Origin of the sequence: Solimonas soli DSM 21787, assembly GCF_000474945.1 — a bacterium.
Classification (GTDB): domain Bacteria; phylum Pseudomonadota; class Gammaproteobacteria; order Nevskiales; family Nevskiaceae; genus Solimonas; species Solimonas soli.
In genome coordinates, this window is record NZ_AXDW01000016.1 from 1 (window position 1) to 54519 (window position 54519).

Here is a 54519-nt window from a genome sequence, read left to right on the forward strand (position 1 = left end):
CGCCGCGTGCCGCGAGCGCGGCACGATGGCGCCGTTGAGTTCGACGGCGACGCGCCGCCCGGCCAGCTGCAGCTCGGCGAGCAGGGCTTCGATGCTGAGGGACGTGGCGAGGCGGCGGGGTTCGCCGTTGACGGTCAGCTGCATGGGACTTCGGCGGCTTTGAGGACGCGTGGACGCTTGAACTACAATGGTCGCCGCTGCGCGGGTGTAGTTCAATGGTAGAACTTCGGCTTCCCAAGCCGATAGCGTGGGTTCGATTCCCATCACCCGCTCCACCCCTTTTCCGCTGCGCCGCGCCCGATCGCGGCGGGCCGGTGCAGGACCTCGAATCAAGATGGCCGAAGACCTCCTCCAGATCGCCGGGCGCACGTATGCGTCGCGCCTGCTCGTCGGCACCGGCAAGTACAAGGACCACGACGAGACGCGCCGTGCCATCGAGGCCAGTGGCGCCGAGATCGTCACCGTCGCCGTGCGGCGCGTGAACATCGGCCAGAACGCCAATGAGCCGAACCTGCTCGACGTGCTGCCGCCCGACCGCTTCACGATCCTGCCCAACACCGCCGGCTGCTACACGGCGAAGGACGCCGTGCATACCTGCCAGCTGGCGCGCGAACTGCTCGACGGCCATCCGCTCGTCAAGCTCGAAGTGCTCGGCGACCAGAAGACGCTGTACCCGGACGTCACGGCGACGCTCGCGGCGGCGGAAACGCTCGTCAAGGACGGCTTCGAGGTGATGGTCTACACCAGCGACGACCCGATCCTCTGCAAGCGGCTGGAGGAGCTCGGCTGCGTCGCCGTGATGCCGCTGGCGGCGCCGATCGGCTCCGGCCTCGGCATCCAGAACAAGTACAACCTGCTGACCATCATCGAGAATGCCAAGGTGCCGATCATCGTCGACGCCGGCGTCGGCACGGCGAGCGACGCGGCGATCGCGATGGAGCTCGGCTGCGACGGCGTGCTAATGAACACGGCGATCGCCGAGGCGAGGAATCCGGTGCTGATGGCGAGCGCGATGAAGAAGGCGATCGAGGCCGGCCGCGAGGCGCGTCTGGCCGGCCGCATGCCGCGCCGCCGCTACGCCAGCGCCTCGTCGCCGCTCGAAGGCCTGCCGTTCTGAAACGCCGGTCCTGATGTCGCTCTACACGCCGCGGCACTTCGAGGGCGAGCGCGCCGCCGCGCTGCGGCTGATCGACGCGCATCCGTTCGCGACGCTGATCACCACGCTCGACGGCGCCGAAGCGCTCGTCTCGCATCTGCCGCTGCTGCGGCAGGGCGAGGCGCTGCATGGACACATGGCGCGCGCCAATCCGCACTGGCGGGCCTTCGCGGCGGGCCGCACGCTCGCCGTGTTCCACGGCCCGCATGCCTACGTCTCGCCGCGCTGGTACGAGGAGCCGGCGCAGCACGTGCCGACCTGGAACTACGCGAGCGTCCACGTCGCCGGCCGGCCGCAAACGCTCGATGACGCCGGGGCGCAGGCCACGCTGGCGACGCTGACCGCGCACTTCGACCCGGCGTTCCGCGCGACGGACGAGAACGTCGCGCGCCTGCTGCCGGCCATCGTCGCCTTCCGCCTGCCGATCGAACGGCTCGAAGCCAAGTTCAAGATGAGCCAGAACCGCAGTGCCGGCGATCGCGCCGGCGTGGCCGCGGCGCTCGCCGCGCAGGCGTCGGCCGACGCGCGCGCCGTCGCCGAATGGATGCGCCGCCATGGTTGAGCACGCACCGCAGGACGGCGAGGCCCTGCCGCGCCGCCGCGAGATCCGCTCCTTCGTGCGCCGCGAAGGCCGCATGACGGACGCGCAGAAGCGTGCGCTCGACGCGCTGTGGCCGGTCTACGGCGTCGAGGCGCCGGCCGCGCCGCTCGATCTGGATGCGGTGTTCGGCCGCGCGGCGCCGCGCGTGTTCGAGATCGGCTTCGGCATGGGCGATTACCTGCTGAGCCGTGTCGTCGCCGAGCCGCAGCACGATTTCTTCGGTGTCGAGGTGCATCGCCCCGGCGTCGGTCGCCTGCTGAACCGCGCCCACGCGGCCGGCGCGAACAACCTGCGCGTGGCGAGCGACGATGCGGTCGTCGTGCTGCGCGACTGGCTGCCGGAAGCGTTGCTCGACGAGATCGTCATCCAGTTTCCGGACCCCTGGCACAAGGCGCGCCACAACAAGCGCCGCCTGGTGCAGCCAGCGTTCGCGGCGCTCGCCGTCTCGCGCCTCAAGCCGGGCGGCCTGCTGTCGCTGGCCACCGACTGGCAGCCTTACGCCGAGCACATGCTCGAGGTGCTCAATGCCGAAGCGGGCCTGCGCAATCTGGCCGCCGACGGCCGCTACGTGCCGCGTCCGCCGACACGCCTGAAGACCAAGTTCGAAGCGCGCGGCGAACGGCTCGGGCACGCGGTTTTCGACCTCGCCTACCGGCGTCTCGGCTGAGCACCGCCGCGCCGGCGGCCCGGGGCGCGGGTGCCGGGCCGACGCCGGTCGCGGCCCCCGGCACGGATCGCGCGGCCCATGGCGCGCCGACATTTGCCTGTCGCACGCAAGCAGGTAATCTCGGGCATCCCATGTCGACCAAGCACCCGATCATCGGCATCACCGGCGCCAGCGGCGCGGGCACCAGCACCGCCGTGAAGGCCTTCATGCGCCTGTTCGCCGAGATGGGCGTGCGCGGCGCGCTGGTGGAGGGCGACGCCTTTCACGCCTACGACCGCGTGCAACTGCGCCGCACCCTGGAGCGCGCGCGCATCCGCGGCGAGAATTTCTCGCTGTTCTCGCCGGCCGCCAACCTGCTCGAACGGCTCGAGGGCCTGCTGCGCGAGTACGGCGAACGCGGCACCGGCATGATCCGGCATTACCTGCATCGCGACGACGAGGCCGTCGCAGCGCACCAGGCGCCGGGCACGTTCACGCCCTGGCAGCGTCTGCCGCCGGATACCGACATGCTGTTCTACGAAGGACTGCATGGCGCCTACGTCGGCGACGAGGTCAACATCGCCGCGCACATGGATCTGCTGATCGGCGTGACGCCGGTGATCAATCTGGAATGGATCCAGAAGCTCAAGCGCGATACCGACGAGCGCGGCTATCACCCCGAGGAAGTCACGCACACGATCCTGCGCCGCATGCCGGACTACGTGAACTACATCGTGCCGCAGTTCTCGCGCACCGATGTCAACTTCCAGCGCGTGCCGCTGGTCGACACCAGCAATCCCTTCGCGCTGCGCGAGATTCCGCTTGCCGAGGAGAGCCTCGTGGTCATCCATTTCAACGATTACTCGCGGCTCAACGCCGATTTCGATCTGCTGCTGCGCGAAGTGCCCGGTGCCTTCCAGTCGCACGCGCAGACGCTGGTCGTGCCGGGGCCGCAGCAGGAGCGCGCGATGGAGCTGATCTTCAAGCCGGCGGTCCAGCGCCTGCTCGAAGCGCGCGATCTGGCGCGTGCCGCCTGAGGTGGCAACCTTCATGCCGATGGAACACCGCCGTCTCGGCCGTACCGATCTGCAGGTCAGCGTCGTCTGCCTAGGCACCATGACCTGGGGCGAGCAGAACAGCGAGGCCGAAGCGCACGCGCAGATCGACACGGCGCTCGAAGCCGGCGTCAATTTCCTCGACACCGCCGAGATGTATCCGGTCGCGCCGCGCGCCGAGACCTACGGCCGCACCGAGTCGATCATCGGCAGCTGGCTGAAGAAGAACGGCCGGCGCGATCGCCTGGTGATCGCCAGCAAGGTGATCGGCCCCGGCGCCTTCCCGTACATTCGCGGCGGTCCGCGGCTGGATCGCGCCTCGGTGTTCGCCGCCTGCGAGGCCTCGCTGCGCCGCCTGCAGACGGACGTGATCGATCTCTACCAGGTGCACTGGCCGCAGCGGCCGACGAACTACTTCGGCCGTCTCGGCTACGACGGCGACGGCAGCGACGGCGGCGTGCCGCTGGCCGAGACGCTCGGCGCGCTCGCCGAGCTGCAGCGCCAGGGCAAGATCCGCCACATCGGCGTGTCGAACGAAACGCCGTGGGGTGTCGCCGAGTATCTGCGCCTGCATCGCGAAGAGGGCCTGCCGCGCATCGCCTCGATCCAGAACCCGTACAGCCTGCTCAACCGCAGCTTCGAGGTCGGCCTCGCCGAATTCGCGCAGCGCGAGGACGTCGGCCTGCTCGCGTACTCGCCGCTGGCCATGGGCGTGCTGTCCGGCAAGTATCTCGACGGCGCGCGGCCGGCCGGTTCGCGCATGGTCGTGTTCACCCGCTTCACGCGGTATGGCGGCCCCGAGGCCGAGGCGCCGACGCGCGCCTACGTCGAACTGGCGCGCGAGCATGGCCTCGACCCGGCGCAGATGGCGCTCGCCTTCGTGCACGGCCGGCCGTTCACCACCGCCACCATCATCGGCGCCACGACGGCCGCGCAGCTGCGCGGCAATCTCGACAGCGCGGCGCTCGCGCTGAGCCCGAAAGTGCTGCGCGCGATCGAGGCGCTGCATCGCCGCCACCCGATTCCCTGCCCGTAGCGCCGCGACGCCGATTCGGCCGGCTTTCAAGCGCTTGCGCGGCGCCGTTCGCGCAGCGCTTGCCGCCTCGCGGCGAGCGGCGTAGAAAGAACGGGCGCCGTCCGCGCGGCGCGGGAGGTGGATCATGGCGGAATGGTTGGGCGGACTGGCGGTCGGCCAGTGGTTCGAGACCGAGTACGGGCCTTTCGAGGTCGTCGGCGTCGACAGCGATGCGGAGATGGTGCTGGTCCAGCACTACGACGGCACGCTCGAGGACTACGACTTCGAGACGTGGATGGCGCTCGCCGCGCGACCATGTGCGCCACCCGAGGATTACTCCGGCGCGCTGGACATCGCGCGCGACGACTACGCCGAGCGCGACGATACGCCGGCGAGGCCCGGCGGTCGCTGGGACAATCCGCTGGACCTGCTCGACCTGCGCGACCGCTGAGGACCCGGCGCGCGTGCCGAGGGCAGGGCTTCGCTTTCGTGCTTTCCTGATCGCCCGCGAGGGGCAGAGGAGGTCCGGATGTTCAGTCGCTGGCGCACCCCGCAGTTGCCCGCCGCGTTCAAGTACACGCTCGACGATGGCTTGCCGATCCTCGTGCGGCCGATCCGCCCGGACGACGCGGCCCGCATCCGCGAAGGCTTCGCGCGCCTCTCCAGGCTGGCGCGCCGCCGGCGTTTTCCGAACGGCGATCCGGATCAGCTGAGCGAGGAGCAGATCGCCAAGCTTGTGCACATCGACCAGATCAATCACGCCGCCTGGGGCGCCGCCAATCTCGAGAAGCCGGACGAGCCGGGCATCGGCATCGCGCGTTATGTGCGTCTGAACGGCGAGCCGCAGGCGGCCGACGTGGCGATCACCATCGCCGACGATTACCAGGGCCGCGGCGCCGGTTTCGTGCTGCAGGCCTGCCTGCATCTGACGGCCTGGCGCAACGGCATCCGCACCTTCTACTACGACGTCGCTTCCGACAACGACCGCATCATCCGCCATCTCAAGCTGCTCGGCGCCACGCATGCCGGCCGCGCCGACAACATCGACCGTCTCGAACTGCCGGTCTACCGCCGCGCCAGGGACGTGCCGGACGGCAACGACATCGGCCGGCGCTTCGCCGAGGTGTTCGTGCGCCTGCAGCGCAGCGAGGCGCTCGCCGCCTAGGCCGCCGGCGCCTTGTCCGGCACGGCAACGATCGGCCGGCGGATGAAGTACAGCGACAGTGCGAGCGCCGGCAGGGTCAGCGACGCCGTGTAGAGGAAGAACAGCGGATAGCCGATCGCATCGACGATCCCGCCCGAGAACCCGGCGATCAGCTTGCCGAGCAGCGGGAACAGCGAGCCGAACAGCGCGTACTGCGTCGCCGTATAGGCGACGTTGGTGAGGCTGGACAGGTAGGCGACGAAGGCGGTCCCGGCGATGCCGATGCCGACGTTGTCGACGCTGATCGCGATCGCCAGCTCGTCGAGCCCCGGCGCGTGCCGGCGCGCCAGCCAGGAGAAGAACAGATTGCCGAAGGCGATCACCAGCACGCCGACGAACAGCGTGCGCGCGATGCCCAGCCAGGCGACCAGCGCGCCGGCGACGGCGACGCCGACCATGGTCATGATCACGCCGAACACCTTCGACATCGCCGCGATCTGCGCCAGCGTGTAGCCCATGTCGAGATAGAAGGGATTCGCCATCACGCCCATGGCGTACTCGTGCATGCGGTAGACGGCGATGAACAGCAGGATCAGCGCGGCGCGGCGCAGGCCGTTGCGCGCGAAGAAGTCGGCGATCGGCCCGGCGATGGCGCCGATCAGGTTGGCGGCGAAATGGCGCAGCGGTTTCGGCCAGTGCGCGTTCGCTTCGAGGAACGCCGCGACGCGCGCTTCCTGCGGCGCGGCGACGGCGATCTGCGGCCGCGGCGGTTCGGCGATCAGCAGCACGGTGGCGATGCCGACGAGGCCGAGCGCCGCCATGCACAGGTACGACAGCATCCAGCCGTGATCGGCGGCGATCAGCAGGGCGCCGGCCCCGGCGACGATCAGGGCAATGCGATAACCCATCTGGTACGCCGCCGCCAGCGCGCCCTGCTGTTCGCTCGGCGCCGCCTCGATGCGGAAGGCATCGAGCGCGATGTCCTGCGTCGCCGACGAAAAGGCGACGAGCACCGCGAGCAGCGCGGTCCGGCGCAGGTCGGCGGCCGGATCGTTGAGCGCCATCAGCGCGAGGCCGGCGGCGATGCCGCACTGCGCGAGCAGCATCCAGCTGCGGCGGCGTCCGAGCCAGCGCGTCAGCAGCGGCAGCGGCACGCGGTCGACGACCGGCGCCCAGAACAGCTTCACCGAATAGGTGATGCCGACCCAGCTGAAGTAGCCGATCATTGTGCGCGACACGCCGGCCTGCGTCAGCCACGCCGACAGCGTCGAGAACACCAGCAGGAACGGCAGGCCGGCGGAGAAGCCGAGAAACAGCAGCGCGCGCACGCGCGGATGGGCATACACGCGCAGCGCGGCGAGCAGGCGCCGCGTCACAGCGCGTAATCCATGATCAGCGGTGCATGATCGGAAAAGCGCGTCTCCTTCCACACCGACGCGGCCTTGATCTTGTCGCGCAGATTGGGGGTGACAATCTGGTAGTCGATGCGCCAGCCGACGTTCTTCGCCCAGGCCTGGCCGCGATTGCTCCACCAGGTATAGGCCTCGCCCTCGGCATCCGGATACAGCTGGCGATAGGCGTCGACCCAGCCGAGCGCCGGCTTGTCCTGGCCGAGCAGGCGGTCCAGCCAGGCGCGCTCGTGCGGCAGGAAGCCGGAGTTCTTCTGGTTGCCGCGCCAGTTCTTGAGGTCGATGTTCCTGTGCGCGATGTTCCAGTCGCCGACCACGATGTACTGGCGGCCGGAGGCGAGCCAGTCGCGCATCACCGGCAGGAAGAATTCGAGGAAGCGGTCCTTGCTCGCCTGTCGCTCGGGGCCGGCCGAGCCCGACGGCACATAGAGCGAAACGACCGAGAGCTTGCCGTAGCGCAGTTCGACGTAGCGTCCCTCGTCGTCGAACTCCGGCGCACCGAGCTTGTCGAGGATTTCATCCGGCGCGCGCTTGGCGAAGATCGCCACGCCGGCGTAACCCTTCTTCTGCGCATAGCTGAAATGCGCGTGCCAGCCCGGCGGCGAGAAGGTCAGGTCGCCTTCGAGATCGGAGAGCTGTGCCTTGATTTCCTGCAGGCAGAGGAAATCGGCGTTCTGCTGCGGCAGCCAGTCGAAGAGACCCTTGCGGGCGGCGGAGCGGATGCCATTGGCATTGAGCGAGATGACGCGCATGAAGGCGTGATTCGTGATGGATGACCCGTGATTTGTCGTAATGTACGCGAGCGCCAGTCACCAATCACCAATCGCCAATCCTCCGTCGCCAGTCACATGCTCCAGAGCTACCAAACCGAATTCCTGCGTCTCGCGCTCGAGCACGAGGTCCTGAAGTTCGGCTCGTTCACCCTGAAGTCCGGACGGCAATCGCCGTACTTCTTCAACCTCGGCAGGATTTCCTCGGGTGCGGCGATGCGCGCACTCGGCCATGCCTACGCGCAGGCGCTGACCGCTTCGGGCCTCGCCTACGACATGCTGTTCGGCCCCGCGTACAAGGGCATTCCGCTGGTCACCGCGGTGTCCTGCGCGCTCGCCGAGCAGGGCCGCGACCTGCCTTACGCCTACAACCGCAAGGAAGCCAAGGACCACGGCGAGGGCGGCACGCTGGTCGGCGCGGCGCCGAAAGGGCGCGTCGTCATCGTCGACGACGTGCTCACCGCCGGCACCGCGCTGCGCGAAGCGGTGCGCCTGCTGCAACAGGCCGGCGCGCAGCCGGTCGCCGCCGTGATCGCGCTCGATCGGCAGGAGAAAGGCCCGAGCGGTCGGTCGGCGGTGCAGGAGATGGAGCGCGACGCCGGCATTCGCGTGATCTCGCTGGTCAACGTGCAGACCATGCTGTCCTACCTGTCCGGCGGCCATGCATCCGCCGACACGCTCGCCGCGATCCGCGCCTACCAGGCGCAGTACGGCGTCGCCGCCTGAGGCCGCTCAGAATTCGTTCTTGACGAGGCCGAGGCGCGTCGCCTCGAGCGCCGCCTCGGCGCGGCTTGAGATGTTGAGCTTGCGGTAGATGGCCTTGACGAAGCCGGCGGCGGTGTTGCGCGTGACGCCGAGCTGTTCGGCGACTTCGGCGAGGCGCAGGCCCTTGGCGATCAGCACCAGCGTCTCGCGCTCGCGCGTCGTCAGCTTCTGTTCGTCCGGCGCCGGACCGGCCGGCGCGAACATGCCGAGCAGGCGCCGCGCGATGGCCGGCGACAGCGGCGGCTCGCCGCGGTCGATCGCCTGCAGCGCGGCGACCAGGCGTTCCATGGGCTGGTCCTTGAGCAGATAGCCCTGGGCGCCGGCGCGCAGCGCCGGAAACAGGTGGCGATCGTCGCCGTAGATCGTGGTGACGATGCAGTGGCAGTGCGGATGGCGCGCGTTGATCTGCGCGATGATGTCGATGCCCGAGCCGTCCGGCAGATCGAGATCGACGAGCGCGATGTCCGGCCGGCGCTGCAGCGCCGCGCGCGCGTCGGCGGCGGTCTCGGCCAGTTCGACGGCGATGCCGGGAAAGGCTTCGCGCAGCGCGCGCATCAGCCATTCCGCGGTCGGCGCCAGATCCTCGATGACCAAGCCTCGCTGTATCAAGGCGCTTCCTTGCGTTCTGGTGCCTGGGGGTTCGCGCATGAGTGTCAGCCAAGCCGGTGCGGCTTATCAGCCCTGGATGGGGGGGCACGGAGCATCGAGCGGCACGCGCAGGCGCAATACGGCGCGACCGTCAGCGGCTTCGATGTGCAATTCGCCGCCGAGCTTCTGCGTGCGGCTGCGCATGCTACGCAGGCCATTGCCGCTGCGCCACTGCGAAAGCGGCCGGCAGCTGCCGTCGTTGGCGATGCTCAGCAGCAGGGCATCGTCGGCGGCGGCGAGGCGCACCTCGATCCGCGTCGGGTGGGCGTGGCGCAGGGCATTGCTCACCGCTTCGCGCAGCACCCGTGCCAGATGCAGTTGCTGCGACGCGTCGAGCCGCCAGCACGGCAGCGGCTCGGCCTCCTCCCAGCGCACCGCCACGCGCGCCGCCTCGCAGCGATCGTGCAATTCGGCGCGCCATTCGGCGAGCGCTTCGGCGAGCGGCTGCGGTTGCGCGCCGAGGCCGTGCACGATGAGGCGCAGGCTCGCCAGCGTTTCGCGGATCGCCTGCGCCTGCTCGGGCTCGGCGCGATGCAGCAGGGTCAGCAGACGCGCGCCGACGTCGTCGTGCAGATCGGCGGCGACGCGGTCGCGCTCGTGCTCGACGCTCTGCTCGACGGCGTCCTGATAGGCGACGACGCGCTCGAGGACGGCGCGCACCGCATCGGCCAGCTTCACGTCCTGGCGGTTGAACAGGCGATTGCCGTTTTGCGCCCAGCGCGCTTCCCAGGCCGGCCAGCGGCCGATGCCCGGCACCTGCAGCGCGCTGCCGTTGCCGCTGATGCACACCGCCGCCGGCGAGGTCTCCAGGGATTTCAGCTGCAGCGGCGCGAACAGGCGGCGCAGGGATTCCGGCAGCAGGTACTCGGCGGCCAGCGGCGCGTCGGCGATGACCTCGCGCAGCAGCGCCGGGATGTTTTCCATGCGCAGTACGCCGAAGCGCTGGAAGAACTTCGAGGCGAGCCATTGCCGCAACGGGAAATAGATCCAGCCGGCGATGCCCAGCGCCAGCGCCAGCGCCGCCGGCTGACCGAGATCGAGCAGCGACACGAAGAGCAGATCGGCGCCGATCACGCTGGCGCCGCCGACGACCAGGGCGACGGCGCGGAACCACCAGGTCTCGAGATCGAAGAGGCGGTAGCGCGCGATGCCGAGCGCCAGCCCGAGCGAGATCATCAGCATCATGCCGAAGCCGTAGGCCTGCAGCTCGCCGCTGTCGATGCCGGCCAGCGCCGGAATCAGCACCACGATCATGAAGCCGAAGGCGCCGACGAACCAGGACAGCAGGAACCACTGCAGCGCGGCGCGACGCAGCGGATCGCCGCGCGTGGCGCGCCACTGCAGGGTGGCGAGGCCGCCGGCGACGATCACGCCGGTGAGGATCGAGCCCTGCACGCCGCGGTTGGCCAGCGGCAGGACCTGCAGCGCGTCGGCGAGCCAGATCAGCGCGTAGAGCGCCAGCAGCAGCCCGCCCCAGAGGTCGGAGCCGAGGCGGCGCGGGTAGTAGAACAGCACGGCGATGAAAGAGGCGGTGCAGAGCAGCGCGCCGCCGTGGTTGGCCTGCGACAGGCCACGGAACAGCGCCGCCGGCAGGGCCAGTTCGCGCGTCGTGTAGATTGCGGCGCTGCCGGCCATCACCAGCACGGCGAGGCCGGAGATCATCAGATACAGCGCCGCCGGCTGCTCGCGGCGGAAGGCCCAGATCGCCGCGCCGAGCAGCCAGCAGCCGGTCGCCGCGAACATCTGCAGCCAGAATTCGAAGGGCAGCCGCGCGACGGGCCGGTGCGCGGCCGGTGCCAGCGCCACGATCCGGCCGTCGGCCAGCAGCAATTGCAGGGAAGGCTGGGCGAGCAGCGTCGCCAGCTGCTGCTGCCGCGCCATGAACGCGTTGAAGTCCGCGTAGGCGGCGAAGCTGACGTCGGGTTCGATGGCAAGATCGTCGGCGCGCAGCGCCAGCGCCGCGTCGGCGTTGCGCAAGCCGAGCACGGCCTCGCCGACCCGCACGGCCTTCGCCGCCGGGCCATGTGCCGCATCGACGCGCGGCAGACCGTCGTCGCCCGCCTGCAGCTGCAAACCGAGATAAGGGCGTTGGTACGCCAGCACCACGCACAGGGCCACGGTCAGCGCCGCGAGCAGCAGCGCCAGCGAGAGGATCCGTGACGGAGGCAGCTGGACGCGCGGTTCGGCGGGCATGGCGACGACTTTACTGTGAACCCGTGCCGCGCGGGCAGCCCTTGCGGCCCCGCCCGACCGTCGGCGCCGCGGCCGTGCGGACGCCCCGCGCCGATGTCGCATAATGGCGGCATTGCCCTCCAGGAGTGCGGCTCGGTATGGCCAATCGGTGCGCGATCGCGACAGCGGTGTTGCTGAGCCTGGCGCTGGGCGCGGCGCAGGCACAGACGGGCAAGCGCGTGCAGTGCTGGACCGACAGCAAGGGCCAGCGCGCCTGCGGCGACGCGGTGCCGCCGCAGTACGCGCAGCAGCAGCGTGAGCTGTTCGACGAGCAGGGACGCGTGCGGCAGGTCAGGCCGCGCGAGAAGACCGCGGCGGAAGTCGCCGCCGAGGAGAAGGCCGAACGCGAGAAGGCCGAGGCGGCGCTGCAGGCGCAGAAGCAGCGCGACTACGACCGCTTCCTGCTGGAGTCGTACGGCAGCGCCCGCGACATCGAACGCGCGCGCGACGAGCGCCTCAACATGATCGACGGCCGCCGCAAGCTGATCGAGAAGCAGCTGGCCGACAACGACAAGGCCATCGCCCAGCAGCAGACGCGCATCGACAACGCCGGCAAGGATGGCAAGAAGCCGCCGGCGCCGCTGCTGCAGAAGCTCGACGAGCTGAAGCAGACGCGCGCCGCCAACGAGAAATCGCTGGCCGAAATCAGCGACGAGAAGCAGAAGACGGCCGACCGGTACGGTGCCGATCTGGCGCGCTTCCGCCAGCTGAGCGGCGAGACGGCGAAAACGCCACCGCCGGCCGGCGCGCCGCCGAAACCCTAGCCCGTCGCCGCGGCGCGGCGCGCCGCGACTTCGGCGAGCGCCGCCCAGTCGCGGTCGCCGTCGCCGTGTGCCATCGCCTCCAGCAGGTTGTCGCGCAGCAGGCTGGCGAGCGGCAGCGGCACGTTGCCGGCATCGCCCGCTGCCAGCGCGAGGCGCACGTCCTTGAGGCCGAGCCTCAGCTTGAAGCCGGCCGGCTCGTAGCGCCGCTCGGCGATCTGCGCGCCGTAGTTGCGGTAGACCGGCGCCGTGAACAGCGTGCCGGTGAGAATCTCGAGGAATTCGGTGGCGCCGACGCCGTAGGCCCGCGTCAGCGTCGTCGCCTCGGCCATGGTCTCGATCGCCGCGGCGATCATGAAATTGCCGGCGATCTTCACCGCGTTGGCGCGCACCGCGTCGTCGCCGAGCCACCAGGTCTGCTGGCCGATCGCCTCGAACAGCGGCCGCAGCGCGTCGAACGCGGCGCGCGGTCCGGCCGCGACGATGTTGAGCTGGCCGGCCGCCGCCACGTTGGGGCGGCCGAACACCGGCGCCGAGACGTAGCCGAGGCCGCGCGCCGCGTGCAGGCGCGCCAGTTCGGCGGCGAAGGCGGTGGAGATCGTCGCCAGATTGGCGTGGACCAGGCCCGGCGCCGCGGCATCGAGCGCGCCGCCGTCGAGCAGCGTCTCGCGCAGGGCGAGGTCGTCGGCCAGCATCGACAGCAGGACCTTGCCCTGCAGCGCGTCCCGCGGCGCCGCCCCGGCCCGCGCGCCGAGCGCGACCAGCGCCTGCAGCGGCGCCTGCGAGCGGTTCCACACCGTGACGCGATGGCCGGCCGCGAGCAGATTGGCGGCGATGCCGCGGCCCATGCTGCCGAGTCCGATGAAACCCACGTCCATGATCGTCTCTCCGTGGTGCGGGACGATCCGGCCGCGCGGCCGGATCAGCCCTTGATGAGTGTGCCGATGCCCTGGTCGGTGAACAGTTCGAGCAGCACCGAGTGCTCGAGCCGGCCGTCGATGATGTGCGCCGACTTCACGCCGCTGTTCACCGCATCGAGCGCGTAGCGAACCTTGGGCACCATGCCGCCGGAAATGGTTCCGTCGGCGATCAGGCCTTCGACCTGCGGCACCGTCAGGCCGGTCAGGATCTCGTTCCGCTTGCTCAGCACGCCCGGGGCGTTGGTCAGGAAGATGATCTTCTCGGCCTGCAGCACCGCCGCCAGCTTGCCGGCGGCGACGTCGGCGTTGATGTTGTAGGCCTCGCCGTGCTCGCCGACGCCGACCGGCGCGATCACCGGGATGAAGCCGCCGGCCTCCAGGTGGGTGACGACGCGCGGGTCGATGCGTTCGACCTCGCCGACCTGGCCGAGGTCATGACCGTCGAGCCGCATGCGTCGTGCGCGGATCAGGCCGCCGTCCTTGCCGGTCAGGCCGACGGCGCGGCCGCCCTGCTGGTTCAGCGCCGCGACCACGGCCTTGTTGACGAGACCGCCGAGCATCATCTCGACGACGTCCATGGTCTCCTCGTCGGTGACGCGCATACCCTGGATGAACTCGCTCTTCTTGCCGAGTTTCTCCAGGTGCGAGCCGATCTGCGGGCCGCCGCCGTGCACGACGACCGGATTCATGCCGACCAGCTTCATCAGCACGATGTCGCGCGCGAAGGACGCGATCATGGTGTCGTCCTTCATGGCGTTGCCGCCGTACTTGACGACGATGGTCTTGCCGGCGAAGCGGCGGATGTAGGGCAGCGCCTCGGTGAGGACGCGGGCGGTGTCCTGGGCGTGGGTCAGGTCGATGGTCATGGGCGAGAGGTTTCAGTGCTTGCCGGTCGAGCCGAACCCGCCGGCGCCGCGCGGGCTGGCGGCGAAATCGTCGACGATCTCGAATGCCGCCTGCACGACCGGCACGAAGACGAGCTGCGCGATGCGCTCGCCGGGATGGATCGTGAACGCGGCCTGGCCGCGGTTCCAGCACGACACCATCAGCTCGCCCTGATAGTCCGAGTCGATGAGGCCGACGAGATTGCCGAGCACGATGCCGTTCTTGTGGCCGAGCCCGGAGCGCGGCAGGATCACCGCGGCGAGATTCGCATCGCCGATGTGGATGGCGAGGCCGGTCTTGATCAGCGTCGTCGCGCCCGGTTCGAGCGTCAGCGGCGCGTCGAGCAGGGCACGCAGGTCGAGGCCCGCGGCGCCGTCGGTCGCATAGGCCGGCAGCGGCAGCTCCTTGCCGAGGCGCGCATCGAGAATCTTGAGCTGGATCTTCTGTTTCATGTCTTCACGAAGCTCCCTCTCCCCGGCCACGGGGGAGAGGGTTGGGGTGAGGGGGTGATCAGGTGACGCGCCTTGCGTAACGCTCCGCGATCAGCGCCGCGAGCTCGCGCGCGATCTCGGCCTTGTTCGCGCGCGGCAGCTCGCGGCCGCCGCCGTTCCAGTACACGGACAGCGCGTTGTCGTCGCGGTCGAAGGCGCGGCCGCGGCCGACCCAGTTGGCGGCGATCAGGTCGAGCTTCTTGCGCGCGAGCTTGCCGCGCGCGTGTTCCTCGAGCTTCTCGGTCTCGGCGGCGAAACCGACGACGAACAGCCGCGCGTCACGCTCGCGTACCGTGCTGATGACGTCCGGGTTGCGGCTCAGCGTCAGCGCCATGGTCGCGTCCTTCTTCTTGATCTTTTCGTCGGCGACCTGCTCGACGCGATAGTCGGCGACCGCGGCGGCGCCGACGAAGATCTGCGCGTCGGCGCTTTCGCGCAGCGCGGCGTCGAGCAGCTCCTGCGCGCTTTCGATATCGACGCGACGCACGCCGGACGGCGTCGACAGGCTCGTCGGCCCGCTGAGCAGGGCGACGTCGGCACCGAGCGCGCGCAGCGCGCCGGCGAGCGCATAGCCCATCTTGCCGGACGAGCGATTGCTGATGAAGCGCACCGGATCGATCGCTTCGCGCGTCGGGCCGGCGGTGACGACCGCCTTCACGCCGGCGAGCGGACCCTGGCTGAAGCGCTGCGCGATGGCCTCGCGGATCTGCAGCGGCTCGCTCATGCGGCCGTCGCCGATCTCGCCGCAGGCCTGGAAGCCGCTGCCGGGACCGATCAGCTGCACGCCGCGCGCGACCAGCGTCGCCACATTGGCCTGCGTCGCCGGATTCCCCCACATCAGGCGGTTCATCGCCGGCGCGAGCACGATCGGCTTGTCGGTGGCCAGGGCCAGCGTGCTCAGCAGGTCGTCGGCGAGGCCGAGCGCGAGCTTGGCGATGACGTCGGCGGACGCCGGCGCCACCAGGATCAGATCCGGCCAGCGCGCCAGTTCGATGTGGCCCATCGCCGCCTCGGCGGCCGGGTCGAGCAGCGAAGTCCGCACCGGCCGGCCCGACAGCGCCTGGAAGGTCAGCGGCGTGACGAACTCCTGCGCGCCGGCCGTCATCACCACCTGCACCTCGGCACCGGCTTCCATCAGGCGGCGCGTCAGATCGGCCGCCTTGTAGGCGGCGATGCCGCCGGTCACGGCCAGCAGGATGCGCCGATCTGCGAGATTCGGCACGGACGGTTGCGGTGTGCTCATTGCAGCATTCTAGCGGGCTTGCAGGGGAGCATAGGGATGGCGATCCGTGACTGGCCGGCCGAACAGAGGCCGCGCGAGAAACTGCTGGCGGGCGGCGCGGCGTCGCTGTCCGACGCCGAACTGCTGGCGATCTTCCTGCGCACCGGGGTCGCCGGCAAAAGCGCCGTCGAACTGGCGCACGAGCTGATCGCCGCTTTCGGCGGCCTGCGCGCGCTGCTGCGCGCCGATCTCGCCAGCTTTTCCGCCGGCAAGGGACTCGGCGCGGCGAAGTACGCGCAGCTGCAGGCGGTGCTCGAACTGGCGCGCCGTCATCTCGCCGAAGAACTGCAGCACGGCGAGGCGCTGACCGATCCCGCGGCCGCCGGCCGCTTCCTGCGCGCGCGCCTGTGCGATCTCGACCATGAGGTGTTCGCCGCGCTGTTCCTCGATGCCCAGCATCGCGTGCTCGCCTTCGAGGTGCTGGCGCGCGGCACGATCGACGGCGCCGCCGTCTATCCGCGCGAGGTCGTCAAGGCGGCGCTGCGGCATCGCGCCGCGGCCCTGATCTTCGCGCACAACCACCCGAGCGGCGCCGTCGAGCCGAGCGCCGCGGATCGCGCGCTGACCGAACGGCTGCGCCAGGCGCTGGCGACGGTGGACGTGCGCGTGCTCGATCACCTGGTGATCGGCGAGGGGACGCCGGCGAGCTTCGCGGCGCGCGGCTGGCTGTGAGCTTCAGGCGGCGCTGAGCGCCTGCCGCGTCGTCGCGCCGCAGGCCTGATCGAGGAAATGCCAGAGCGCGTGACGATAGACCGGCCGGCGTTCGCCGGCGCGCAGTTCGACGCCAGCCACCTCGTTGAGCATCGCCAGGTAGAGGCGGCTGAGGGCGTCGGCCTGCGCGCAGTGTGCCGCGCGCAGTTCGCCGCCCAGCAGCAGTCCGTAGTTGACGATCTGCTGGCGCGCCGGCTGGCGCACGGCGGAATGCGCGCGCGCGGCCAGCAGCCAGCGCAGCACGCCGGCGCTTTCCAGGCAATACGCCAGGTAGCTTTCGCTGGCGAGCTTGATGCGCAGCGCGCCCGGCGCGGTGCCCGCCGTCATCTTCAGCATGCGTGTGCGCAAGCCGTCGAAGAACTGCAGCTGGAGCGCCTCGAAATAGCGCGACAGTTCGCCGAACACGGCCTTGAATTCGTGGCGACCGACGCCGGCGGCGCTGCACAGGCGGGCGATCGACAGCTCGTCATGGTCGACCTGGGCGGCCAGCGCTACGGCCGCGGCGAGCAGCTTGTCGCGCGCCGGCGCGTTCATGCCATGCCCGCCGTGAAGTAGGCGATCAGCGTGTCGCGCATGGCCGGCAGCTTGCGGCCTGCCTCGCTTTCGGCCACCGCCGTTTCGATCAGCGCCGCCGTGCACAGCCGCGCCGCGACCGCGGGATCCGGCCAGTTCGCGGATTTCAATTCCAGCTGCAGCATGAGATTGAAGCCCTTGACGCGCTGGCGGATCAGCTGCGATCCCTGCGGGTGGAAGCGGAGATGCCGGGCGAGCGCACGCAGACCCGGCCGGTCGAGCAGCGCCTGCAGGTAGGTTTCGAGCGCCAGTTGCAGGCGGCCGGGACCGGAGGGCATGTTGAGCGTCAGCTTGGTGACGAGGTCGCGGACTTCGTCGTACATCTGGGCAAGCAGCTCGCAGAGCAGCAGGTTGAAGTCCGCGTAATGACGCCCGATGGCCGACGGCGGCAGCTGCGCGTCGGCCGCCACCGCGGCGGCATCGAAATCGGCGCCGCGCCGATCGGCGAGACGCCGCGCCGCGCCGAGGATTTTCTGTTTCTGGATGGCCACGTCGGACATGCCGCGCAGTATCGGAGTGCGGCCATCGTGCGTCTTTGCGCCGCGTCACGCTACGGCCCGAATCGGGCATGAGGCGGCGGTCGCGGCTTGCGGCCCGCCGGCTGGCCCGGCGGTATTTGCAGGGCGGGGCCGGCAGCCTCTTGCCCTGGCCGTGCGTCGCTGGCACAATTGCGCCCCTTTTCGTGGCCCCATTGCGTCGATGGTGGTTGCGCCGCACTTTCCCCAAGGGTTTCGTGTCATGTCGAAAGTCTGTCAGGTCACCGGCAAGCGGCCGATGGTGGGTAACACCGTCTCGCACGCCAACAACAAGCGCCGTCGCCGTTTCGAGCCGAATCTGCACACGCATCGCTTCTGGCTGGAATCGGAGAAGCGTTTCGTTTCGCTGCGCGTCTCGTCGCAGGGCATGCGCATCATCGACAAGAAGGGCGTCGACACCGTCGTCGCCGAGCTGCGTGCGCGCGGCGAAAAGGTCTGAACGGACCGGGAGCTGAGCAATGGCCAAGAAGAAGGACGTTGAGAAGATCAAGCTGGTGTCGACCGCCGACACCGGCTATTTCTATACGACGACGAAGAACCGCAAGAACACGCCGGACAAGTTCGAGTTCAAGAAGTACGATCCGGTGGCGCGCAAGCACGTCGCGTTCAAGGAAGCCAAGATCAAGTAAGCCGCGCCGGCTGCTGATCATGCAACGCCGCCTTCGGGCGGCGTTGTCGTTTGCGGCGCCCGCCTTGCGCGCAAAAAGAAAGCCGGGCGAAGCCCGGCTTTCCTGTGCGTCGCGCGACGCTCAGTGATGGTGGTGGCCGTCGTGGCGACCGTCGCGATAGCCCTCGCGGTAGGCGCGCGACGGGCCGCCGTAGTAGCGGCGACCATGGTCGACATAGACGACACGACGCTCGTAATAGGCCGGGCCGTAGCCGTAGTAGCCCGGACCATAGACGACCACCGGGCGCGGCGGCGGGGGCGGCGCATAGTAGACCGGTGCCGGCGCGACATAGACCGGCGCCGGAACGCCGAGGCCGATGCTCAGCGACACGTCGGTGTGGGCTGCGGCGGGCAGGGGCGCCAGTGCGGCCACCAGCAGGCCGGCAGCGGCGAGAGTCGTCAAGGTCTTGGTGCGGCTGTTCATGACACGGGCTCCTGAAGTCCTCCTGGGACGGCTGCCAATTTAAGCCGCGGCCCTGAACCGGTTCTGAACTGTACGAGGCGCTGCCCGGTACGCACGCCGGCCGTGTCAGGCGGGATTCAGCTTTTGCGTGTTGACTCCACTGGTCGCCGGATCGGCAGAGTTTGGCGGGGCTCGTCAATGAGGAGCCCCTTTCGCGTAGAGTTCGGCGCTCCATTCCCCCCGCCATCGCCTCGACGCGAAGGCGCGCAACCGTGGAGTTACGCCAATGAGGAGCCTGCTGCTTCCGCTCGCCCTGTGTTCGATCGCCTTGCCCGCCGCGGCACAGACGGCCGGTTCCGTCGTCCTGCAAGCCGGCTGGCTGCATGTGCAGACGCTCGACAGCAGCACGCCGCTGCATACGAACGCTTTGCTGGTCCTCGGTCGGGAGTCGAGCTTCGATTCGCCCGGCACGTCGGCGTCGATCGGCAATGCGGACACCCTGGTGCTGGCGAGTTCCTACTTCGTGACCGACCATCTGGCCATCAAGTTCGAGGGCGGCATTCCGCCGACCTTCGATCTGTACGGCAAAGGTGTGGTGCGTTCGCCGCTCCTCGGCCAGCTGATCAACGTCGATCTCGGCGCGCACAATCCGATCGCCTCGTCGCGGCAATGGAGCCCGGCGCTGCTGTTCCAGTATTACTTCCGGCATCCCGAGGCGACCTGGCGGCCGTACCTCGGTCTCGGCGTGACCTATACCTGGTTCACCAACGTCGAGCTGAGCAAGGGCTTCTATGACGATCTCAACAACGAATTCGGCAAGACGCTGGCCGTGACGAACTTGAAATCGCCGAACGGAACGCACGTGGACGCCAGGTCGTCGCCCGACTGGGCGCCGATCGTCAACGCCGGCCTGTCGTATGCCTTCAACCGGAACTGGGGGCTGTCGGCCTCGGTTTCCTACGTCGACCTGAAGACGACGTCGACGATCAACATCTTCGCCGCCGACGGCACCCGCCTGTCGCACAGCACCACGGACATCGACATCGACCCGCTGGTCACCGCCGTCGTCCTGTCGTACGTCTGGTAGGCCGGCGACAGCGAAAGGCCGGCGCGCGCGGCCGGCCTTTTCTCAGCGGCGGTGCCAGGCCACCCAGTCGCGCAGCGCGAGCAGGAACTTGCCGAGGAACTCGCGCGTCGGTTCGTGCGTGAGCCGCCCTTCCGTGTCGAAGCGCTCGTGCGCGCTGCCGATCAGCACTTCCGGCCTATTGAGGAAGCGCAGGTCGAGGTACACGCCGATCTGCCGCAGGTGATACTGCGCGCGGCCGGTGCCGACCGGGCCCATGCTCGCGCCGATGATGGCGGCCGGCTTGCCGGCGAACGGGCTCTGCGGCAGGCGCGACAGCCAGTCGATGGCGTTCTTCAGCGTGCCGGGCACCGAATAGTTGTACTCGGGCGTCGCGAACAGCAGCGCGTCGGCGGCCTGGATTCGCGCGGCGAGGCCCTGCACCACATCGGGAAAGCCTTGCGCCTGGACGTCCGCGTTGTAGAGCGGCACGTCGGCGATGCTGCCGATCTCGATCTTCATGCCGGCCGGCGCCAGCGACTGGCAGGCGCGCAGCGCGGCGCTGTTGTAGGAGCCCTGACGCAGGCTGCCCGAGAGGGCGAAGACGTTGACGGATTCCTGCATGGGCACGCTCCTGGTTCGCGAATGGTGCGGATGGGGGCCGGACCGTGGGCCGGCGTCCGTGGTGCGACAATAGCGCATCGCCCGCCGGTGCCGTGACGATGAACGCCGAGATGCTGAACGAAGACCGCCTGATCGACCTGGAAACCCGCCTCGCCTACCAGGAGGCGACGCTGCAGGATCTGAATGCCGTCGTCACCGACCAGCAGCTGCGCATCGCCGAACTGGAGACGCTGTGCCGGCAGCTGATCGACCGCGTGGCGCGACTCGGCCAGGACGTGCACAAGGGCACGGCGGCCGACGAGGTGCCACCGCACTACTGAAGCGCGCCGCGCCGCGGCCGGCTACGGCCTGCCGGCAAAGGTCTTGGCGAACCAGCGGTCGAGCATGCTTTTCTCGTAACGCAGCCAATCGTCCGAGCGCGTCAGGCCGCTGTTCATCAGGTAGCTCATGTCGCTGAGATGCGCGTCGGCATCCTGCAGCGTGCGGCCGTCCTGCTTCAGCGTGTAATGCAGGTCGATGCGCGGCCAGTCACCGTCGCGCATGATGCGCACGCGGTTGTCGCGTCCGGGGCGCGGATCGAAACGGCCGGCGAGATCGATGTCGGTGACGGTGATCTGCAGCGTCTGTCCGGCCGGCAGCCATCGGGCGCCGAGCTGCTGCAGATGCTTCTTCAGCGCGTCCAGTACCTGCGGACTGGTGCGCGAGCCGATGCCGTCGGTGCCGGCGTCGATGAACTTGTCGGGGTCCTTGAAGGTGACGAGCGTGTTCGGCGCGGCAACCGCCGGCGCGGCCTGCGCCGAGGCCGGCGGCGCCGGGGCGGCCGGTTCGGCGGCGAGCGCGCCGCCGCCGGCCAGCAGCAAGAGGAGAAGGGGAGCACCACGCATGACGGAACTCCGGCGAACGGGGGAAGCTCAGTTTGCGCGGCCGTCGCCGTCGCCGCCAGAGGGCGCGCGCAGCCCGGCAGCGAGCGCGGCGCGTTCCTCGGCGTAGGCGCGCGCGACCGCGGCGTGCAGGCCCCGATGGACGAACCAGTGCGCCGACCAGGCCAGTTCGGCGGCGAAGCCGCGCGCCAGCTTGTGCTCGCCCTGCACGCCGGCGTCGAAGCGGCGCAGGCCGCGCGCGCAGCAGCGTTCGATGCCCTGGTAGTAGCAAAGCTCGAAGTGCAGGGCGTCATAGGCGGCCTCGGCGCCCCAGTGGCGGCCGTAGAGCGTGTCGCCGTCCTCGAAGAAGAAGGCGAGCGCCGCGAGCCGCCCGTCGTGCCGCGCGAGACAGAACTGCAGGCGTTCGCCGAAGGCCCCGGCCCAGGCGCGCAGGCAGGCGAGCGTGAGATAGGGCTCCTGGCCGCGCCGCGCGTAGGTGCTCGCGTAAAGCGCGTAGACCCGCGGCCAGTCGTGCCCGGCGAGACTCGCGCCGCTGCGCCATTCGATCGTGAAGTCCGCCAGCTTGCGCCGCTCGGCGCGGATGTTCTTGCGCTTCTTGCTGTTCAGCGTGGCGAGAAAGCCGTCGAAGTCGCAGGCGCCCTGCGCATGCCAGACATAGCGCGGCTGGGCGCGCAGGATCCAGCCGTCGCTTTCGAGCAGCGCGCGCTCGTCGTCGGCGATGAACAGGATGTGCGCGCCGGAGCGGCCCTCGGCGGCCTGCGCGCGCAGGCGGCGCGCCAGCGCGAGGCGGCGCTCGTCGTCGGCGGCGAGCAGGCGCGCGCCCGGCACCGGCGTGAACGGCACGCAGGACACCAGCTTCGGGTAATAGGGCAGGCCCATCTGCTGCCACAGGCGTGCGAGCTCGAAGTCGAACACGAACTCGCCCCAGGAATGCGTCTTCTCGTAGCAGACCAGGCGCCCGTCGGCATCGTCGAGATGGCGCGGCGTCCAGCCGTTCTCCGGGCTCGCGCAGCCGCTGCGCTCGAGCGCGTCGAGGTAGGCCGGGTCGGTGAACAGCGTGGCGGATGCGGGAGTACGCACGGTGGCGGCCATTGTCGCGCAAAATGACGGCTGCATATCGTCAGCGGCCCGCGCCGTGCGGCGCGTCGCGCAACTTTCCGGAGCAGGAACATGGTCGGCAGCTTGTTTGGCGGTAGCCTCAAGGTCAGCCCGAAGGACGTCCCGGCGGCGGCCTACGATCCGCCGGAAGGCGCGGGCACGCGGCTCGCGGTGCTCGCCGGCGGCTGCTTCTGGTGCGTCGAGGCGGTCTATCGCGAACTCGACGGCGTGCTGTCGGTGACGTCCGGCTACGCCGGCGGCACGGCGGAGACCGCCGATTACAAGACCGTCTGCAGCGGCCAGACCGGGCACGCCGAGGTGATCCAGATCGCCTACGATCCGGCCCGGACCAGTTTCGGCAAGCTGCTGAAGATCTTCTTCGCCGTGGCCCACGATCCGACCCAGCTGAATCGCCAGGGCAACGACGTCGGCACGCAGTACCGCTCCGCCATCTTCTACGCGGACGATCAGCAGAAGGACGTCGCCGAGCGCTACATCGCGCAGCTCGACGCGGCGGGCGTGTACCGGGCGCGGATCGTCACCCGGCTCGAACCGCTGCAGGACTTCTTCGTCGCCGAGGGCTATCACCAGAACTATGCCGCGCTGCATCCGGACCAGCCGTACATCGCCGCCGTGGCGCTGCCGAAGGTCGACAAGCTGCGCGCCTATTTCGGCGAGGACCTCAAGGCCTGAAGACACCGGCGCGGCGCGATTCGTCGGCTGCGTCACAGTCGCGCGCGCGTTTAAGGTTTCTTTACGGATTTCTTAATCAAGAAATAAGAACGCCGCCGCCGCCGCTTCCCTACAGTGCCGGTCATCCGGAGCGCCGCTCCGAACCCCATTCATCCATCAGGGAAACGACGATGCACGACAGCAGCAACGACAGCCAGGCGCGGCCGCGCCACGACCTCTACGCGGTCATCCACAAGGGCCTGCGCGCGATGATGAACGAAGTCCTGACCGCCGCCGGCCGCTGCGACTGGAGCGACGGCGCCGAATGCGCCCGCACGCTCGCCGCGGTGCGCGAGCTCGCCGACTTCTGCGCCGGACACCTGGCGCACGAAAATCGGTTCGTGCACCCGGCGATGGAGGCGCGCGCGCCGATGACCTCGCTCGCCGCCGCGCACGAGCATGTCGAGCACGAGGCGGCGATCAAGCGCCTGCGCGGCCAGGCCGCGCTCGTCGAAGTGCTCAACGGCGCGGCGCGCGTCGAAGCCGGCGAGGCGCTGTATCGCGGCCTCGCGGTGTTCGTCGGCGAGAACTTCGTCCACATGAACGACGAGGAAACGCGCCACAACGCCGTGCTGTGGGCGCTGTACAGCGACGCTGAGCTCGAGGCGCTGCACGGCGCGCTGGTCGCCTCGCTGACGCCGGACGAGATGCGCATGGCAATGCGCTGGATGCTGCCGAACGCCAGCCACGCCGAGCGCGTCGGCCTGCTCGAAGGCATGCGCGCGAACGCGCCGGCGCCGGTCTTCGAAGCGACGCTGGCGATGCTGCGCGGGCTGCTCGGTGCCGGCGACTGGAACAAGCTCGCCGCCGCCTTGCGGCTCGACACCCTGGCGGCCGCCGCCTGAGCGGTGGGCGCGTGGTCGTCGCGGCCGCCGTCAGGCCGCGGCGGACCGCGCGATCTCGGCGAGCCGCACCGGGCGGCTGACGCACAGGCGGAAACGGCCGCGTCCGGTCTTCTCGATGCGCAGGCTGTCGCTGCGTTCGGCCAGGCGCCGGCTCAGCAGCACGAGGCGCGCTTCGAGATTGTCGGCGACGTCCGGCAGGCGCAGCGTCGGGTCGAGGCGCAGTTCGCGATTGCTGAACTCGTCGCGACCCTCGCGCTGGCGCAGGTCGAGCAGGCGCCAGAGAATCGCGCCGGCCACGCCCTTGATCAGGTAATCCTCGTCGAGGAACACGCTGTCATCCTCGGCGTAGCGGCGCACCAGCAGCGGCGTGCCGCTCTCGTCGCGCGGCGCCGCGGCGGTCTGCACGGGCCGCGGATCGTCGGTCTCGTCCTGCGCCGCCTGCGCCTGTTCGAGGGCGAGGCCGAGCTGCGCGGCGAGCGCGCTCAGCGCGTCCTCGTCGTCGTAGCCGAAGCGTCGCTGCTGCGGACTTTCCGCATACAGCACGCCGCGCACTTCGCCGCCGTGCACGATCGGCACCGCGAGCTGGCTTTCCGCATCGGGCAGGCCCGGCACGGCGATTTCGGCGCGCGGCGGCGCGGCCAGGCCGCTCAGCTCGGTGGCGGCGCGCACGTAGCGGTAGTCGGAGGTCGCGTAGTTGATGCGGATGGCGATGTTCTGTGCGGCGGCGACGCCGATGATGCCGTCGCCGAGGGCGATTTCCGAGCCGATCCCGGAATCCGCGTAGCCGCGGCTGGCGACGACGTAGAGGCGGCTCTGCGCCGGTTCGAGCATCAGCAGCAGCGCGTGGTGGATGCCGAAATGGCGGTCGAGCGCATCGAGCGCGGCGTCGAGCAGGGCTTCGAAGCCGCCGCCGCAGGCGGCGATCGCGCAGGAGGCGGCGCGCAGCGCGGCGAGCGGCTTGCGCTGCGGCGGCTTGGGCAGCGGCGTGATGCCGGCGACCGGCTCGATCGCGCGCACGCGGTAGACATCGGCGCCGCGCAGGCGGAACACCGCGGTCATGCCGGTGAACGACGCAATGCCGGCGAGGCGCGCCTTCATGCGCTCGAACAGCGGGCCTTCGGATTCGGTGCGCAGGTAGTCGAGCGTCAGGCGATAGCTGGCGCCGGTCGTCGATTCCGTCGCGTACAGCAGCGCTTCGCGGCGGGCGAGCACGTTGTCGCGCGTCTTGTTGAAGAACTGGAAGCTCAGCGCGAGATGTTCGGCGTCGACGTATTCGGCGTGCGACACGTAGGTGACGTTCGGCGTGCCGTCCGCCGCGACGGTGGCGATCGCGCAGGGGATCGTGCTGTCGAGGCAGTCGCGCACGGCGTCGAGATCGAGCGTCATGGCCGCTCACCGATGCGCTGGCCGGCCTGTGGCCCGGGCGTCTGCTCGAACACGGCGGCCGGCGCGAAGGCGAGCGCCGCCAGCGCATCCGGCGCGGCGCGGAACATGGCGTCGATCAGCGGCGCGCCGAAGCCGAGCGCCGCGATCATCTCGGTGAAGGCATCGACCTGCGCCCGCACCCGCGCCCCGGCATCGGCCGGCAGGGCGACGCGCGTCGCGCGGCCCTTGAGCTGCAGGGTCTGGTGCGTGGGCGGCGAGGTGAAGACCACCGCCAGCTCGCCGCGCGGCTCGACGTCGCGCAGCACCGGCGCCGCCTGGTCGCGATGCAGCAGCAGCAGGATGCCGCGGCGGTCATCCGTCACGCGCGCGCCGATGGCGCGCGCCAGCGACGGCCGTCGCGCCGCATCGCGGCTGGCGACGAAGATCGAACGCGGTCCCTGAATGAATTCGGCCTGCGCGGCCGACAGCGTCGCGGCGTGTTCCCCCATGCCGGGATGATAGCGCCGCCTGGGCGCTCAGCGCTGCTCCAGCAGCTTCCTGAGCGTTTTCTCGAAGTCCTTGCCGAGCAGCTCGGTCGGCTTGGCGTTGTTCCACTCGATCATGGCGCTGAGCCAGGTGTTGGACTCGGCCTTGAAGTCGGCGGTTCTCTCGACATAGGCGTGCGACAGATGGCTGAGCGTCAGGCGCAGCTCGATGCGGTCGGGTCTGCCGGTCCAGCCGGTGTTGTAGTCCTCGAACGCGAGAATCTGCGGTTCGAGCATCAGTTCGGCCTGCTGATTCTCGCAGGCGGCGCGCACGTCGCTGTCCATCGTGACCTCGACCGTGTTGCGGCCGAGCGTCTTCAGCGTCGCGATCACCTTGTCGGCGACCTCGCGCCCGCTGTTGACGTAGAGGATGCCGTTGGACGTGGCGTCGGGCTGCACGATGACGCAGACCGGCGCGGCGGCGTCGGCCGCGGCGATGGTGCCCTTCGAGGCCGCGGTCTGCGAGATGGGAACCGCGATGCAAGCGGTAAGCGCGACCGCGCTGATGAGGACCAGAGCGTTCTTCATGCGATGGATGGCTGGAGTCGGAGCCCCTTGCACGCTACACCGCCCGCCCGGCAATGTCGATGCGGCACCGCCCTGCGCCGCCGCCCGCCGCCCGCGCGGCGCTCAGGCGGAGCGACGCCCGAAGAGCACGCGCAGGCGCAGCTCGAGGCGATCGAGGAAGGCGGCGAAGCCGCGCGATTCGCCGGCGATCAGCGCGGCGCCGGCCGCCGCGATCAGCGTGCCGGGACCGGGCGCCGGCATCAGCACGATGCCGAGCGCGACCGTCAGCACGCCGCCCGCCAGGCGCAGCGCGCCGGCCCAGGCGTGCCGCCGCCCTTCGCGGCGCCGCGCGTGGTAGCGCGAGAAGCGCTCTCCCGCCGGCGCGGAGCGCAGGAAGCGCCAGCTGTCCCTGAGCGCGCCGAGCACGCGCGCCTCAGCCGGCCAGCGTGGCGATGTCGAGCACGAAGCGGTATTTCACGTCGCTCTTCAGCATGCGCTCGTAGGCTTCGTTGATCTTCTGCATCGGGATCAGTTCGATGTCGGAGACGATGCCGCGCTCGGCGCAGAAGTCGAGCATTTCCTGCGTTTCGGCGATGCCGCCGATCAGCGAGCCGCCGAGCTTGCGCCGCGAGAAGATCAGGTGCTGGAACTGCAGGGTCGGCGGCGTGTCCGGCACGCCGATCAGCGTCATCGTGCCGTCGCGCCTGAGCAGGCCCAGATAGGCGTTGATGTCGTGCGGCGCCGAGACGGTGTCGATGATGAAATCGAAGCTGCGCGCGTGGCGATTCATCTCGTCCTTGTTCTTGGAGATCACCACGTCGCTGGCGCCGAGGCGCCGCGCGTCCGCTTCCTTGCCGGGCGACGTCGTGAACAGCACGACCTCGGCGCCGAAGGCGTGCGCGAACTTCAGCGCCATGTGGCCGAGGCCGCCGAGACCGACGACGCCGACTTTCTGGCCCGGCCCGACTTTCCAGTGGCGCAGCGGCGAGTACGTGGTGATGCCGGCGCAGAGCAGCGGCGCGGTGGCGGCGAGATCGAGCCTGGGCGAGATGCGCAGCACGAAGGCTTCGTCGACGACGATGTGGTTCGAGTAGCCGCCGTAGGTCGGCTGCCTGGTGTCGCGCTCGCGGCCGTTGTAGGTGCCGGTGAAACCCTGTTCGCAATACTGTTCGAGGCCGTCGCGGCAGCTCGCGCAGCTGCGGCAGGAATCGACCATGCAGCCGACGCCGGCGAGGTCGCCGGCCTTGAACTGCCGGACCTGCGCGCCGACCTCGATCACGCGGCCGACGATCTCGTGGCCCGGCACCATCGGGAAGATGCCGTGACCCCATTCGTCGCGCACCTGATGCAGGTCCGAATGGCAGACGCCGCAGTAGGCGATCTCGATGCGCACGTCGCGCGGTCCGGTGGCGCGGCGCTCGAAGGTGAACGGCACCAGCGGCGCCTTGGCGATTTCGGCGGCATAGCCGAGGGCAGCGGTCATGGAAGGCTCCTGAGCGGAAGATGGCAGGCCCGCATGATGCCGCACCATGATGAACGCCGGGAAAATCGCGGCGGATCGGGCAAGGGCGGGCCGCGTTCGGGTCAGCGCGGCAGGCCGCGCCCGGCGGCCGCTACGCGCTCAGGCCCGCCGCGTGGCCGGAGGCCCAGGCCCACTGGAAGTTGTAGCCGCCGAGCCAGCCGCTCATGTCGACCACCTCGCCGATGAAATAGAGGCCCGCGATCTTGCGCGATTCCATGGTCGCCGACGACAGCTCGCGGGTGTCGACGCCGCCGAGCGTGACCTCGGCGGTGCGGTAGCCCTCGGTGCCGCTGGCGACGATCGGCCAGTCATGCAGGCGCGCGGCCATGTCCTTGAGCTGCCTGGCGCTGAACTGCTTCAGCGGCCGGCTCGTCAGCCAGCGCTCGCAGAGCCGCTGCGCGAGGCGCGCCGGCAGCACGCCGGCCAGCGCCGTGCGCAGCTCGGCATTCGGGTGCAGGCGCTGCTGCTCGCCGAGGTAGTCGAATGCGTCGAGCCCCGGCAGCCAGTCGACGCGCAGCGCGTCGCGCAGGTTCCAGTACGAGGAAATCTGCAGGATCGCCGGGCCCGACAGGCCGCGATGCGTGAACAGCAGGCGGTTGCGGAAGGCCGTGGCCTTGACGCGCGCCTCGACCGGCAGCGCCACGCCGGCGAGCTCGGCGAAGTCCTCGAGCGGCGTGCCGGACAGGGTCAGCGGCACCAGGCCGGCGCGGGTCGGCAGCACCGTGTGGCCGAACTGCCGCGCCAGCTGGTAGCCGTAGCCGCTGGCGCCGAGGCTCGGGATCGACAGGCCGCCGCTGGCGACGACCAGCGAGTCGCAGCGCAAGGCGCCGAGCGTGGTGCTCGCCAGGCGGAAGCCCGGGTCGCCGCGCTCGACGCGTTCGATGCCGCACCCGACCTCGATGCGCACGCCGGCGGCGGCGCATTCGTCGAGCAGCAGGCGCACGATCTGCTTCGAGGAGTCGGCGCAGAACAGCTGGCCCAGCTCCTTTTCGTGATACGCGATGCCGTGGCGCTCGACGAGGGCGATGAAATCGGCCGGCTGGTAGCGCGCCAGCGCCGACTTGCAGAAGTGCGGATTCGCCGAGAGATAGTGCCGCGCGGAGACGTCGAGATTGGTGAAGTTGCAGCGGCCGCCGCCCGACATGAGGATCTTCTTGCCGACCCGGTTCGCATGCTCGATGACGAGCACGCGCCGACCGCGCAGGCCGGCGACCCGCGCGCACATCAGACCGGCGGCACCGCCGCCGACGATGATGACGTCGTACTGCATGTGTTCAGTGGTCCATGGCCGCGGCGCCACGGCTTGCGCCCGGAGCGTCGATCGAAACGGGTTCCCTCCCGCCCCGGCAAGAGCGGGAGAGCCCTGTTTTCCAGGCCTCAGTAGCGCTTCGGCTTGCCGGCCGGCTTGCCGCCGGTGAAGCCGCTCTTGAAGCCGCCACCGCGCTTGAAGTTGCCGCCGGCCGCGCCCGGGCCCTTGCGCGGGCCGGCGGGGCGCGCCGTCGCGTCGCGCGGCTTGAACGGGCGCGGGCCATCGCTGCGCAGGCCGAGCGGCTTCTTCTCGACGCCGCCACGCTCGCCGCCCTTGTCGAAGGGCTTCTTGTCGAACGACTTCTTCTCGAAGGGTCCTTTATCGAATGCGCGTTTCTCGAACGGCTTGCTCTCGAAGCGGCTGCCGCTGCCGAACGACTTCCTGGCCGATGCCGGCCTGTCGGCGCGGCGCGGCGCGGCGCTGTCCTCGCCATCGTCGGCGCGCGGCCTGGACTTGAAACTGTGCGGACGCGTGAGCTGGTCGCGGCCGTGTTCGGGGGGCGCGGCGCTGGCGAGCACGATCTGCAGCTGGCGGCCGCAGACCCAGACCTTCTGCAGATCGCTGAACACCTTCCTCGGCATGCCTTCCGGCAGATCGACGAGGCTGTAATCGTCGAAGATCTCGACGCGGCCGATGAACTGGCTGTCGAGGCCGGCTTCGTTGGCGATCGCGCCGACGATGTTGCCCGGCTTGACCTGGTGCGCGTGGCCGACGGCGATGCGATAGGTCTGCATGCCTTCTTCCGGCGCGCCGCGCGGCGGCCGCGGGCGGCGCTCCTCGCGGTCCTCGCGCTGCGCACGCTCGACGCGCGGCGCGCGTTCCTCGCGCGCGGCCGGCGCTGCGTCGGCCGGCTTGCGGAACGCGGCGGGCGCGTAGTCCTCGCGACGCGGGCGCTCGCCGTGCGCGGCCTCGCGGCGCTGCGCGTCCTGCGCGAACGGATTGCTTTCGGGCCGCGAGCTTTCGCGGCGCGCCGGCCTGTCGTCCGGCGCGTCGAGCAGCAGCGGCGCGTCGCCCTGCACGAGACGGCCGAGCGCGGCGGCGATGTCGACCGCCGGTACGCCGTGCTCTTCGGCGTATTCGCTGACGAGCTGGCGGAACGGTTCGAGGCCGCCGCCGGCGATCGCTTCGCCGATCTTGTCCTTGAAGCGCGCCAGGCGCTGGGCGTTGACGGCCTCGACGCTCGGCAGGTCCATCGGCGTCACCGGCTGGCGCGTGGTGCGCTCGATCAGCTTCAGCAGATGGCGCTCGCGCGGCGCGACGAACAAAATCGCTTCACCCGAGCGTCCCGCACGGCCGGTACGACCGATGCGGTGCACATAGCTTTCCGGATCGGTCGGAATGTCGTAGTTGACGACGTGGCCGATGCGCTCGACGTCGATGCCGCGCGCGGCGATGTCGGTGGCGACGACGATGTCGATCTCGCCGCTCTTGAGCTTGGCGATCACGCGCTCGCGCAGCTTCTGCTCCATGTCGCCGTTCAGGGCCGCGGCGTTGAAGCCGCGCGCCGCGAGCTTGTCGGCCAGCTCGACGGTCTCGGCCTTGGTGCGCACGAAGACGATCATGCCGTCGAACGGCTCGGCCTCGAGGATGCGCGTCAGCGCGTCGAGCTTGTGCAGGCCGACCGCGAGCCAGTAGCGCTGGCGCACATTGGTCGCCGTCGTGGTCTTGGCGGCGATCTTCACCTCGACCGGCTCGTGCAGATAGGTCTGCGCGATGCGGCGGATCGGCGGCGGCATGGTCGCCGAGAACAAGGCGACCTGGCGCGAGTCCGGCGTCGCCTTGATGATGGCCTCGATGTCCTCGACGAAGCCCATCTTCAGCATCTCGTCGGCCTCGTCGAGGACCAGGTAGCGGACCTGCGAGAGGTCCAGCGTGCCGCGCTTCAGATGGTCGAGGACGCGGCCGGGCGTGCCGACCACGATGTGCACGCCGCGGCGCAGCGCCGACAGCTGCGGGCCGTAGCTCTGGCCGCCGTAGATCGGCAGCACGTGGAAGCCGGGCAGGTTGGCGGCATAGCGCTGGAAGGCCTCGGCGACCTGGATCGCCAGCTCGCGCGTCGGCGCCAGCACCAGGGCCTGCGGCGCGCGCTGGCCCCAGTCGAGGCGCGAGAGGATCGGCAGCGCGAAGGCGGCGGTCTTGCCGGTACCGGTCTGCGCCTGGCCGAGCACGTCCTGGCCGTCGAGCAGATGCGGGATGGTCTGCGCCTGGATCGGCGAGGGCGTCTCGTAGCCCACGGCATCGAGCGCGGCGAGGACTTCGGGGCTCAGCGCGAGATCGCGAAAGCTGAGCGGGGCGACGGCATCGTCGGACATCGGAACACCTCGGGTGGCCATGCAGCGGCCGGATAATGCGGTGCGTGCGCCGCGAAAACCGCATGAAGGCGGCCTTGCGGTCCGCCAAAAGGGCGCGAATTCTACTCGCTTGCGGCCGACCGCGCCCGCGGCCCGTTCACCAGATCGTGCGCCCGGGCAACAGTCCGCGCAATTCCGCGTCCGTCAGATCGCGCCACTGGCCGGGCTTCAGGGTGCCGAGCCGGATGTTGACGATGCGCACGCGCTGCAGGCGCCGCACCTTGCAGTCGAAGACTTCGCACATGCGGCGGATCTGCCGGTTGAGGCCCTGCGTGAGGACGATGCGGAAGGTGTTGGCGGAGACCTTCTCGACGCGGCAGGGCTTGGTCTTCACCTCCAGCACCGGCAGCCAGACGCCGGCCGCCATGCCGCGCACGAACTCCGGCGTCACCGGCCGGTCGATCGTCACCAGGTATTCCTTCTCGTGGTTGTTCTCCGAGCGCAGGATCTCGTTGACGATGTCGCCGTTGCTGGTCAGCAGGATCAGGCCGTCGGAATCCTTGTCGAGGCGGCCGATCGGGAAGATGCGTTCCGTGTGGCCGACGAAGTCGACGATGTTGCCGGCGACGTGGCGCTCCGTCGTGCAGGTGATGCCGACCGGCTTGTTGAGCGCGAGGTAGACGCGCCGCGTGACGTGCTCGGCGCCGCGCGCGCGGCCGCGCACCGGCCGGCCGTCGACGCGCACCTCGTCGGCCTCGCCGACCTGCTGGCCGAGTTCGACCGGCTTGCCGTTGATCGTCACGCGGCCGGCGGCGATCAGCGCATCGGCCTCGCGGCGCGAACAGAGGCCGGTTTCGCTGATGTATTTGTTGAGGCGCATCGCGGATGACTCGTCGGACGCATCGCTGCGGATGGCGCGCATGCTAAGGCGGCGCCCGGCGGCGCGCCACGTGCGGAGCGTGGTTGCGGGCATGGTCCCGGTGCGCGTCGCGCCTGCGCTCGCCGCGGTGCGGCACTCAGCCGCGCAGCAGGGCCGCCGCGGCGCGCAGGTCGTCGGTCAGCTGGCGTCGCGCACGCTCGCGGGCATCGGCGTCGGGCTGGCGCAGCACGGAGGAGGGGTGGATCGTGGCGATCGCGTGCTTCGCCAATGCGCTCGGCAAGGCGCGGCCGTGGTCGACCGTCACGCGCACGCCGCGGCCGAGCAGGGCCTGCGCCGCGGTGGCGCCGAGGCAGACCAGCAGCTCGGGCCTGATCTGCTCCAGCTCGGCGTCGAGCCAGGGCCGGCAAGCCCGCTGCTCGGCGGCGTTGGGCTTGCTGTGCATGCGCCGCTTGCCGCGCGGCTGCCACTTGAAGTGCTTGACCGTATTGCTGACGTAGCAGTCGGCGCGGTCGATGCCGGCAGCGCGCAGGGCGGCGTCGAGCACGCGGCCGGCCGGACCGACGAAGGGGCGGCCTTCGTGATCTTCGTCGTCGCCCGGCTGTTCGCCGACCAGCATGATCCGCGCGCCGCGCCGGCCTTCGCCGAACACGGCCTGCGTGGCGCGCGCATGGAGCGCGCAGCCGCGGCAGTCCTGCGCGGCCTTGCGCAGCGCGGCGAGCGAACGGCGCGCCGGCAGGAAGGCGGCGGCGCCCGCCGTGGCGGACTCGCCGCCGGTGTCGCGGCGTGCCGCTCGGCTGCGCGCGCTCATGCGAGGCGCTCCAGCGGCGCCGGCCAGTCGGCCGCGCGCAGGCCGAGGCGCCGCATGAGGCCGTGCGCGTCGAACGGCGCGTGCACTTTCACATCGTTGTCGAAGAAACAGTAGACGTCGCGGGCACGACGGCGGGGTGCGGCGCCGCCGATGCGGCGCGCGTCACCGTGCTCGCTGCCGCGCCGCCAGGCGTCGATGCGCGCCGCCCAGCGGTCGAGTGCGGCGTCCGCGTAGCCGCTGGCGTACAGCTGCTTGTCGCCGTGCAGGCGCACGTAGACGAAATCGGCGGTGAGGTCCTCGAAGTACGGCCACTTGCCGGCGGTGTCGGCGACCACCGCGGCGATGCCGTGGCGGCGCAGCAGGCGGACGAAGCGCGCGTCGACGAAACTTTCGTGCCGCACTTCGAGCGCGTGGCGCAGGCGCTGCGCCGGATCGAGCGCCAGCCGCGCGCGACCGCGCAGGCGCGCGTCGCGCCGTCGCGCGAGACGCATGGCCGCTTCGCCGTCGCGCGGCAGCAGCGCGAGAAAGGCCTCGAGCTTGCCGGCGTCGAAGCGTTCGGAGGGCGGCAGCTGCCAGAGGAAGGGGCCGAGCTTGTCGCGCAGGTTGAAGATGCCGGAAGCCAGGAAGTTGGCGAGCGCCTGCTCGACGCCGCGCAGGCGCAGGCGATGCGTGATGAAGCGGCTGCCCTTGACGCTGAAGATGAAGCCGGGCGGCGTCTGCGCATACCAGCTCGCGTAGTACTCGGGCTTCTGCAGCGAATAGAACGAGCCGTTCAGCTCGATGCCGCCGAACTGCCGCGAGGCGAAAGCCAGCTCCCGCGCCTGCGTCAGCGTCTTCGGATAGAACACGCCGCGCCAGGGCGCATAGCGCCAGCCCGAAATGCCGATGATCGCCTCGCCCTTCGATGATCTGGCCATGCCATTGCTGAGCGTGGTTGCGCGCCAGAGGTTCCCTGGGACGGCTGGCGTTCAGCTTGCGCGGCCGCGGCGACCGCAGTCGGAGCCCGATGTTTCAGCCGAGGTTCACGCCGCGCGCCGAGCATGGCGAGACAGTGTTCAGGGAGGCAACATGGCGACGGAGCGCAACGTGAAGGATGACCGGGCGCGGCGCTGGCGATGGCTGCGTCGGGCGCTGACCGCACTGTTCCTCGGGCTGGTCGGCTGGCTGGTGGTGTCGCGGGCGCTGGCGATCGACTGGACGCGCGTCGGCCAGTCGCTGCGCGAGATGCGCCCGCTCGCGCTGTGCAGCGCCGCGGCGCTGGCCACCGCCAGCTACGCGATCTACGCCTGCTTCGACTGGTTCGCGCGCATCTACACGAAACAGGTGCCGAAGCTGCGCCAGTTCGAGATCGCCTGGGTCAGCTACGCCTTCAACCTCAATCTCGGCTCGCTGATCGGCAGCGTCGGCTTCCGCTACCGGCTCTACGCGCGCTCCGGCGTCGAGCCGCAGGCCATCGCGCGCATCGTCGCCACCAGCATGATCACCAACTGGAGCGGCTACTTCCTGCTCGGCGGCCTGGTCTTCGCCGCGCGCGCCGTCGATCTGCCGCCGCGCTGGGAGATCGGCGCCGTCGGCCTGCAGCTGGTCGGCATCGGCATGCTGCTGCTGCTCGCCGGCTATCTCGTGCTCTGCGCGCGCCGCCATGAGCGGCCCTGGCGCTGGCGCCAGCACGAGGTCGTGCTGCCGTCGCCGCGCCGCGCGCTGGCGCAGATCGGCGCCTCCTCGCTCAACTGGCTGGCGATCGCCGCGACGATCTGGGTGCTGCTGCCCGAGCACGTCGGCTTCGCCGCGGTGCTGACCGTGTTCCTGCTCAGCAGCGTGGCCGGCGCCATGGCGCACGTGCCCGGCGGGCTCGGCGTGCTCGAAGCGGTGTTCCTGGCGCTGCTCGGCGACGAAGTGCCGGAGCACGACCTGATCGCCGGCCTGCTCGCCTTCCGCGCGTTCTACTACCTGATCCCGCTGGCGCTGGCGCTCGCGCTGTACGTGTGGATCGAGATTCGCGGCCGCCGCGGCGGTGCGCGCCGGCCGGCGAAACGCCGCCGGCCGGTCAGCGCCCGGGCCGCCCGCCGCGAAGCGCTCAGTGGCGGAAACCCTTGACGCGCACCTTGAAGTCCATCGCCGGCCCCGGCGTCGGCGCGGTCTTGGTCTTCAGCTGGTAGTCGGGCGATTCGAGTTCGAGATCGAGCTTGTAGAAGACGCGCGCCATCGACAGCGCGATCTGCACTTCGGCGAGGCTCTTGCCCAAGCAGGTGTGCGGGCCGCGGCCGTATGGCGAGTAGGCGCCGGGCTGCAGGTGCTCGGCGCGCGGCTTGGCGTAGCGGTCGATGTCGAACTTCTGCGGCTCCGGCCAGAACTCTTCCATGAAGTGCGGCACCGAGGTGCCGATGTAGATCATCTCGCCTTCGCGGATCTGGTGGCCGTCGAACACGAAGTCGCGGGTCGCGGTGCGCATCTGCGCGACGGCGATCGGATAGAGGCGCATGGTTTCCATGATCGCCCCCTGCAGCGAAGGCAGGCGCTTGAGCAGGGCGTCCTCGTCGACCGCGCCCTCGGCGAACAGCGCGTCGACCTCGGCCTGCACGCGCGCCAGCACGCCCGGATGCTTGAGCACGGTGTAGACGATCGCCGCCGTGGTGTTGGCGACGGTGTCGAGGCCGGCGACGTAGGGCCCGGTCAGCGTCACGATCAGATCGCTGGCCGGCATCACGTCCGGCGTCTCGATGTGCGCCGCCATGATGTCGTCGATCAGGTTGCGCTCCTCCGGCTTGATCCGGGTGTAGCGTGCCTTGGCCTCGGCGATCATCTTCTGGCCCAACTCGAAGACGCGCGCCTTGGCCTTCTTGTAGACCGGCCGCTTGAGCAGGATCTTCGGCCGCTGCCGCGTCACCAGCACATTGAGAATGTGCAGGATGGTGATGCGGATGTCGCGCACGTATTCCAGCGGCGCGGCGCCGGTGAGGATGGTGCCGAGCTGGTCGACGACCATGTACTGCATCGCCTCGACCACCGGCACCCTCTTGCCGGCCGGCCAGTCGCGCGCGAAGCAGCGGTCGGTGATCTCGATCAGCTCGTTGTAGCGGCCCTTGATCGATTCCTTCGAATAGCCGCGGCGCATGATGTCGCGCAGCTGCTTGTGCGCCTCGCCGTCCTCGCTGGTCAGGGTGCGCGTGGCGCCGTACTCGTTGATCAGGCCTTCCCAGAATTCGCGCGAACGCAGCGATTCCTTGCCTTCGCGCGTGCCGAGGAAGTTCGCCGCCTCGGGGCCGGCGATCAGCACGTAGTCCTGGCCGAGCATGCTCAGCCGGCACACCGGCCCGTACCGGCGATAGCAGTCGAGGAAGAAGCGCGCGGGGTCCCTGGCCATGCCGAGCACGCTGCCGAGCAGCGGCAGGCCGGGAACCTTGGGCGTTTCACGAAGGGCGAGGCTGGGCGTGGCGGTATTCACGATGAGGTCCGGCGAGGGCGGGCGGGCGGAGCCCGGATCGCGTCCTTGTAGCAGAGGCGCCGCGAGGCCAACTCGTCCGAGCGGGGGAGGCTGCGCCGCCGCGCGCGGGCTCATGTCGCCTGCGGCTGTGTATAGTCGCAAGCCTGCCGAGGCGCTGGCGCGACGCTTGCAGGCACATGCGGGACTCGAAAGCACAGGGAGTGCGAGGGCATGAGCAGGTTTTTCGGAATTCTCGTCGGCGTGATCCTTCTGGCCGGCATCGGCGTGATCGCCTGGTATCACCTGCATGGTGACTTCGATGCCGAGCCGGCGCCGGCCGCGGCACCCGCGCCGGCCGCGTCGGCGTCGCCGCCGCCCGAACCGGCGCCGGCCACCGCAGCGGAGCTGCGCGTGCCGGACGAGGCGTCGTCGTCGCCGGCCTTGGTGCTGCCGCCGCTCGCCGAGAGCGACGTGGCGATGCGCAACGAACTCGAAGCGCTGGTCGGTCGCGCGCCGATCGAATCGTTCCTGATCCCGCTGCAGATCGTGCGCCGCTGGGTGGCCTTCATCGACAGCCTCGATCGCGACGGCGTGCCGCTGCAGCGGCGGCCGGCGAAGGCGGTGTCCGGCCGGCCGGCCGTCGAGACCGGCAGCGATGGCCGGCTGCAGCTCGGTGCCGCCAACGCGCAGCGCTACCAGAGCTATATCGCCGTGCTGCAGGCGATCGACGCGCAGAAGCTGGTCGGCTTCTACTTCCGCTATTACCCGCTGTTCCAGCAGGCCTATGACGAGCTCGGCTACGGCGACGGCGCCTACTTCAACACGCGCCTGCTCGAAGTCATCGATCACCTGCTCGCCACGCCGCAGGTCGAAGGCCCGATCGCCCTCGTGCAGCCCAAGGTGCTCTACCAGTTCGCCGACCCGGAACTGGAATCGCGCTCCTTCGGCCAGAAGATGCTGATCCGCATGGGCGCCGACAACGCCGCGGCGGTGAAAGCCAAGCTGCGCGAGATTCGCGCCGCCATCGTCGCCCGTGCCCGGCCGGCCGCCGGTCCCGGCTGAGCGGTCGCGCATCTGGCGACGCGCGGCGCGCATCTGGCAAAGTGCAGTTCCTTGACGGAGTCTGTGCCATGACTATCGCGTCTTTCCGCGCAGCGCCGCGCGGCGTCGTTTCCGGCCTGCTGGCGGCCTGCGTGCTCGCCGCCTGCGCCTCGTCGCCCTCCGCTTCCAGGCCGAAGACGCTCGACGACAAGCTCGCCGAGCGCGGCTACAAGCTCGGCGGCGACATCGACCGCATCCAGAACTGGAGCATCGACGGCTGGAGCTACATCGACGACGAGCACGTCGTGTTCAATGCCGGTCCGTCGCGCGACTATCTCGTCACCGTGCTGATGCCGTGCAACGGCCTGTCGAGCGCCAACACCATCGGCTTCAGCACGACGGTGAGCGCCGTCACCAAGTTCGACAAGCTCGTCGTGCGCAACACCGGGTTCACCGACCAGTGCCCGATCCGCGAGCTGCACGAGCTGAAGCGCGTCAAGAAAGCTTCGTGAGCGGCGGCGCGGCGCGGCCGCGCGTGCTGCAGGTCGGTCGGCCCGCTGATGCCCCCGCTCGAGGCCACGCTGGCCGCGGAGTTCGAACTGGGCGCCTTGTGGCGCGAGTCCGACGCCGATGCCTGGCTCGCCGCGCACGGCCACCCATTCGACGGCCTGGTGACCTCGGTGTGGGGCTCGACAACGTCGTGCTGCTGCCGCACATCGGCAGCGCCGCCGCGGAGACGCGGCAGGCGATGGCCGAGCTGACGCTCGCCAATCTGCGCGCCTTCTTTCGCGAAGGTCGCCTGCTGACGCCGGTCCTCGACTGAAGGGCCGCGCGTCGAGCGCTGCTCAGTCTTCGTCCGCCGCGGCGTGCCAGCCGCCGCCGAGCGCCTGGATCAGCGCCACCGCCGTCGTCTGCCGGTCGAGCGCCGCCTGGATCAGCGCGCTGCGCGCGCTCGCCGCCGAGGCCTGCGCGGTGACGACGTCGCTGAAGGTGATCTGCCCGGCCTTGTACTGGTTGAGGATCTGCCGCTCGTTCTCGTCGGCGACTTCCGACGCCTGCCGGCGCAGCGCGTACTGCGTCTCCAGCACGCGCGTCGCCGTCAGCTGGTCCTCGACGTCCTGGAAGGCGCTGAGCGTCAGCTGCCGGTAGTTGGCGACGGCAGCGTCGTAGGCGGCGCGCGCCTGCGCGACCTGCGCCTTGCGCGCGCCGAAGTCGAGCAGGGTCTCGCTGGCCGACACGCCGAGCGACCACAGCATCGTCGAGCTGTCGAACAGATCCTTGATATGCGAGGCGCTGCTGCCGTAGGAACCGGACAGCGGGAAGCTGGGGAACCACGCCGCCTGGGCGATGCCGACGCTGGCATTGGCGGCGGCAACCTTGCGTTCCGCGGCGGCGATGTCGGGGCGCCGCTGCAGCAGCACGGACGGCAGCAGCAGCGGCACCTCGGGCACCACGCCGTTCCACTCGGCCGGCGCCAGGCTGAAGTCGGCCGGCGCCTTGCCGACCAGCACGGCGATCGCGTGCTCGAGCGTCGCCCGCGTCTGCCGCAGGCCTTCGAGCGTCGCCTGCGCGTTGTACAGCTGCGTCTGCGCGCTGAGCACGTCGGTGCGCGGCGCGACGCCGGCGGCGTAGCGGTTCTGCGCGATCGTCAGCGAGCGCTGGTAGCCGTCGACGGTGGCCTGCTGCAGGGCGATCTCGGCGTCCGCCTCGCGCAGCGACAGGTAATTCGTCACCAGCTCGCCCTGCGCGGCGAGCCGGGCGGCGGCGAGATCGGCGGCGCTCGCCTCGGCGCTGGCGCGCGCGTTCTCGACGCTGCGCCGCAGGCGGCCCCAGACGTCCGGCTCCCAGCTCGCGCCGATGCTCGACTGATAGCGGTTGCGGACGCCGCCGCCCTGCGAGACGGTGCCGCCGGTGACCACGCCGGTATTGCTCGACTTGCTGCCCGAGCGCGTCACGCCGCCGCTGAGATCGACCACCGGGAACAGCGCGGCGCGCTGCTCGCGCACCATGGCGCGTGCCTGCGCGTATGCCGCCTGCGCGGCGGCGATGTTCTGGTTCGAGACCTCGACCTGCTTCGCCATCTCGTCGAGCTGCGCGTCGCCGAACAATTCCCACCAGGCACCGCGATCGATGGCGTCGCCCGGCGCTGCCGGATGCCAGTCGGCGCCGGCTTCCTTGAAATGGTCCGCCCGCATCGCCACGTCCGGGCGCCGGTAGTCGGGGCCGATCGCGCAGGCGGACAGCGCCGCCGATACGGCGAGTGTGGCGGCAAGGGCGCCGTGGAAGGCGGAGTGGGCGGGGGTCGGCATGCGCTTCATCGTTCGTTCGCGACTTTCGGTTCATTGGTGACGACGCGGCTGAGCAGATGCTCGTCGGCGCGGCGACGGCGCAGCTTGTCGAGATAGACGTAGACGACCGGCGTGGTCAGCAGGGTCAGTAGCTGGCTGGCGATCAGGCCGCCGATGATCGCCACGCCGAGCGGCTGGCGCAGCTCCGAGCCTTCGCCGAAGCCGATCGCCAGCGGCAGCGCGCCGAGGATCGCCGCCAGCGTCGTCATCAGGATCGGCCGGAAGCGTAGCAGGCAGGCCTCGCGCACCGCCTCGACGGCGTCGAGGCCGCGCGCGCGCTCGGCGTCGAGTGCGAAATCGATGATGAGGATGGCGTTCTTCTTGACGATGCCGATCAGCAGGAACACGCCGATCAGCGCGATCAGCGAGAATTCCATCCTGAACATCAGCAGCGCGAGGATGGCGCCGACGCCGGCCGAGGGCAGCGTCGTCAGCACCGTCACCGGATGGATGTAGCTCTCGTAGAGAATGCCGAGCACGATGTAGATGACGAGGATCGCCAGCGCGATCAGGAACGGCTGGTTGTTCTGCGACTGCTGGTAGGCCGAGGCGGTGCCGGCGAAGGCGCCGGCGATCGAGGTCGGCATGCCGATGTTCGCCTCCGCGCGCTTCACCGCTTCCCGCGCCTGCGACAGCGTCACGCCCTCGTCGAGATTGAACGATACGGTGATCGCCAGCGCCGCGTCCTGGTGATTGATCTGCGCGGCGGCGGCGCGCTCGCGGAACGTCGCGATCGCCGACAGCGGCACCATGGCGCTGACCGCGGTGCTCAGCGCCTTGCCGGTCGAGGGATCGCGCAAGGACGGGTTCGCCGAATCGGCGGCGTCGGTGTGCGTGGCGTCGGCCGGCACGTAGACGTCCTTCAGCGCCGACGGTCCCTGCGTATAGGCCGGCGCGCTTTCGAGAATCACCTTGTACTGGTTCAGCTCTTCGTAGATCGTCGAGGCCGAGCGCTGGCCGAAGGCGTTGTACAGGGCGTTGTCGATGTCCTTGTTGCTGATGCCGAAGCGCGCCGCCGCGTCGCGGTCGATGTCGACATAGGCTTCGACGCCGTTGTCCTGCTGGTCGGAATTGACGTCGCTGATGCCGGGCTGCTGCGCGAGCTCGGCGACCAGCTTGTCGGACCACAGCTTGAGCTGCTCGCGGTCGTCGCCCTTGAGCGTGTACTGGTAGCCGGCGTTCGCCGAACGCGCGCCCATGCGCAGATCCTGCACCGGCTGGAGGAAGGCGTTGACGCCGATCATCGCCGACAGCGTCGGCCGCAGGCGCGCGATCACCTCGAGGCCGGTCGACTTGCGCTCGCCCTTCGGTTTGAGCGTCACCATCAGGAAGCCGCCGCCGGCGCGCGAGCCGCCGGTGAAGCCGACCACGTTCTGCACGTCGGGATCGGCGCCGATGGTGTCGACGATCTGCTGCAGCTTCTGCGACATCGCCTGGAAGGAAATGCTCTGGTCGGCCCGCAGCATGCCCATGATCTGGCCATTGTCCTGCTGCGGGAAGAAGCCTTTCGGCGCGGCCTTGAACAGATAGACGTTCAGCGCGACGACGGCGCCGAGGATCAGCACGACGAGCAGGCGCGCCGACAGCGCCCAGTCGAGCTGGCGCTCGTACTGGCGCAGCAGGACCGCGAAGCCTCGCTCCGCCCAGCGCGCCAGGCGGCCGGGCGCCTTGTGCGGCGCGCCGGGCCTGAGCAGCCAGGCGCAGAGCATCGGCGTCGTCGTCAGCGAGATCAGCAGCGAAATCAGCACCGCCGCCGACAGCGTCACCGCGAACTCGCGGAACAGGCGGCCGACCTGGCCGCCGAGGAACAGCAGCGGGATGAACACCGCGACCAGCGACAGGCTGATCGACAGCACCGTGAAGCCGACTTCGCGCGCGCCGAGCAGCGCCGCCTCGAAGCGGCGCATGCCGGCTTCGATGTGGCGCGTGGTGTTCTCGAGCACGACGATGGCGTCGTCGATGACGAAGCCGGTGGCGATGGTGATCGCCATCAGCGACAGATTGTTCAGCGAGAAGCCGAGCAGGTACATGACGCCGAAGGTGCCGAGCAGCGACACCACGGTGGCGAACGCCGGAATCAGCGTCGCGCGCAGATCGCGCAGGAACACGCTGACGACCAGCACGACCAGCGCGACCGAGACCAGCAGCGTGACCTCGATCTCGTGCAGCGACGCGCGGATCGAGCGCGTGCTGTCGGAGGCCACCGTCATCCTGATGTCGGTCGGCAGTTCGGCCTGCAGCACCGGCACCAGCGCGCGCACCGCGTCGACGGTCTGGATGACGTTGGCACCGGGCTTCTTGCGCAGCAGCACGATCACCGCCGGCCGGCCGTTGAACAGGCCGAGCGTGCGCGCGTCCTCGGGGCCGTCGCTGATCGTCGCCACGTCGCCGAGCCGCACCGGCGCATCGTTGCGCCAGGCGACGACGAGCTGGCGGTATTCGTCGGTGTTGCGCCCGGCGAGATCGGTGTAGATCTGGAAATGCCGGTCGTCGCCTTCCAGCGCGCCCTTCGGGCGGTTGGCGTTGGCGGCCTCGATCGCGGCGCGGATGTCTTCCAGGCTGATGCCGTACTTGTTGAGCTGGAACGGCAGCATGTCGATGCGGATCGCCGGCAGCGAACCGCCGCCGACCTCGACGTCGCCGACGCCGTCGACCTGCGCGAGACGCTGCTGCACCAGATTCGACACGGCTTCGTAGATCTGCTGCGGCGTCTTCGATGCCGAGGTCAGGGCGATGACCATCATCGGCGCGTCGGCCGGATTCGCCTTGCGGTAGGTCGGGTTGCTCTTCAGCGTCGCCGGCAGGTCGGCGCGCGAGGCGTTGAGCGCGGCCTGCACCTCGCGCGCCGCGGAATCGATGTCGCGGTTCAGATCGAACTGCATCGAGATCTGCGTCGAGCCGTTCGAGCTGCGCGAGGTCAGCTCGTTGACGCCGGCGATGATGCCGAGCCGGCGTTCCAGCGGCGTGGCGACGCTGGTCGCCATGGTGTCCGGGCTGGCGCCGGGCAGCGAGGCGTTGACCTGGATCACCGGAAAATCGACCTGCGGCAGCGGCGCGACCGGCAGCGCGAAGAAGCCGCCGATGCCGGCCAGGGCGATGCCCAGCGTCAGCAGCATCGTGCCGATCGGGCGGCGGACGAAGAGCGTCGAGAGGTTCATGGCGATACACCCGTCGCGACCAAGCGTTCCCTCTCCCGCTTGCGGGAGAGGGCAAGGGAGAAGGCCGCTTGCGCAGCAAGCGGAAGCTCGCCGCGCCGCGCGCACTTCGTGCCCGCGCCCTCTCCCCAACCCCTCTCCCACGTGGTGGGAGAGGGGCTCGCATCAGCGATCGCGGGCATGGGTGGTGGCGCGTACCGGGTCATGCCTCGCTCGGTTCCACGCCGTCACCAGCATCGGTATCGATCTCGCGCCGCGGCACCGGCTGGTCTTCGCGATGTCCGGCCAGTTTCTCGAAGGCGAGATAGATCACCGGCGTCGTGAACAGCGTCAGCAGCTGGCTGACGATGAGGCCGCCGAAGATGGCGAGGCCCAGCGGACGGCGCAGCTCGGAGCCTTCGCCGAAGCCAAGCATCAGCGGCACGGCGGCGAACAGCGCGGCCAGCGTCGTCATCAGGATCGGCCGGAAGCGCAGCAGCGCCGCCTGGTGGATCGCCGCGCGCGGCGCCAGGTTCTGCTCGCGCTGCGCGTCGATCGCGAAGTCGATCATCATGATGGCGTTCTTCTTGACGATGCCGATCAGCAGGATGATGCCGATGATGCCGATCACGCCGAGATCGTTGCCGGTCGCCAGCAGCGCCAGCAGCGCGCCGATGCCGGCCGAGGGCAGCGTCGAGAGGATCGTCAGCGGATGCACGAAGCTCTCGTAGAGCACGCCGAGCACGATGTAGACGCAGACCACGGCGGCGAGGATCAGCCACAGCGTGCTCGACAGCGAGGACTCGTAGGCGCTCGCCGCGCCGAGGAAGCTGAGGGTGATGCCGGTCGGCAGGCCGATGTCCTTCGCGGCGCCGCGGATCGCGTCGACGGCGTGGCCGAGCGAGACGCCGTCGGCGGTGTCGAAGCCGATCGTCGCCGCCGGGTACTGGGCGACGTGCGTGACCTGCAGCGGCGCGTCCTCCTCGCGGATCGTCGAGATCGCCGACAGCGGCGTCGGCCCGCCGCTGCCCTTGAGGTGCAGCAGGCCGAGATTGTCCGGCTGCGTGAGCAGGCCGGGCCGGCCTTCGAGGATGACGCGGTACTGGTTGGTCTCGGTGAAGATCGTCGAGACGATGCGCTGGCCGAAGGCGCTGTACAGCGCGTCGTTGAGCGTCGAGGCGGTGATGGCCAGGCGCGAGGCCGAGTCGCGGTCGAGCCTGATGTAGGCGGCGCGGCCGGTGGCGCCGGCGTCGGTCGTCGCGTGCTGCACGGCATCGAGCTTCTGCATCGCCGCCGTCAGCTTCTGCGCCCAGTCGGCGACCTGGCCGGTATCGGCACCTTCGAGCGAGAGGCGGTACTGCGTCGGCCCGGTCTCGGCGTCGATCGTCAGATCCTGCGTCGGCTGCAGCCAGACCTTGACGCCCGGCACCTGCTCGATGCGCTCGCGCAGGCGTTTCATGATCGCGGCCTGCGAACCGGCGCGATCGCGCTTGAGATTGATCAGCATGCGGCCGCTCTGCAGCATGGTGTTGTTGGCGGCGTCGACGCCGATGAACGAGCTGAGATTCTCCACCGCCGGATCGGCGAGCACGGCCGCCGCCGCGCGCTGCTGCAGCGCCGCCATGCGCGCGTAGGAGATCGAGCTGTCCATCTCGGTGCGCGCCTGCAGCTGGCCGGTGTCCTGCGTCGGGAACAGGCCCTTGGGCATGAACACGTAGAGCAGGGCGGTCAGCACGAAGGTCGCCAGCGCCAGCCACAGCGTCGCGCGCTGGCGCTCGAGCACGTAGAGCAGGCCGCGGTCGTAGCGGGCGATGACGCGGTCGAAGAAGGCCTGCACCTTGCGGCCCAGCGCGTTGTCGCCGGTGTCGTGGCGCAGCCAGCGCGCGGCGAGCATCGGCACCAGGGTCAGCGACACCACCGCCGAGATCAGGATGGTGATGGCCAGCGTCACCGCGAACTCGCGGAACAGGCGGCCGATCACGTCTTCCATGAACAGCAGCGGGATCAGCACGGCGATCAGCGACACCGTCAGCGAGATGATGGTGAAGCCGATCTGCCGCGCGCCCTTGAGCGCCGCCGCGAACGGCCTCTCGCCCTTCTCGATGTAGCGCGAGATGTTTTCGAGGGTGACGATGGCGTCGTCGACGACGAAGCCGGAGGCGATCGTCAGCGACATCAGCGACAGGTTGTTGAGGCTGTAGCCGAGCAGGTACATGACGCCGCAGCTGCCGATCAGCGAGATCGGCACGGCGAGGCTGGCGATGATCGTCGCCTGCAGGCTGTGCAGGAAGAAGAAGATCACCAGCACGACCATGAGCACGGCCAGCACCAGCTCGATCTGCACGTGCTCGACCGAGGCGCGGATGCCGGTCGTGCGGTCGGCGAGCACCGTGACGTCGACCGAGGCCGGCAGCGAGCTGACCAGCTCCGGCAGGCGCGCCTTGATGGCGTCGACGGTCTTGATGACGTTGGCGCCCGGCTGGCGCTGCACGTTGAGGATGATCGCCGGCTTGTCGCTGGCCCAGGCGCCGAGCCGCGTGTTCTCGGCGCTGGCGACGATGGTCGCGACGTCGGACAGGCGCACCGGCGCGCCATTGGCGTAGGTGAGGACGATGTCCTGGTAGTCGTCGACCGTTTCCAGCTGGTCGTTGGCGTTGATCGTGTACGAGCGGCTCGGGCCGTCGAAGCTGCCCTTGGCGGCGTTGGCGTTGGCGTTGCCGATCGCCGTGCGGATCGACGACAGGTCGATGCCGTATGAGGCGAGCAGCTGGGTGTCGGCCTGGATGCGCATCGCCGGGCGCTGGCCGCCGCTGAGGGTGACGAGGCCGACGCCGTCGACCTGGCTGATCTTCAGCGCCAGGCGCGTGTCGACCAGGCTCTGCACGTCGGTCAGCGGCAGGGTGTCGGAGGTGATCGCCAGCGTCAGCACCGGCGCGTCGGCGGGGTTGACCTTGGCGTACACCGGCGGCGCCGGCAGGTCGGAGGGCAGCAGCGAGCCGGCGGCGTTCATCGCCGCCTGCACTTCCTGCTCGGCGACGTCGAGCGCGATGCCGAGCGTGAACTGCAGGGTGATGATCGAGGCGCCCGCCGAGCTGACCGAGCTCATGCGCTGCAGGCCCGACATCTCGCCGAGCTGGCGTTCGAGCGGCGCGGTGATGGTCTGGCTCATCACCTCCGGGCTCGCGCCCGGATACAGGGTCTGCACCTGGATCGTCGGGTAGTCGACCTGCGGCAGCGCCGACAGCGGCAGGAAGCGCAGGCCGAGCAGGCCGCCGAGCACGATCGCGGCCATCAGCAGCGTCGTCGCCACCGGCCGCTCGATAAAGGGACGGGAAGGATTCATCGGCGTGGCGCGCTCGTGGTCACGGCCTCAGGGCGCGCCGGCGGGCGCGGCCGGCGCATCCGCCGCCGACGGCGGCGCGCCGCCGCCGTCCTGGCGCCGGCCGCGATGCTGCGGCGCCTGCGTGCCATCCGCCGTCGGCGCACCGGCCGCCGGCGTCGCGTTCGGAGCACCGTCCGCCGGCGTCGCGCCGGTGGCGCCGTCCTGCGCCGGACGGCGGCGCGGGCCCTGCCACGAGCCCTGGTGCCGGCCGCTGCTCCGGTTGCCGGCCGGCGCGCCGTCCGGCGGCGGACCGCCCTGCCACGGGCCCGGGCCCGGACCGCGGCGCTTGCGCTGCGCGCGTTCCGGATGCGCTTCGAGATCGGCCTTCTTGGCCGCCGCGGTCGCCGCCGCCGCTTCGGCGGGCAGCTGCACGCTGGCGCCGTCCTTGAGGCGATCGGCGCCTTCGGTGACGACCGTCTCGCCGAGCTGCAGGCCCTTGACGATCTGCACCTTGTCGGCGGTCTGCGCGCCGCGCGTCACGCTGCGCACGCTGACCGTCTTGTCGTCGTTGAGCACGTAGACGAAATCGCCCTGCGTGCCGTTGCGCACCGCCGCCAGCGGCACCGCCGGCGTCTTGCCGATCACGTACAGCTGCAGGCGCAGATTGACGAACTGGTTGGGGAACAGGGCGCCGTCGGCATTGGCGAAGCGTGCCTTGCCGCCGACCGTGCCGGTGCTCGTGTCGACCTGGTTGTCGAGCGTCAGGAACTGGCCGCTGCCCAGCGTCCTGGTGCGCGTGCGGTCGAGCGCCGTCGCCGGCAGCGGCGCGGCGGCGGCGTGCTGCTGGATTTCGGCGACGCTGTCCTGCGGCACGGCGAACTTCACGTCGATCGGTTCGACCTGGGTGATGACGGCGATGCCGGTGCTGTCGCCGGCGGCGATGTAGTTGCCGACGTCGGCCAGGCGCAGGCCGATGCGGCCGGCGACCGGCGCGGTGATGCGTGCGTACTCGACGTCGAGCTGCGCGCTGCCGACCGCGGCGCGATCGGCCGCGACCGTGCCTTCGAGCTGCTTGACGGTCGCCGCCTGCGTGTCGACCTCCTGCCGGGCGATCGAGTCCTGCGTCTGCAGCGTGCGGTAGCGCTCGAGCTGCAGCCGGGCATTGGCGAGCTGCGCCTCGTCGCGCTGCAGGTTGCCCTGCGCCTCGAGCAGGGCGTTCCGGAACGGCCGCGGATCGATCTGCGCCAGCAGATCGCCCTTCTTCACCGTCTGGCCTTCCTTGAAATGGATCGCCACGATGGTGCCGGACACCAGCGGCCGCACCGTCACCGTCGCCAGCGGCGTCACCGTGCCGAGCGCCTCGAGCGTGACCGGGATGTCGATCGCCTCGACCTGCGCGACGCCGACCGTGCTGGTCATGCCGCGCATGCCGCGCCCGCCCGCTGCCATCGCGCCGGCGCCGGCGGTCTGCGCGTTGCGCTGGATCAGCCACCAGGCGAGCGCGACGATCGCCAGCAGCAGCAGCACGGCGAGCGCGCCGCCGATGAGCTTGCTTCGGGTGCCGACGGGTCGCCGCGCCGGGGCGGACGGGCGGGAAGGTTGAATGTCCATCGCGTTCCTTGTGGACTGGAGCCGGGCCCGGTGGCGGGCCATGACGCGGCGATCATAGCGAAGGCCCGCCGCGAATCCGTGCGCTTTTACCTTCCGATACAAACGCTGCGGCATCGCGACCGACGCCGCCCGCCGCCATGGCGGCCGGCCTGCCACGGCGGCCGGGCTGCCGTAAACTAGCGGCATCGATGGTCCGCCTGCGGCGGGCCGCATTTCCTCAGGATCGACAACGCCTCACATGGCCGGCAGCAAACAGCGTCTCTACCGCATCAGCTTCATGAACCAGGGCCAGAAGTACGAGCTCTACGCCCGCGAAGTCAGCCACGGCGCCATGCTCGGCTTCGTCGAAGTCGGCAAGCTGGTGTTCGGCGAGAAGAGCAAGCTGCTCGTCGATCCCGGCGAGGAAAAACTCAAGGCCGAGTTCGAAGGCGTCGAGCGCTTCTACGTGCCGGTGCACGCCGTCGTGCGCATCGACGAGGTCAGCAAGGCCGGCCCGGTGCGCATCACCGAAGGCGGCGACGGCGGCGGCTCCAAGGTCACGCCGCTGCCGTTCTACACGTTTGGCGGCGACGGCAAGAAGTGAGCGTGGCGGTTAAATGCCTCGCCGCTGCCGGATGCCTCGCATGATCCGTTTCGCGATGCTGGGTTCCGGCAGCAAGGGAAACGCCACCCTCATCGAGCACGGCGGCACGCGCCTGCTCGTCGACTGCGGCTTCAATCTGAAGGAGACCGAGGCGCGCCTGCTGCGGCTCGGCGTCGAGCCGGCCTCGCTGTCCGGCATTCTCGTCACGCACGAGCACAGCGACCATCTGAGCGGCGTCGGCCGCCTGGCGCGCCGGCATCGCGTGCCCGTCTACATGACCTACGGCACGCATCGCGTCTGGCAGGATGCCGAGGTGCCGGCGCTGATCCGCTTCTCGCCGCATCAGCGCTTCGAAATCGGCGGGCTGGCGATCGAGCCGTACCCGGTGCCGCACGACGCCGCGGAGCCCTGCCAGTACGTGATCGCCGCCGGCGACGGCGCGGCGCGGCGGCGCATCGGCATCCTCTCCGACGCCGGCCACATCTCCGCGCACATGCGCGCCGTGCTCGCCGGCTGCGACGCGCTGATGCTGGAGTGCAACCACGATCCGGAACTGCTGCGCCTCGGCCCGTATCCGCCGAGCTTGAAGCTGCGCGTCGGCGGCGATCGCGGCCACCTGTCGAATGGCCAGGCGGCGGCGCTGCTGTCCGGCTACGAGACGGCGCGCTTGCAGCACCTGGTGCTCATGCACCTGTCGGAGACCAACAATCGTCCGCCGCTCGCGCTCGATGCGATACGCGGCGCGCTCGACGGCGATCTCGCCGGACTGCGCTGCGCCGATCAGGCGATGGGCCTGGAGTGGGCCGAGGTGGTCTAGTCGTTGGCGAGTGAACGCGGTTCAACGGCCGAGATCGCTATGTTGGATCGGACGATTGACTCAATCGGGGGCCTCTGCCGTCGGGCCGAGTGCCTGGTCGGGCGGCGACACGCCAGGCAGCTGCAACGCCATTGCGCGCAAAGACCGCGACGGATGTGAAAGCCTTGTTTGCCACTCGGATGTCCGCTGTGCAGATGTGCGCGGCGATAAAGGTGGCAGTCTCGCTGGGGTCCTACCCAGTAATCACGGACGGTTTGGAAAGAGCTGAAAACTTCTGCCTGCCTGGCGACTCTACGCCGCAGCCTCGGGCTATGGAATCGTTCGATGTAGTCGAACAGATCGGGCCTGGCGATGTCGAGCGTCGCGTATCGAGTCAGATTGACGCGCTCACGCTTGGGCACAGATGACAGGCGCGGTTGGCTCAGCCAGAAAGCCGAGAACATACAACGGGGTGTGCGATCACCGCCCGCAATCCATTGTTTTTTGCGGAAAATCGGGCACAATCTTGCTGAAAAAGCATGCCCACGGCGTCCGCCGGCATTGGGCCCCAGGGGACGGTTCAGCAGAAACTATGGCATCCGGTGATATTGCCCATGGAGGCACAGAACTGATGGGCGCAAGTCCATTCAGGGGCAGGCCAGCTCAGAGCGTGGCCTACATGACCAAACATGGGCGGATGTTCCATGGGCTGTCGGACGAGCTACTCGCCAGTGACGTGATGGCTCGGTTTGAAGGGAAGGTTAATCTGGTTTTTACCTCCCCACCGTTTCCTCTGAACACGAAGAAGAAGTATGGCAACGAAACCGGCGATGAATTCGTACGGTGGCTTGCCGCCTTTGGCCCTCTTCTGAAAAAAATGCTGGCGCCGGACGGCTCCATCGTCATGGAAATGGGAAATTCGTGGGTTCCCGGCGCGCCGGTCATGTCCACCCTCGCCCTCAAATCTCTACTGGCGTTCCAAGAAGAGAATGAGCTTCACCTTTGCCAAGAATTCATCTGGAACAATCCAGCCAGGCTACCGTCGCCCGCACAGTGGGTGAACGTGGAGCGAGTGCGAGTGAAGGATAGCTTCACCCGCCTATGGTGGATGTCGGCCGTAGAGAAACCCAAAGCGAACAACAAGAAGATTTTGCAAGAGTACAGTCCAGCAATGAAGGACTTGCTCAAGCGTGGGACCTACAATGCGGGGTCGCGGCCGTCCGAGCATCGGATTGGAGAAAAATCCTTCCTGACCGATCACGGCGGCGCAATTCCATCAAACGTCCTGACCATCTCGAACACGTACAACAACGACCCTTATCAGGTTTACTGCCGAGAGCAGGAAATTCAGCCACATCCGGCGAGGATGCCGATCGAGCTTGCGAAATTCTTTATCAAATTTTTGACCGACCCAGGTGATCTGGTGCTGGACCCCTTTGGGGGAAGTAACACCACTGGCGCCGCTGCGGAAGATTTAGGCCGCTACTGGATCAGCATCGAAGCGCAAGAGGACTACATTGCGGGGTCCAAGGGCAGATTTAACGGTCACCTTTTAGAGAGTGACTGATTGGTTTTTGGGGCGCGAACAGGGGATTTTCATGACAGAGATTCATGAAGCTGAGCTGTCCATCGGTCCGAAGGCTCTCGACGCATACAGTCGACTTAGCTACACCATGTGGTTCGCTTTGGCTGAATTTGTTGATAACTCCACGCAGTCCCGCCTCAATCACGGGAAATACATTGATGAAGTGCTTGAACAGGAAGGGGCCCCGCTCACTGTCAAGATACTTCACGATCGGCTGAACAAAACCATCACCATTGAGGACAATTCAATTGGGATGACGAAGGCCGACCTAATTGCCGCACTTCGTATTGCGCACCCTACGCCCGACAGCAAAGGCCGCTCTAAGTACGGCATGGGCATGAAGACTGCCGCCTGCTGGATTGGCCGCCGCTGGCAGGTCATCACCTGCGAATGGGGGAGCGGCGAAGAGTGGACTGCAGACATCGACGTTGATGGCATTGCTAATAACGGCGCAAAGGTCCCATTGACCTTAAAAAAGGTCGATACTTCCTTGCATTACACCAAGATCATCATCAGTGATCTTCGCCGCGTCATTCAAAAGCGAAGCGAAGAAACCATCATGACCTATCTTGGGTCGATGTATATGTTTGACCTCCGGAAGAATTCGGACGGCAAGGTCGGCATGAAATTGGTCTACAACGAAACTGAGGTTGCTCCGCCCGATGAATCTGATTGGGACACTGATCCCTCTGGGGCACCCATGCGCCGCGACCTTCCGGAGAAGATCATCGATGGCAAGAAGGTCAGTGGATGGATCGGCGTTCTACGGAAGGGCGGAAGGAAATTCGGTGGCTTCTCTCTGTTCCAGAACGAAAGGCAAATCCAAGGCTTTCCGAATGCGTGGAAGCCACGGAGCATTTTTGGAGGCGTCGATGAGGAAGGCGGCAACAACCTAGTTGCCCAGCGACTCACTGGCGTTCTGCTGCTCGATGGCTTTGTTGTCTCACATACCAAGGACGCAGTTCTATTCCAAGGAGACGAGGAGGACGAACTTGAGCGGTTCCTGATTGAGGAAACCAAAGACTATCGCGACTACGCACAGAAAAGGCGTAGCGGAAGAACACAGGTCTGGTCCAAGGAGAAGGTTCGAGACCTGGTTGAAAGCATGCGCAGTGAGTTCACCAGCACCGAACTTAAGGATGCGCTCAATACGGCTGCTTTACCCCCACCTGCTACCGTTCTTGCGAACAATCAGCAGATGGTAAAGACCCTCTCTTCTGAGGACGTAATCGCCCAACTCGACATTCTTGATGACCTGCGGGTGATCGTCTCACTCAAAGAAACGAGCGAATGGGAGCCTCACCTGACAATTGTGGCAGGAGCCGAGGCGGGAGTGCTTCATGTTATCGTGAATGGACTACACCCTTACTACCAGTCCTTAGAGTCCAACGACGCCATCGAAGAATGCGTCCATCAATACATCTACGATGCGGTTGCCGAGTATCGGACCAGCAAAATACACAGCCCAGTTAACCCCGACAGCGTGCGTCGCCTTAAAAATGATTTGCTCCGGGCCAGGAGCATCAGAATCGAGAATGCCGCAGCAGCCGAACGAAAGAAAGCTGAGGCCGATTTGTTCGCGAAGCCCCAGGGCGATGGCAATGCGTAGGAGAAGGAATAGGTGCCAAAACTTTCTCCAAGAGGATGGCAAACCGCAGCTCTAGCTAAATGGCAGGAGGCTGGGCATAGAGGCATCGTCAGCGTAGTGACCGGCGGTGGAAAAACCGTCTTCGCTCTCTCGTGCATCGACAAGCTCAAGCCGCATTCAACCCTGATTGTTGTACCCACTGCGGCATTGCTCGACCAATGGTGGGCCGAAGCAGCCGCCTACTTTGACTTGAAGCTTGATGAAGTGAATGTCATCACCGGTTCAAAGCGAATGCAGCCGGGCACCATCAATATTGCCGTGCTGAACACTGCGGCAGATTTGCCCGAGAGGAGCCGAGATCAGAAGTGCTTTCTCATTGTGGACGAGTGCCACAAGGCTGCATCGGAGCATTTCAAGGCAGTTCTGGAACTGGACACATACGCGACCTTGGGGTTGTCAGCTACCCCTGAACGGCAGTATGACCAAGGGCTAGCCAATGTGCTGATCCCCGCTCTTGGCGATGTCATCTTCAAGTATGACTATGCAGACGCGCTAAGGGACAAGGTGATTGTCCCCTTCACTTTGCACAACATCATTTTTGAGCTGGAGGAGGATCGGCAGAAGGAATACGACAAGCTCACCCGAGCAATTGCAAGGTCGATTCAGTCTGCTGGGGCGGAGGCCGAGGAAACAGTTGCCTTGTTTTTGAAGCGCGCCCGCATACTGAATCTGAGCCTCAACAGAGTGAAATTGGCACTCAGGCTCATTGCTGCAAACAAGGGCAAGCGCACACTGGTATTCCACGAGGATATCGAGGCCTGCAACCTCATTCAGCAGGTCCTCTCAGAAAATGGCGTGCGTAGCGGCGTCTATCATTCGAAGCTCCCGATAAAGGCGCGTGCCCAGATTCTTACTCAATACCGGACCGGCACCATTGATGTGCTCGTGACATGCAGAGCCCTGGATGAAGGCTTCAATGTCCCCGAAACTGAGATGGGCATTATCGCCGCAAGCACAGCAACCCGGCGCCAGCGCATTCAGCGGCTCGGAAGAGTGGTGAGACCCGCTGCTGGAAAATCATCTGCAGACATCTATACGTTGGTGGCGACGGCACCCGAAATCGGCCGACTCAAAGAGGAAGAAGAAGCACTAGAAGGCGTCGCGAATGTTACGTGGAGCACCGCATGAAGACATTCATTGCCGGTGCATGTCATCCAGATAGCATTTTTCAGGCGGTTGATTCATCTGAGTTCTTGGAAATCAACTTTGAGGCCGAGGTTGTAAAGGCTCTATGTTGCATCTTTAGGGACTATCACTGTGGTGTATTCAAGGGAAGCTTCAGGCTTGATGGAGACTGTCGTTCCGCCGACTTGGCCTTGATTCACAAGACCCTATCGCATTGGTTCGTTGTCGAGGTTGAGCTAGCCAGCCACTCCCTTGAAGGTCATGTTCTCCCGCAAGTTAGGTGTTTCCGATTTGGGGACGCCGAGCCCGCATGCGTCACAAGTCTCTGCACGGCCTTTCCTGGTCTTACGAGAGACGAGGCTGAGCGCATTCTGCTGTATGTTCCGCGCTATGTGGCTGTTGCAGTCGATCGTTTCGTTCCGGAATGGAAAGCCGCCTTCAAGGGCTTGGATGTCCACCTGCTCACCGTCCAGGTTTTCCAAGGCACCGATGGGAAAATTGCCCACCATGTAGATGGTCGGTTGGAAGTGGCTAAGGAAAGCTTGGGCTTTGGCACTTATTCAGCCATCGACAAATCTTTGGTCATGCCTCGGAACTGCGGCCTTCCCCTCGGGCAAATTCAGATTCAAGACCCGTTCGGAACTGTGGCCCTATGGACCGTCAGAGAGAGCGGCGCTGCCGTATGGATTACAAAGAACATTGGCGATCCGGCATTGCCGCACGGAGATTTTGTCCAAGTCATCCGCACTATCGAAGGACGCA

The 54519-nt window shown here is 68.6% G+C and carries 55 protein-coding genes, 1 tRNA gene and 2 pseudogenes (1 of these 58 only partly in view); 27 read left to right on the forward strand and 31 right to left on the reverse strand.

The genetic code is table 11. The features are described from left to right. Positions 1–144 (reverse strand): sulfur carrier protein ThiS (gene thiS, locus K344_RS0108820; protein WP_028080361.1); only part of this gene is annotated, 144 nt, incomplete at its 3' end. A 57-nt stretch (positions 145–201) separates the two neighbouring features. Here thiS and K344_RS0108825 point away from each other — a divergent pair. The 8 genes from K344_RS0108825 to K344_RS0108860 all read left to right on the forward strand — a co-directional run bounded on the left by K344_RS0108825 (position 202) and on the right by K344_RS0108860 (position 5638). Further along, positions 202–275, forward strand: a tRNA-Gly gene (locus K344_RS0108825). Between the two features lie 59 nt (positions 276–334). Beyond that, positions 335–1117: a thiazole synthase gene (locus K344_RS0108830; protein ID WP_028080362.1), complete on the forward strand. Its 783-nt coding sequence runs from the start codon at positions 335–337 to the stop codon at positions 1115–1117. 13 nt (positions 1118–1130) lie between these two features. Further along, complete coding sequence (locus K344_RS0108835; RefSeq protein WP_043114164.1) at positions 1131–1718, forward strand: FMN-binding negative transcriptional regulator; 588 nt, start codon at positions 1131–1133, stop codon at positions 1716–1718. Next, complete coding sequence (gene trmB / locus K344_RS0108840; protein WP_028080364.1) at positions 1711–2424, forward strand: tRNA (guanosine(46)-N7)-methyltransferase TrmB; 714 nt, start codon at positions 1711–1713, stop codon at positions 2422–2424. The genes K344_RS0108835 and trmB overlap by 8 nt, the downstream gene beginning before the upstream one ends. 131 nt (positions 2425–2555) lie before the next feature. Continuing rightward, positions 2556–3440, forward strand: coding sequence for a phosphoribulokinase (locus tag K344_RS0108845; protein ID WP_028080365.1), 885 nt, complete (start codon positions 2556–2558; stop codon positions 3438–3440). Between the two features lie 19 nt (positions 3441–3459). Next, on the forward strand, positions 3460–4494 hold the full coding sequence (locus tag K344_RS0108850) for an NADP(H)-dependent aldo-keto reductase (protein WP_028080366.1): 1035 nt from the start codon (positions 3460–3462) through the stop codon (positions 4492–4494). 124 nt (positions 4495–4618) lie between these two features. After that, positions 4619–4924: a DUF6763 family protein gene (locus K344_RS0108855; protein ID WP_028080367.1), complete on the forward strand. Its 306-nt coding sequence runs from the start codon at positions 4619–4621 to the stop codon at positions 4922–4924. 78 nt (positions 4925–5002) lie between these two features. Next, positions 5003–5638: a GNAT family N-acetyltransferase gene (locus K344_RS0108860; RefSeq protein ID WP_028080368.1), complete on the forward strand. Its 636-nt coding sequence runs from the start codon at positions 5003–5005 to the stop codon at positions 5636–5638. On the opposite strand, the gene K344_RS0108865 is transcribed toward K344_RS0108860, so the two are convergent. Together K344_RS0108865 and K344_RS0108870 are read right to left on the reverse strand one after the other, a co-directional pair. Then, positions 5635–6993, reverse strand: coding sequence for an AmpG family muropeptide MFS transporter (locus K344_RS0108865; protein WP_028080369.1), 1359 nt, complete (start codon positions 6991–6993; stop codon positions 5635–5637). The two genes, K344_RS0108860 and K344_RS0108865, sit on opposite strands and share 4 nt — an antisense overlap. Further along, the gene (locus tag K344_RS0108870) at positions 6990–7778 is read right to left on the reverse strand and encodes an exodeoxyribonuclease III (RefSeq protein ID WP_028080370.1); all 789 of its coding nucleotides are present in this window, start codon (positions 7776–7778) and stop codon (positions 6990–6992) included. Before K344_RS0108870 ends, K344_RS0108865 begins: the two co-directional genes overlap by 4 nt. Positions 7779–7874: 96 nt before the next feature. Here K344_RS0108870 and pyrE point away from each other — a divergent pair, with 96 nt between their 5' ends. Then, positions 7875–8522, forward strand: coding sequence for an orotate phosphoribosyltransferase (gene pyrE / locus K344_RS0108875; RefSeq protein WP_028080371.1), 648 nt, complete (start codon positions 7875–7877; stop codon positions 8520–8522). Between the two features lie 6 nt (positions 8523–8528). Here pyrE and K344_RS0108880 read toward each other — a convergent pair whose 3' ends face one another. After that, on the reverse strand, positions 8529–9167 hold the full coding sequence (locus tag K344_RS0108880) for a response regulator (protein WP_028080372.1): 639 nt from the start codon (positions 9165–9167) through the stop codon (positions 8529–8531). Between the two features lie 69 nt (positions 9168–9236). Beyond that, the gene (locus K344_RS0108885) at positions 9237–11402 is read right to left on the reverse strand and encodes a sensor histidine kinase (RefSeq protein ID WP_028080373.1); all 2166 of its coding nucleotides are present in this window, start codon (positions 11400–11402) and stop codon (positions 9237–9239) included. Positions 11403–11539: 137 nt separating this feature from the next. Here K344_RS0108885 and K344_RS22980 point away from each other — a divergent pair, with 137 nt between their 5' ends. Beyond that, complete coding sequence (locus K344_RS22980) at positions 11540–12205, forward strand: hypothetical protein (protein ID WP_051362057.1); 666 nt, start codon at positions 11540–11542, stop codon at positions 12203–12205. Here K344_RS22980 and K344_RS0108895 read toward each other — a convergent pair. Genes K344_RS0108895 through coaBC form a run of 4 tightly spaced genes read right to left on the reverse strand, consistent with a single transcriptional unit; the run spans position 12202 to position 15741 of the window. Next, entirely contained in the window at positions 12202–13080 is an 879-nt protein-coding gene (locus K344_RS0108895; protein WP_028080374.1) for an NAD(P)-dependent oxidoreductase, read from the reverse strand. The genes K344_RS22980 and K344_RS0108895 overlap by 4 nt on opposite strands. A 44-nt stretch (positions 13081–13124) precedes the next feature. Beyond that, entirely contained in the window at positions 13125–13988 is an 864-nt protein-coding gene (argB, locus tag K344_RS0108900; RefSeq protein WP_028080375.1) for an acetylglutamate kinase, read from the reverse strand. A gap of 12 nt (positions 13989–14000) precedes the next feature. Continuing rightward, positions 14001–14459: a dUTP diphosphatase gene (dut, locus tag K344_RS0108905; protein ID WP_028080376.1), complete on the reverse strand. Its 459-nt coding sequence runs from the start codon at positions 14457–14459 to the stop codon at positions 14001–14003. A 58-nt stretch (positions 14460–14517) separates the two neighbouring features. Further along, a complete protein-coding gene (gene coaBC, locus K344_RS0108910) occupies positions 14518–15741 on the reverse strand; it encodes a bifunctional phosphopantothenoylcysteine decarboxylase/phosphopantothenate--cysteine ligase CoaBC (protein ID WP_043114165.1) in 1224 nt (407 codons plus the stop codon). 36 nt (positions 15742–15777) lie between these two features. On the opposite strand from coaBC, the gene radC reads away from it, so the two are divergent. After that, positions 15778–16452, forward strand: a complete 675-nt coding sequence (gene radC / locus K344_RS0108915; RefSeq protein WP_028080378.1) for a RadC family protein — start codon at positions 15778–15780, stop codon at positions 16450–16452. Between the two features lie 3 nt (positions 16453–16455). Here the strand turns inward: radC and K344_RS0108920 are convergent, their stop codons facing one another. Together K344_RS0108920 and K344_RS0108925 are read right to left on the reverse strand one after the other, a co-directional pair. Further along, positions 16456–17025, reverse strand: a complete 570-nt coding sequence (locus K344_RS0108920; protein ID WP_028080379.1) for a hypothetical protein — start codon at positions 17023–17025, stop codon at positions 16456–16458. Next, positions 17022–17564, reverse strand: coding sequence for a hypothetical protein (locus K344_RS0108925; protein ID WP_028080380.1), 543 nt, complete (start codon positions 17562–17564; stop codon positions 17022–17024). Before K344_RS0108925 ends, K344_RS0108920 begins: the two co-directional genes overlap by 4 nt. Before the next feature lie 238 nt (positions 17565–17802). Here K344_RS0108925 and rpmB point away from each other — a divergent pair, with 238 nt between their 5' ends. Both rpmB and rpmG read left to right on the forward strand, forming a co-directional pair. Continuing rightward, a complete protein-coding gene (gene rpmB, locus K344_RS0108930) occupies positions 17803–18039 on the forward strand; it encodes a 50S ribosomal protein L28 (RefSeq protein ID WP_028080381.1) in 237 nt (78 codons plus the stop codon). Positions 18040–18058: 19 nt separating this feature from the next. Next, the gene (gene rpmG, locus K344_RS0108935; protein WP_020648996.1) at positions 18059–18229 is read left to right on the forward strand and encodes a 50S ribosomal protein L33; all 171 of its coding nucleotides are present in this window, start codon (positions 18059–18061) and stop codon (positions 18227–18229) included. Between the two features lie 120 nt (positions 18230–18349). Here rpmG and K344_RS0108940 read toward each other — a convergent pair whose 3' ends face one another. Further along, entirely contained in the window at positions 18350–18691 is a 342-nt protein-coding gene (locus tag K344_RS0108940; RefSeq protein ID WP_051362058.1) for a hypothetical protein, read from the reverse strand. 265 nt (positions 18692–18956) lie between these two features. Between K344_RS0108940 and K344_RS0108945 the strand changes: the two genes are divergently transcribed. Further along, positions 18957–19757 (forward strand): OmpW/AlkL family protein, encoded by an 801-nt coding sequence (locus tag K344_RS0108945; protein ID WP_028080383.1) that lies wholly within the window; start codon positions 18957–18959, stop codon positions 19755–19757. Positions 19758–19799: 42 nt separating this feature from the next. Here K344_RS0108945 and K344_RS0108950 read toward each other — a convergent pair whose 3' ends face one another. Next, entirely contained in the window at positions 19800–20357 is a 558-nt protein-coding gene (locus K344_RS0108950; RefSeq protein ID WP_028080384.1) for an NADPH-dependent FMN reductase, read from the reverse strand. Positions 20358–20455: 98 nt separating this feature from the next. Here K344_RS0108950 and K344_RS0108955 point away from each other — a divergent pair, with 98 nt between their 5' ends. Beyond that, entirely contained in the window at positions 20456–20677 is a 222-nt protein-coding gene (locus K344_RS0108955; protein ID WP_211234507.1) for a SlyX family protein, read from the forward strand. Positions 20678–20698: 21 nt separating this feature from the next. Here K344_RS0108955 and K344_RS20935 read toward each other — a convergent pair whose 3' ends face one another. Next, entirely contained in the window at positions 20699–21241 is a 543-nt protein-coding gene (locus tag K344_RS20935) for a DUF3016 domain-containing protein (RefSeq protein ID WP_084197194.1), read from the reverse strand. A 27-nt stretch (positions 21242–21268) separates the two neighbouring features. Further along, positions 21269–22318: a GNAT family N-acetyltransferase gene (locus tag K344_RS20940; protein WP_169729276.1), complete on the reverse strand. Its 1050-nt coding sequence runs from the start codon at positions 22316–22318 to the stop codon at positions 21269–21271. A gap of 90 nt (positions 22319–22408) precedes the next feature. On the opposite strand from K344_RS20940, the gene msrA reads away from it, so the two are divergent. Both msrA and K344_RS0108975 read left to right on the forward strand, forming a co-directional pair. Further along, positions 22409–23029 (forward strand): peptide-methionine (S)-S-oxide reductase MsrA, encoded by a 621-nt coding sequence (msrA, locus tag K344_RS0108970; protein ID WP_028080386.1) that lies wholly within the window; start codon positions 22409–22411, stop codon positions 23027–23029. Positions 23030–23199: 170 nt separating this feature from the next. Then, a complete protein-coding gene (locus K344_RS0108975; protein ID WP_028080387.1) occupies positions 23200–23913 on the forward strand; it encodes a hemerythrin domain-containing protein in 714 nt (237 codons plus the stop codon). 30 nt (positions 23914–23943) lie between these two features. Here K344_RS0108975 and K344_RS0108980 read toward each other — a convergent pair whose 3' ends face one another. The 10 genes from K344_RS0108980 to K344_RS0109025 all read right to left on the reverse strand — a co-directional run bounded on the left by K344_RS0108980 (position 23944) and on the right by K344_RS0109025 (position 34057). Continuing rightward, positions 23944–25299, reverse strand: coding sequence for a GAF domain-containing protein (locus K344_RS0108980; protein ID WP_028080388.1), 1356 nt, complete (start codon positions 25297–25299; stop codon positions 23944–23946). Continuing rightward, positions 25296–25787 (reverse strand): pyridoxamine 5'-phosphate oxidase family protein, encoded by a 492-nt coding sequence (locus K344_RS20945; protein ID WP_043114167.1) that lies wholly within the window; start codon positions 25785–25787, stop codon positions 25296–25298. Before K344_RS20945 ends, K344_RS0108980 begins: the two co-directional genes overlap by 4 nt. Before the next feature lie 27 nt (positions 25788–25814). Further along, positions 25815–26351 carry a hypothetical protein gene (locus tag K344_RS0108990; protein WP_028080389.1) on the reverse strand — a complete coding sequence of 179 codons (537 nt, stop codon included), beginning with the start codon at positions 26349–26351 and terminating at the stop codon, positions 25815–25817. 102 nt (positions 26352–26453) lie between these two features. Then, complete coding sequence (locus K344_RS0108995; protein WP_028080390.1) at positions 26454–26756, reverse strand: hypothetical protein; 303 nt, start codon at positions 26754–26756, stop codon at positions 26454–26456. Positions 26757–26763: 7 nt separating this feature from the next. Continuing rightward, positions 26764–27813 carry an NAD(P)-dependent alcohol dehydrogenase gene (locus K344_RS0109000; protein ID WP_028080391.1) on the reverse strand — a complete coding sequence of 350 codons (1050 nt, stop codon included), beginning with the start codon at positions 27811–27813 and terminating at the stop codon, positions 26764–26766. 130 nt (positions 27814–27943) lie between these two features. Beyond that, positions 27944–29122: a BaiN/RdsA family NAD(P)/FAD-dependent oxidoreductase gene (locus tag K344_RS0109005; RefSeq protein WP_028080392.1), complete on the reverse strand. Its 1179-nt coding sequence runs from the start codon at positions 29120–29122 to the stop codon at positions 27944–27946. Positions 29123–29229: 107 nt separating this feature from the next. Further along, a complete protein-coding gene (locus K344_RS0109010) occupies positions 29230–31473 on the reverse strand; it encodes a DEAD/DEAH box helicase (RefSeq protein WP_028080393.1) in 2244 nt (747 codons plus the stop codon). Between the two features lie 136 nt (positions 31474–31609). Next, positions 31610–32374, reverse strand: coding sequence for a 23S rRNA pseudouridine(2604) synthase RluF (gene rluF / locus K344_RS0109015; protein ID WP_436278828.1), 765 nt, complete (start codon positions 32372–32374; stop codon positions 31610–31612). 94 nt (positions 32375–32468) lie between these two features. Continuing rightward, the gene (locus K344_RS20950; protein WP_051362061.1) at positions 32469–33140 is read right to left on the reverse strand and encodes a UdgX family uracil-DNA binding protein; all 672 of its coding nucleotides are present in this window, start codon (positions 33138–33140) and stop codon (positions 32469–32471) included. Beyond that, positions 33137–34057 (reverse strand): DUF72 domain-containing protein, encoded by a 921-nt coding sequence (locus tag K344_RS0109025; RefSeq protein ID WP_028080395.1) that lies wholly within the window; start codon positions 34055–34057, stop codon positions 33137–33139. Before K344_RS0109025 ends, K344_RS20950 begins: the two co-directional genes overlap by 4 nt. 151 nt (positions 34058–34208) lie before the next feature. Between K344_RS0109025 and K344_RS20955 the strand changes: the two genes are divergently transcribed. Further along, positions 34209–35237, forward strand: coding sequence for a lysylphosphatidylglycerol synthase domain-containing protein (locus K344_RS20955; protein ID WP_051362062.1), 1029 nt, complete (start codon positions 34209–34211; stop codon positions 35235–35237). On the opposite strand, the gene K344_RS0109035 is transcribed toward K344_RS20955, so the two are convergent. After that, a complete protein-coding gene (locus K344_RS0109035; protein ID WP_028080396.1) occupies positions 35218–36585 on the reverse strand; it encodes a cytochrome P450 in 1368 nt (455 codons plus the stop codon). The genes K344_RS20955 and K344_RS0109035 overlap by 20 nt on opposite strands. A 210-nt stretch (positions 36586–36795) precedes the next feature. On the opposite strand from K344_RS0109035, the gene K344_RS0109040 reads away from it, so the two are divergent. The 3 genes and pseudogenes from K344_RS0109040 to K344_RS23990 all read left to right on the forward strand — a co-directional run. Further along, positions 36796–37626 (forward strand): DUF3014 domain-containing protein, encoded by an 831-nt coding sequence (locus K344_RS0109040; protein ID WP_028080397.1) that lies wholly within the window; start codon positions 36796–36798, stop codon positions 37624–37626. 68 nt (positions 37627–37694) lie between these two features. Next, complete coding sequence (locus K344_RS0109045; RefSeq protein ID WP_028080398.1) at positions 37695–38117, forward strand: DUF6491 family protein; 423 nt, start codon at positions 37695–37697, stop codon at positions 38115–38117. A 155-nt stretch (positions 38118–38272) separates the two neighbouring features. Further along, positions 38273–38428, forward strand: a pseudogene (locus K344_RS23990) (2-hydroxyacid dehydrogenase); the annotation flags it as partial. 22 nt (positions 38429–38450) lie between these two features. Here K344_RS23990 and K344_RS0109055 read toward each other — a convergent pair. From K344_RS0109055 to K344_RS20960, 4 genes are all read right to left on the reverse strand, one after another. Further along, positions 38451–39914, reverse strand: a complete 1464-nt coding sequence (locus K344_RS0109055; protein WP_043114190.1) for an efflux transporter outer membrane subunit — start codon at positions 39912–39914, stop codon at positions 38451–38453. Between the two features lie 5 nt (positions 39915–39919). After that, a complete protein-coding gene (locus K344_RS0109060; protein WP_028080400.1) occupies positions 39920–43111 on the reverse strand; it encodes an efflux RND transporter permease subunit in 3192 nt (1063 codons plus the stop codon). A 199-nt stretch (positions 43112–43310) separates the two neighbouring features. Then, complete coding sequence (locus K344_RS0109065; protein WP_028080401.1) at positions 43311–46430, reverse strand: efflux RND transporter permease subunit; 3120 nt, start codon at positions 46428–46430, stop codon at positions 43311–43313. A 27-nt stretch (positions 46431–46457) separates the two neighbouring features. After that, a complete protein-coding gene (locus K344_RS20960) occupies positions 46458–48020 on the reverse strand; it encodes an MdtA/MuxA family multidrug efflux RND transporter periplasmic adaptor subunit (protein WP_084197200.1) in 1563 nt (520 codons plus the stop codon). A gap of 238 nt (positions 48021–48258) precedes the next feature. On the opposite strand from K344_RS20960, the gene K344_RS0109075 reads away from it, so the two are divergent. Both K344_RS0109075 and K344_RS0109080 read left to right on the forward strand, forming a co-directional pair. Continuing rightward, the gene (locus K344_RS0109075; RefSeq protein ID WP_028080402.1) at positions 48259–48603 is read left to right on the forward strand and encodes a DUF1820 family protein; all 345 of its coding nucleotides are present in this window, start codon (positions 48259–48261) and stop codon (positions 48601–48603) included. A gap of 40 nt (positions 48604–48643) precedes the next feature. After that, on the forward strand, positions 48644–49420 hold the full coding sequence (locus tag K344_RS0109080) for an MBL fold metallo-hydrolase (protein WP_245586166.1): 777 nt from the start codon (positions 48644–48646) through the stop codon (positions 49418–49420). Between the two features lie 232 nt (positions 49421–49652). On the opposite strand, the pseudogene K344_RS23995 reads toward K344_RS0109080, so the two are convergent. Beyond that, positions 49653–49815 (reverse strand): annotated as a pseudogene (locus tag K344_RS23995) (IS3 family transposase); the annotation flags it as partial. Positions 49816–50078: 263 nt separating this feature from the next. On the opposite strand from K344_RS23995, the gene K344_RS0109085 reads away from it, so the two are divergent. The 4 genes in view from K344_RS0109085 to K344_RS24000 are tightly spaced (at most 31 nt apart) and all read left to right on the forward strand, a layout consistent with a single transcriptional unit that may run on beyond the window. Continuing rightward, the gene (locus tag K344_RS0109085) at positions 50079–50966 is read left to right on the forward strand and encodes a DNA-methyltransferase (protein ID WP_043114193.1); all 888 of its coding nucleotides are present in this window, start codon (positions 50079–50081) and stop codon (positions 50964–50966) included. Between the two features lie 31 nt (positions 50967–50997). Beyond that, complete coding sequence (locus K344_RS0109090; protein ID WP_157622852.1) at positions 50998–52593, forward strand: ATP-binding protein; 1596 nt, start codon at positions 50998–51000, stop codon at positions 52591–52593. A 12-nt stretch (positions 52594–52605) separates the two neighbouring features. After that, on the forward strand, positions 52606–53760 hold the full coding sequence (locus K344_RS0109095; RefSeq protein ID WP_084197202.1) for a DEAD/DEAH box helicase: 1155 nt from the start codon (positions 52606–52608) through the stop codon (positions 53758–53760). Then, positions 53757–54519: the 5' portion of a hypothetical protein gene (locus K344_RS24000; protein ID WP_157622853.1), read on the forward strand. Its footprint extends 23 nt past the window's final position; 763 of the gene's 786 nt are visible here — the first part of the coding sequence; the start codon lies at positions 53757–53759; the stop codon falls past the right edge of the window. The genes K344_RS0109095 and K344_RS24000 overlap by 4 nt, the downstream gene beginning before the upstream one ends.

What these genes read in the sequence shown, in the direction of transcription:
- K344_RS0108830 (WP_028080362.1), top strand. Translation starts at nt 335, where the DNA reads ATGGCCGAAGACCTCCTCCAGATCGCCGGGCGCACGTATGCGTCGCGC.
- K344_RS0108835 (WP_043114164.1), top strand. Translation starts at nt 1,131, where the DNA reads ATGTCGCTCTACACGCCGCGGCACTTCGAGGGCGAGCGCGCCGCCGCG.
- trmB (WP_028080364.1), top strand. Translation starts at nt 1,711, where the DNA reads ATGGTTGAGCACGCACCGCAGGACGGCGAGGCCCTGCCGCGCCGCCGC.
- K344_RS0108845 (WP_028080365.1), top strand. Translation starts at nt 2,556, where the DNA reads ATGTCGACCAAGCACCCGATCATCGGCATCACCGGCGCCAGCGGCGCG.
- K344_RS0108850 (WP_028080366.1), top strand. Translation starts at nt 3,460, where the DNA reads ATGGAACACCGCCGTCTCGGCCGTACCGATCTGCAGGTCAGCGTCGTC.
- K344_RS0108855 (WP_028080367.1), top strand. Translation starts at nt 4,619, where the DNA reads ATGGCGGAATGGTTGGGCGGACTGGCGGTCGGCCAGTGGTTCGAGACC.
- K344_RS0108860 (WP_028080368.1), top strand. Translation starts at nt 5,003, where the DNA reads ATGTTCAGTCGCTGGCGCACCCCGCAGTTGCCCGCCGCGTTCAAGTAC.
- K344_RS0108870 (WP_028080370.1), bottom strand. Translation starts at nt 7,778, where the DNA reads ATGCGCGTCATCTCGCTCAATGCCAATGGCATCCGCTCCGCCGCCCGC.
- pyrE (WP_028080371.1), top strand. Translation starts at nt 7,875, where the DNA reads ATGCTCCAGAGCTACCAAACCGAATTCCTGCGTCTCGCGCTCGAGCAC.
- K344_RS0108885 (WP_028080373.1), bottom strand. Translation starts at nt 11,402, where the DNA reads ATGCCCGCCGAACCGCGCGTCCAGCTGCCTCCGTCACGGATCCTCTCG.
- K344_RS22980 (WP_051362057.1), top strand. Translation starts at nt 11,540, where the DNA reads ATGGCCAATCGGTGCGCGATCGCGACAGCGGTGTTGCTGAGCCTGGCG.
- K344_RS0108895 (WP_028080374.1), bottom strand. Translation starts at nt 13,080, where the DNA reads ATGGACGTGGGTTTCATCGGACTCGGCAGCATGGGCCGCGGCATCGCC.
- argB (WP_028080375.1), bottom strand. Translation starts at nt 13,988, where the DNA reads ATGACCATCGACCTGACCCACGCCCAGGACACCGCCCGCGTCCTCACC.
- dut (WP_028080376.1), bottom strand. Translation starts at nt 14,459, where the DNA reads ATGAAACAGAAGATCCAGCTCAAGATTCTCGATGCGCGCCTCGGCAAG.
- coaBC (WP_043114165.1), bottom strand. Translation starts at nt 15,741, where the DNA reads ATGAGCACACCGCAACCGTCCGTGCCGAATCTCGCAGATCGGCGCATC.
- radC (WP_028080378.1), top strand. Translation starts at nt 15,778, where the DNA reads ATGGCGATCCGTGACTGGCCGGCCGAACAGAGGCCGCGCGAGAAACTG.
- K344_RS0108920 (WP_028080379.1), bottom strand. Translation starts at nt 17,025, where the DNA reads ATGAACGCGCCGGCGCGCGACAAGCTGCTCGCCGCGGCCGTAGCGCTG.
- K344_RS0108925 (WP_028080380.1), bottom strand. Translation starts at nt 17,564, where the DNA reads ATGTCCGACGTGGCCATCCAGAAACAGAAAATCCTCGGCGCGGCGCGG.
- rpmB (WP_028080381.1), top strand. Translation starts at nt 17,803, where the DNA reads ATGTCGAAAGTCTGTCAGGTCACCGGCAAGCGGCCGATGGTGGGTAAC.
- rpmG (WP_020648996.1), top strand. Translation starts at nt 18,059, where the DNA reads ATGGCCAAGAAGAAGGACGTTGAGAAGATCAAGCTGGTGTCGACCGCC.
- K344_RS0108940 (WP_051362058.1), bottom strand. Translation starts at nt 18,691, where the DNA reads ATGAACAGCCGCACCAAGACCTTGACGACTCTCGCCGCTGCCGGCCTG.
- K344_RS0108945 (WP_028080383.1), top strand. Translation starts at nt 18,957, where the DNA reads ATGAGGAGCCTGCTGCTTCCGCTCGCCCTGTGTTCGATCGCCTTGCCC.
- K344_RS0108950 (WP_028080384.1), bottom strand. Translation starts at nt 20,357, where the DNA reads ATGCAGGAATCCGTCAACGTCTTCGCCCTCTCGGGCAGCCTGCGTCAG.
- K344_RS0108955 (WP_211234507.1), top strand. Translation starts at nt 20,456, where the DNA reads ATGAACGCCGAGATGCTGAACGAAGACCGCCTGATCGACCTGGAAACC.
- K344_RS20935 (WP_084197194.1), bottom strand. Translation starts at nt 21,241, where the DNA reads ATGCGTGGTGCTCCCCTTCTCCTCTTGCTGCTGGCCGGCGGCGGCGCG.
- msrA (WP_028080386.1), top strand. Translation starts at nt 22,409, where the DNA reads ATGGTCGGCAGCTTGTTTGGCGGTAGCCTCAAGGTCAGCCCGAAGGAC.
- K344_RS0108975 (WP_028080387.1), top strand. Translation starts at nt 23,200, where the DNA reads ATGCACGACAGCAGCAACGACAGCCAGGCGCGGCCGCGCCACGACCTC.
- K344_RS0108980 (WP_028080388.1), bottom strand. Translation starts at nt 25,299, where the DNA reads ATGACGCTCGATCTCGACGCCGTGCGCGACTGCCTCGACAGCACGATC.
- K344_RS20945 (WP_043114167.1), bottom strand. Translation starts at nt 25,787, where the DNA reads ATGGGGGAACACGCCGCGACGCTGTCGGCCGCGCAGGCCGAATTCATT.
- K344_RS0108990 (WP_028080389.1), bottom strand. Translation starts at nt 26,351, where the DNA reads ATGAAGAACGCTCTGGTCCTCATCAGCGCGGTCGCGCTTACCGCTTGC.
- K344_RS0109000 (WP_028080391.1), bottom strand. Translation starts at nt 27,813, where the DNA reads ATGACCGCTGCCCTCGGCTATGCCGCCGAAATCGCCAAGGCGCCGCTG.
- K344_RS0109005 (WP_028080392.1), bottom strand. Translation starts at nt 29,122, where the DNA reads ATGCAGTACGACGTCATCATCGTCGGCGGCGGTGCCGCCGGTCTGATG.
- K344_RS0109010 (WP_028080393.1), bottom strand. Translation starts at nt 31,473, where the DNA reads ATGTCCGACGATGCCGTCGCCCCGCTCAGCTTTCGCGATCTCGCGCTG.
- rluF (WP_436278828.1), bottom strand. Translation starts at nt 32,374, where the DNA reads ATGCGCGCCATCCGCAGCGATGCGTCCGACGAGTCATCCGCGATGCGC.
- K344_RS20950 (WP_051362061.1), bottom strand. Translation starts at nt 33,140, where the DNA reads ATGAGCGCGCGCAGCCGAGCGGCACGCCGCGACACCGGCGGCGAGTCC.
- K344_RS0109025 (WP_028080395.1), bottom strand. Translation starts at nt 34,057, where the DNA reads ATGGCCAGATCATCGAAGGGCGAGGCGATCATCGGCATTTCGGGCTGG.
- K344_RS20955 (WP_051362062.1), top strand. Translation starts at nt 34,209, where the DNA reads ATGGCGACGGAGCGCAACGTGAAGGATGACCGGGCGCGGCGCTGGCGA.
- K344_RS0109040 (WP_028080397.1), top strand. Translation starts at nt 36,796, where the DNA reads ATGAGCAGGTTTTTCGGAATTCTCGTCGGCGTGATCCTTCTGGCCGGC.
- K344_RS0109045 (WP_028080398.1), top strand. Translation starts at nt 37,695, where the DNA reads ATGACTATCGCGTCTTTCCGCGCAGCGCCGCGCGGCGTCGTTTCCGGC.
- K344_RS0109055 (WP_043114190.1), bottom strand. Translation starts at nt 39,914, where the DNA reads ATGCCGACCCCCGCCCACTCCGCCTTCCACGGCGCCCTTGCCGCCACA.
- K344_RS0109060 (WP_028080400.1), bottom strand. Translation starts at nt 43,111, where the DNA reads ATGAACCTCTCGACGCTCTTCGTCCGCCGCCCGATCGGCACGATGCTG.
- K344_RS0109065 (WP_028080401.1), bottom strand. Translation starts at nt 46,430, where the DNA reads ATGAATCCTTCCCGTCCCTTTATCGAGCGGCCGGTGGCGACGACGCTG.
- K344_RS20960 (WP_084197200.1), bottom strand. Translation starts at nt 48,020, where the DNA reads ATGGACATTCAACCTTCCCGCCCGTCCGCCCCGGCGCGGCGACCCGTC.
- K344_RS0109075 (WP_028080402.1), top strand. Translation starts at nt 48,259, where the DNA reads ATGGCCGGCAGCAAACAGCGTCTCTACCGCATCAGCTTCATGAACCAG.
- K344_RS0109080 (WP_245586166.1), top strand. Translation starts at nt 48,644, where the DNA reads ATGATCCGTTTCGCGATGCTGGGTTCCGGCAGCAAGGGAAACGCCACC.
- K344_RS0109085 (WP_043114193.1), top strand. Translation starts at nt 50,079, where the DNA reads ATGACCAAACATGGGCGGATGTTCCATGGGCTGTCGGACGAGCTACTC.
- K344_RS0109090 (WP_157622852.1), top strand. Translation starts at nt 50,998, where the DNA reads ATGACAGAGATTCATGAAGCTGAGCTGTCCATCGGTCCGAAGGCTCTC.